This window comes from Mesorhizobium sp. M8A.F.Ca.ET.207.01.1.1 (assembly GCF_004794715.1).
Lineage (GTDB): Bacteria > Pseudomonadota > Alphaproteobacteria > Rhizobiales > Rhizobiaceae > Mesorhizobium.
On record NZ_SRUS01000001.1, the window covers coordinates 281,716 to 338,145 of the forward strand.

Here is a 56,430-nt window from a genome sequence, read left to right on the forward strand (position 1 = left end):
GCGGCAGTGATCGCTTTCGACAATCCCCGGCGTCCGGCCTTGCTGGGCATTGCCGCGGCCCTTGGCTTCGTCGGCGTCGCGCTGGTGATTTCGGGAGGGCGTGACCGCACCTGGTTCCAGGGTGATCTCGCCGGCTATTCGGCCGCATTCGGGTCCGCGCTGTGCATGGCTTTCTATTCGGTGATGGTGGGGCGGCTCGCCACGTCGCCGGACCGCCTGTTGCTGCCCTCGTCGCTGGTCGGCGTCGCCTTGACGCTTATATGGTCCGCTCGCGAAGGCGTCGCCTGGCCCACCGGAGTGGATCTGGTCCTCGGGCTTTATCTCGGCGCTGGCCCGATGGGGCTGGGTTATTACTTCTGGTCACGCGCCTTGAAGCTCGGAGGCAGCGGCAAGGTGGCTGTCGTCGCCTATCTCACGCCGATTGCTTCGACGCTGCTGTTGACGTTGTCCGGCGAACGGCTGACGACCACCGCCATTGCCGGAGCCATTCTCGTGATCGGCAGTTGTGTCGCGGTCGGTCTGGAGCGTTCGGAGGCGCAAGACTATGTTTGATGACATTGAACGTCTCGCCAGGCAGGAAGCGCATTGGCTGATCAAGGAATTTGGCGCCGAGGCACCGCTTTACGCCGCAATGAAGGCCGAAAAGGCGATTGAACAGAAGGATTTCGGGCGTTGTGCCCGCTGGAAGCGTATTCTTGAGATATTGGCCGACAGCCGCCCAACCAAGTCTGCCACCTCCAAGTATTAGATTTTCTAATTTGCACGACGTCGATTTCTCATAAAAGTAGTTGATGCCAAGTCTTGATTCGTTTTGGGATTTGGCGGCCCGTTGGGGGGCGCGGTTAAAGAGATACATCGACAAAAGTCTTTACTGGGGTAGATGACTTTGTCGCAGATAGGGTGAAAGAATTGTCAAATATCGAGGATAAGACCGTTATCGAGCTGACCGCCGATATTGTCTCCGCCTATGTAGGCAACAACCCGCTTCCGGCTTCCGGCCTGCCTGACCTGATTGCCAGCGTCAGCGCCTCGGTCCGAAAGCTGGCTGGTGCGGCCGTCGTGGAAAGCCCGAGCCTTGTTCCGGCCGTAAATCCGAAAAAGTCGGTGTTTCCCGACTACATCATCTGCCTGGAGGACGGAAAGAAGTTCAAGTCGCTCAAGCGACACCTCAGGACGGACTACGGTTTGAGCCCGGATGACTATCGGGCCAAATGGGGCTTGCCGCCGGACTATCCGATGGTCGCGCCGAACTACTCGGCGACCCGGTCGGCGCTGGCGAAATCGACGGGACTTGGCCGCAAGCCGGTCGCTGCGCCGGCGGTCGTGGCCAAGGCGACAAAGCGTGGCAAGGCCACTGCCTGAGGCCTTGCTGGCCGGTATTGCAGGTCACTGATCGGCTGCTCTGGCGGCGCATTGTGCGCGCCGTTTCCAGGCCTTGTGCGGCCAACTGGCCCGCAAGGTCTTGCGAAGCGTTGATGTCCAGTGCAAAAGCGCGGCCATGCTTATCATCAATGATCTTTCACTCCGCATGGCGGGGCGCTTGCTCCTCGACCACGCCTCGCTCACCTTGCCGGCCGGCACCAAGGCCGGTCTTGTCGGCCGCAACGGCACCGGCAAGACGACGCTGTTCAAGGCCATAACAGGCGATTTTCCCTCCGAGACAGGCTCGATCAGCCTGCCGAAGAATACGCGCATCGGCCAGGTGGCGCAGGAAGCGCCTGGAACCGAGGACCCGCTGATCGAGATCGTGCTCAAGGCCGATCTCGAGCGCACCGCGCTGCTCGAAGAAGAGAAGACGGCGACCGATCCGCACCGCATCGCAGACATCCACATGCGGCTGGCCGACATCGACGCTCATTCGGCCGAATCGCGCGCGGCCACCATTCTCGCCGGCCTCGGCTTCGACGACGCCGCGCAGCGGCGTCCGGCCTCGTCCTTCTCCGGCGGCTGGCGTATGCGCGTGGCGTTGGCCGCCGTACTGTTTTCCGAGCCGGATCTCCTGCTGCTCGACGAGCCGACCAATTATCTCGACCTCGAAGGCACGCTGTGGCTGGAAAACTACGTCTCAAAGTATCCGCACACCGTGCTCCTGATTTCGCACGATCGCGATCTGCTCAACCGCGCCGTCAACTCGATCGTTCATCTCGACCAGAAGAAGCTGACCTTCTGGCGCGGCGGTTACGACCAGTTCGAGCGCCAGTACACCGAGCAGAAGGAGTTGCAGGAAAAGGGCCGGGTCAAGCAGGAAGCCGCCCGCAAGCATATGGAATCCTTCGTCGAGCGGTTTCGCGCAAAGGCCTCCAAGGCAAGACAGGCGCAGTCGCGCATCAAGGCGTTGGAAAAGATGAAGCCGATCTCGGCCATCGTCAACGACACGGTGCGGCCGTTCTCTTTCCCCGAACCTGTGAAGACGGTGGCCTCGCCGATCGTTGCGCTGAACAACGTCAATGTCGGTTATACCGAGGGCCAGCCGATCCTGAAGAAGATGACGCTGCGCATCGACGCCGACGACCGCATCGCGCTGCTCGGCGCCAACGGCAACGGCAAGTCGACCTTCGCCAAATTGCTGTCGGGTCGCCTGAAGCAGGAAACCGGCACCATGACGGTGGCGCCCGGGCTGAAGGTGGCGATCTTCGCCCAGCACCAGCTCGACGATCTGCGCCCCGAGGAGAATGCCTATGAGCATGTCCGCCGGCTGATGCCGGAGGCGCCGGAATCCAAGGTGCGCGGCCGCGTCGCCCAGTTCGGTCTCACGACCGAGAAGATGAACACGCCCGCCAAGGATCTGTCCGGTGGCGAGAAGGCGCGCCTTCTGATGGGCCTGTCGGCCTTCGAGGGTCCGAACCTGTTCATCCTCGACGAGCCGACCAACCACCTCGACATCGACAGCCGCGAATCGCTGATCCATGCGCTGAATGAATTTCCCGGCGCCGTCATTCTGATCTCGCACGACCGCCATCTGCTGGAGGCGACGGCCGACCGGCTGTGGCTGGTCAAGGATGGTGCGGTCAATCCCTATGACGGCGACCTCGAGGACTACAAGACGCTGGTGACCGGCGTCTCCGGCGACCGCCGCGGCAAGCGCGAGGCCGACAAGGCGTCAAAAGCCGATCGCCGCCGCGACGCCGCAGCGCGCCGCGCCGCCTTCGAGCCGTTGGCCAAGGAAATCCGCGCCACCGAGGCGCTGATGGACCGTATCCGCAAGCGCATCGACGGCATCGAGGACGAACTGTCCAATCCGGCGGTCTACGAGAAGGATCCGTCGACTGCGACCAGGCTCGCCAAGGAACGCTCGCAGCTTGCCCAGACGCTTGCCGGCCATGAGGAAAAATGGCTGACCATGTCGGCGGAATATGAGGAAGGGACGGCGGAGTAGAGCTAATCTCCCCCCTCGTGGGGGAGATGCCCGGCAGGGCAGAGGGGGGCGCTGTCCCGCCAACCTGCCGGTCTCTTTGCAATCACCATCGCCAACTTCGGTGGCATATTGATGGGGCTCGATAGGCCGCGATCCTTCACGCCCCCCCTCTGTCCTGCCGGACATCTCCCCCACAAGGGGGGAGATTGGCTAATCATCTGGCCCTACACGCCACTGTCAAAAGCCGCTAGACAAATGGCATGAACCAGCACGCGAAGCTCCGCATTGGCCATTCGGCCTGTCCGCATGATTGCCCGTCGACCTGCGCGCTCGAGGTCGAACTGCTCGACGGCAATCGCATCGGCCGCGTCCATGGCGCCAAGTCCAATACCTATACGGCCGGTGTCGTCTGCGCCAAGGTCGCCCGCTATGCCGACCGCGTCCATCATCCCGACCGTTTGCTGAAGCCGCTGGTGCGCAAGGGCGCCAAGGGCGAGGGCGTCTGGCAGGAGGCAAGCTGGGAAGCCGCACTCGACCTCGTTGCCGAGAATTTCATCGCGGCCGAGGAGAAGTACGGATCGGAGACGGTCTGGCCTTACTATTACGCCGGCACGATGGGGCTGGTGCAGCGCGACGGCATCGACCGGCTGCGGCATGCGAAGAAGTACTCGGGCTTCTTCGGCTCGATCTGCACCAATCTCGCCTGGACCGGCTGGATGATGGGGGCGGGCGCCTTGCGCGGTCCCGATCCGCGAGAAATGGCCAAATCCGATTGCGTCGTGATCTGGGGCACCAATGCGGTGGTCACGCAGGTCAATGTCATGACCCACGCCATCAAGGCGCGCAAGGAACGCGGCGCGAAAATCATCGTCATCGACGTCTATGAAAACGCCACGATGAAACAGGCCGATATGGGCCTGGTGCTGAAGCCCGGCACCGACGGCGCGCTGGCTTGTGCTGTCATGCATGTCCTGTTCAGGGAAAGCCTGGCCGACCGCGCCTATCTCGAAAGATACACCGACGACCCTCTGGGCCTTGAAGCGCATCTGCGCACCCGCACGCCGGAGTGGGCGGCTGATATCACCGGTTTGACGGTCGCCGAGATCGAGGCCTTCGCCCGGCTCGTCGGCACGACGAAAAAGACTTATTTCCGGCTCGGCTACGGCTTTGCGCGCCAGCGCAACGGCGCCGTCAACATGCATGCGGCGTCATGCATCGCCGCGGTCACCGGCGCCTGGCAGTATGAGGGCGGCGGCGCCTTCCATTCCAATTCCGGCATCTTCAAGCTCAATCAGGATGTGCTGGAAGGCTCAAGAATGCGCGATCCCTCGATCCGCTATCTCGATCACTCGCGCATCGGCCCGGTGCTGACCGGCGCCAGCGACGCGCTCTACGGCGGACCGCCGGTGACGGCCATGCTCATCCAGAACACCAATCCGGTGAATGTCGCGCCCGAGCAGCGGCTGGTGAAGCAGGGATTTTTGCGCGACGATTTGTTCACCTGCGTGCACGAGCAGTTCATGACCGACACGGCCAAGCTGGCCGATGTCGTGCTGCCGGCGACGATGTTCGTCGAGCATGACGACATCTACAAGGGCGGCGGCAACCAGCATATCACGCTCGGCCCCAAGCTGATCGAGCCGCCGGAAGGGCCGCGCACCAACCATTTCGTCATCGAGCAGCTGGCCCAGCGCCTCGGCGTCGCCGATCGGCCGGGCTTTGGCCTCACCGAGCAGCAGCATATCGACATCATCCTCGGCAAGCGCGGGCTGGGCAGCTTCGATTCCTTGAAGGAAGAGAAGTGGGTCGACCTGCAGCCGGATTTCGAAACCGCGCATTTCATCCGGGGCTTCGGCCATGCGGACGGCAAATTCCGCTTCCGCGCCGACTGGACCGGGCAGGCGGCTCCCAACCGGCCGCCGAAGAGCATGGGCCTGTTCGGCCCGGTGGCGCGATTGCCGGAATTTCCCGATCATGTCGACCTGATCGAAGTGGCCGACGAAGCGCATCCGTTCCGCCTGACGACCTCGCCGGCGCGCAACTTCCTCAACTCGACCTTTTCCGAGACACCGGTTTCAAGGGCGAAGGAAGGCCGCCCCGAACTCCTGCTGCATCCCGACGATGCGGCGGCTCTCGAACTTGCCGACGGCGACCGGGTCGAGGTCGGCAACATGCGCGGCGAGGTGGTGCTACACGCCAGATTGTTCGACGGCATCAAGCGTGGCGTCGTGATCGCCGAGGGCATCTGGCCGAACAGCGCGCATGAGCGCGGCGAAGGCATCAACGTGCTGACCGGCGCCGATGCCCCCGCGCCCTATGGCGGCGCGGCCTTCCACGACAACAAGGTGTGGTTGCGCCGGGCGCAGGAGCTGAGCGCCTAGCCCCGCAGATTTTCCTGATCCGGATTCACCTCTGGCCCAAGCACCAGCGGTCGCGAATGCCAGCTCCCGTCTCTATAGAGGCATTCGTCCGTCGCAATGGGAGAGTGTCGATGGCAGGCGCGATTTCGCTTCTGGGAATACCGCATGACGGGAATTCATCCTACCTCCAGGGTGCGGCCAAGGCGCCACCGCTGATCAGGCGCGAACTCACCAGCGATGCTTACTCCTCATGGAGCGAGACCGGCTTCGACCTGAGCGACCGCTTCGTCGATCATGGCGATATCGACTTCACCCAACCGGGCGATCCCTGGCAGCGGATCGAAAGCGAAGTCGGCCGCGCACTGGACGCGGGCCATCCGCTGATCAGCCTGGGCGGCGATCACGCCATCTCCTGGCCGGTGCTGCGCGCTGTACGCCGTCGCCATCCAAGCCTGACGATCGTGCATATCGATGCCCACCCAGACATCTATCATGCCTACGATGACAATCCGCGTTCGCACACTTCGCCCTTCGCACGCATCATGGAGGAACGGCTTGCCGACCGGCTGATCCAGATCGGCCTGCGCACCGTGAACGGCCATCACCGCGATCAATTCAGGCGCTTTGGTGTCGAAGTGGTGGAGGCCGCGCGTTTCAGCGAGAGCCTGTCGCTCGATCTCAAGACGCCGGTCTATATCTCGATGGATCTCGACGGGCTCGATCCGGCCTTTGCGCCGGGCGTCTCCCACCGCGAGCCCGGCGGCCTGTCGACACGGCAGGTCATCAACCTGATTCAAGGCATCAACCAGCCGATCGTTGCCGCTGATATCGTTGAATACAATCCAAGCCAGGACCTCTCCAACGTGACGGCGCTTGTCGCCGCCAAACTGGCGAAGGAGATCGCCGGCATGATGCTCAGGACATCGCCTGCGGATTGAGAACGCGGCGCGGCTTCACACCGGCAGGGTCTCGGTCGCCTCTTTCCTGTTTTGCCGCTGGCGGATGTCGTCGGCGACCGCCTGGGCTTCGATGCCGATTTCGCGCAGCAGCCCGGTGACCGCATTGTGGAAGCCGACCAGATAGAGGCCGAGATCCGAAGCGCGCGCATTGACGCCGCTGGCACCTGGCTCGATGCCGGGTTCGAGCAACCTGGCATAGCCCGGCCGGTAGCCGGTGGCGAAGAGGATGGCGTCGAATTCGCCGTGGCCGCCATCGACAAAACGGGCACCGCGTTCCGAGATTTCGGCGATGTCGGGCGCCACCTTGATCGCGCCTTCGCGGATCTTGCCGATCGTGCCGACATCGATCACCGGAATGCGCGACGCAAGGGCGATCTGTTGCAGCAATCCCTGCTTCGGCCGTCTGAGCCCAAATTTCTCCAGCCTGCCCAGCACAAGGTCGAGAATGAGGGGGAACAGGGCGTCATTGATGCGCCGTGGCCCGAGCCGCGTCGCCATGCCGACCATTTGGATCGGCACGCCGAACAGTTCGCGCGGCACGATGTGAACGCCGTCGCGCACCGAGATCGTCGGCCGGGCACCGCCTTCCGCCAGATCGAGCGCAATCTCGGCACCGGTGTTGCCCATGCCGACGACCAGCACCGACTGGCCGGCAAAAGGCCTAGAGTTGCGGTAGTCGGCGCTGTGCAGCATCTTGCCCTTGAAGGCGTCGATGCCGGCAAATTTGGGCAGCAAGGGCTCGGCATTGTAGCCGGACGCGATCACCACGTGCCAGGCGCGTAAGGCGCCGGACGTCGATTCCACCCGCCAGCCGCGGCCCGCCCGGGTGATCGCTCGCACGGTTTCGCCGAAGCGGGGCTCGAGGTCGAAATGCTTCGCATAGGCGTCGAGATACGCGACCACGAGATGGCGCGGCACATAGCGCGGATAATCCTTGGGGAAGGGGACGAAGGGCAGCGAAGAGTAGCGTTTGGTCGTATGCAGATGCACGCGATCATAGTGACGCCGCCAGGCCGGCGCGGCCTGCTGCTCCTTTTCGAGCATGACAAAATCCACTCCGGCTTGCCGCAGGCACGCGGCAACCGCCAGGCCCGCTGGCCCGGCACCGATGATCGCGACCTTCGTGGTTTCGTCCATGCGCGCCTCCACCGCCAATTCGCGATCCTGAGAATGTCAGAAACGTGGCAGGGGTGCCACGTGCTCATCCAGGCAAGGGCACCGTCAACCCGACCTTGACGCGGTCCATGGCGACGAAGGTGCGGAACTTCCGCACATTGTTGCTGCCGAAGAACAGTTTTCGCGTCAGCGCCTCATAGGCGCCCATGTCGGCTACGGTGATGACGAGGATGAAGTCGGCCTCGCCGGTGACATAATAGCATTGCTGCACTTGCGGCTCTGCCGAGAATTGCCGCTTGGCCGCATCGATCAGTTCGGTGCGTTCGCTCTCCAACTCGACCTCGACGAAGATGGTGATGGGCCGGCCGACGGCCGCCGGCTCCACCACGGCGACGTTGCCGGCAATGACGCCGGTCTGTTCCATGCGCTTGATGCGGCGCTGCACGGCCGGCGCCGACAGGTTCACCGCCTCGCCGATCAGCCGTTGCGGCGTCGTATTGTCCCGCTGCAGGATGGCAAGGATGGCGAGATCGAAGCTGTCGAGGGAGACCGGCGACTGCGGCATTGGCGTATCCTGACGAAACAAACTTGCATTTTGAGAGCCGAATTACAGCGCCTTTTGCGCATGTCCTGCAATATCTTCTCTCGGACGACGCCGAGGAGACCGCCAATGTTCCTGCCCAACAGCAATGCCTTGCACCGCCGGCCCCTGGGCGCGGCCGATGCCGAAACCCTCGGCATCGCCGGGGCGGACACCGTCGAGCGTTTCCTTGCCCGCCGTGACAATCATCTGGCAACGCCGCTGCACGCGCTGCCGGCGCTGGCGGGCGAGCTCGGTCTCGCTGCCTTGCACGTCAAGGATGAGGGCTTTCGGCTCGGGCTCGGCAGCTTCAAGGCGCTGGGTGGCGCCTATGCGGTCTTCCGGCTGGTCCTGGAAGAAGCCAGCAAGCGTCTGGGCCGCTCCGTCGAAGTCGGCGATCTCGATCGCCCCGAAGTCCGGTCGGTCGCGGCGACCATGACGGTTGCTTGCGCCACCGACGGCAATCACGGCCGCTCCGTCGCGCAGGGCGCCGAACTCGTCGGTGCCAAGGCGGCGATCTTCGTCCATGCCGGCGTCAGCGACGAACGCGTCGCGGCCATCGCCCGCTACGGGGCCGAGATGATCCGCGTCGACGGCAATTATGACGATTCGGTCAGGCAGGCGGCGCGCATCGCCGCCGAGAAAGGCTGGACGGTGGTTTCCGATACCTCATGGCCGGGCTACGAACGCATTCCGGGGCTTGTCATGCAGGGCTACACGGCGATCGTGCGCGAAGCGCTGCGCCAGCTCTCCGACCCGCCGACGCATGTCTTCGTGCAGGCAGGCGTCGGCGGCATCGCGGCGGCGATCGCCGGCCATCTCGCCATCGTGCTCGGAGAAGCCAGGCCTGTTTTCACGGTGGTGGAACCTGCGCGCGCCGCCTGCGTCTTCGGCGCCGCCAAGGCCGGGCACCCGGTCAAGATCGCGCATGGCGAGGCGACGGTCATGGCGATGCTCGAATGCTACGAGGCCTCGCCTGTCGCCTGGCGCGTGCTGGCACGCGTCGCCGATGCCTTCATGACCGTCGACGAGGACGATGCCGTGGCCGTGATGCGGCGGCTGGCAAGGCCGTCCGGCAACGATCCGGCCATCGTTGCCGGTGAAAGCGGAGGGGTCGGTCTTGCCGGACTGATCCGGGCGATGGCCGGTCACAAGGCCGAGCTTGGCCTCGACGCCACTTCGCGCGTGCTGGTCATCAACACCGAAGCCGCGACCGACCCCCGCCGCTATGCCGAGCTCGTCGGCATGAACCCGGCGGATGTGCTTGCCGGCAAGATGCTTTCAGGAGCAACGCCATGATCTCGATCGACGGACAAAGACTGCTTGGCCGCATCCGCGAACTCGGCGGCATCGGCCGTGATGGCGAGGGCAGGCTGGTGCGGCTGGCCGCCTCCGATGCCGACCGGCTGGGTCGCGACCGCTTCGTCGGCTGGCTGCGCGAGGCCGGGCTCGAAATCGCCATCGATCGCATGGGCAACATCTTCGGCATCTGGCAGGTACCTGAGAACGCCGGGCAGGCGCCAATCCTCGTCGGCTCGCATATCGACACCGTCATCGATGCCGGCATTTATGACGGCTGCTACGGTGTACTGGCCGGCCTGGAGGTCATCGAGACGCTGAAGGGGTCAGGCTATGTCCCGTCGCGCCCGCTCGCGGTCGCCGCCTTCACCAATGAGGAAGGGGTTCGCTATTCCCCCGACATGATGGGTTCACTGGTCCATGCCGGCGGCGTCGGTATCGAAGAGGCGCTGGCCGCCGTCGGCACCGACGGCAGCGTGCTGGGAGAGGAGCTGGCCCGCATCGGCTATGCCGGCGACGAGGAGCCCGGCTTCCTCAAACCGCATGTCTATCTCGAACTGCATATAGAGCAAGGCCCGGTGCTGGAACGCGAAGGCGTGCCGATCGGCGCCGTGGAAAACCTGCAAGGCATCTCCTGGCAGCGCATCACCATAGACGGCATCGCCAACCATGCCGGCACCACGCCGATGTCGATGCGCAATGATGCCGGCCATGCGGCTGCGAGTGTCGTCACGTTCCTGCACGACCGCGCCAAAGCCTCGAACACGCCGACCGTTGCAACCGTCGGCACGATGCGTTTCGAGCCAAACGCCATCAATGTCATTCCCTCGCGCGCCGTCTTCACCGTCGACCTGCGCGACCCTTTCGAGCATCGCCTGCAGGCGGAGGAGGCGGCACTTGCCGCATTTCTCGAGGACCTCGCGGCCGCCGATGGCGTCACGGTCTCGGTCGAGCGGCTGGCCCGCTTCGAGCCGGTGATTTTCGACAGCCGCATCGTCGAACTGATCGAGGCTGCCGCCAGCAACCGCGGATTGGTCTCGAAGCGCATGACGTCAGGCGCCGGCCATGATGCGCAGATGATGGCGCGCCTTGCGCCCGCGGCGATGATTTTCGTGCCGAGCGCCGGCGGCATCAGCCACAATCCGCGCGAACATACGGACGATGCCGAGCTTGTCGCCGGCGCCAACATCCTGCTTGATGTCGTCGCCCGCCTTGCGGATCAGGAGATATCAGGCAATGGCTGAAATCGACCGTGACGCGCTGAAGCTGGAGATGACCGGGTGGCGGCGCGATCTGCACGCGCACCCCGAATTCGGCTTCGAGGAGAAGCGCACCGCGGCCTTCGTCGCGGCCAAGCTGCGCGAATTCGGCCTGGACGATGTCGCCGAGGGTGTCGGCGGCACAGGCGTCGTCGGCACGTTGCAGCGCGGCAACGGCAACCGTGCCATCGCGCTCAGGGCCGACATGGATGCGCTGCGCATATCAGAGCAATCGACCGCGCCACACCGCTCCGGCAATCCCGGTCTCATGCATGCCTGCGGCCATGACGGCCACACGGCGATGCTGCTTGGTGCGGCCAAGCTTCTGGCCGGGGAGGGCGGTTTCGACGGCACCGTGCGCTTCATCTTCCAGCCGGCGGAGGAATGGGGAAAAGGCGCGTTGGCGATGCTCGACGATGGCCTGATGCAGCGCTTTCCCTTCGACGAGGTCTTTGGCCTGCACAACATGCCTGGCCTGCCCGTCGGGCATTTCGAAACCCGCGCCGGTCCGGTCATGTCGGCCGAGGATATCTTCGAGATCGTGCTCAAGGGGTTGGGCGGCCACGCGGCCCGGCCGCATTCGGGTCAGGAAACGCTGGTCGCCGCCTGTGCGCTGGTCACCAGTCTTCAGACCATCGTCTCGCGCCGGCTGAGCCCGGCCGACATCGCCGTGGTTTCGGTGACCGAGCTGATCACCGACGGCACCCGCAACGCACTGCCGGGCTTTGCCCGCGTCCTTGGCGACGCGCGCAGCTTCCGCCCCGAGGTCAGCGCCGAGATCGAGCGCCAGATGCGCATCATCGCCGAAGGCATCGCTGCCGCGTACAATGTTGCCGCCGAGGTCAACTACACCAGGGAATTCGTGCCTTTGCGCAACGATGCCGAACTGGTCGATGCGGCCTTCGCCGCCGCCACGACGGTTTTCGAGCCTGGCAATATCGCGGTCGCCCGCGAACCGATGACGGCGTCGGAGGATTTCGCCCGCTTCCTCGACCACGTGCCGGGCTGCTTCGTCTTCCTCGGCAACGGCGAGGGTTCGGCGCCGCTTCACAATTCCAGCTACGACTTCAACGATGACGGGCTGTTGTTCGGCGTCGATTTCCATGTCGCCATCGCCAGACAGCGGCTTGGGACTTGAACCCACGGGGGGGCTTTTCGCGGCATTTTACCGGGGGAAAACGCCCGGAAAAGGCCGATATCCTTGATCTCGCATGACGCTGCGGCAAGACTCAGCTAGCGTGCTTCATGCGGCGGACCTGATATCCGCCTGGCCGGCGCTATCAGATTACCTCCCAAGCGGCGCCGGCCTTCTCCCCTGTGCGCTAAATTAGCTTTCGTTAAATTTAGAATGCTGGCGCTTGGCGGAAGTTAGCGTTTTGCTGCCAAGACTCCACGCTTTGGGTGCTGGGGGAGCCATGGATGCGCGGGCAGAGCTGGATAAAGGCGTTGCGTCAGGACGAAGCGCGGCGAGTGCGCGCGCGTATCGCTGAACTCGAACAAAACTTGACCGCTGCCTCGGCCCAGACACGACAATTGCGCCAGGACGCAGGCCACGAACTGCGCAATGCCAAGTTCCGCCTCGACCGCCTCGAGGAATGGATCGCGGCGATGCGTTGATGACGACCCCGCAATTGTCGGGTGCGGGCCACCATTCACTGCCTGGCAATGCCATTGTTCGCGGCAGGAATTGCGAGACCTTGGTCCCCTCCAGTCGCCTTTGTCGGCGGCAGTTTGTTGTCACAGGCCGTGAGCGCCAAGGCGACGAGCGCGAGGATCAGTCCTAGCTTTTTCATCGCTACCTCCTCCAAGTCAGAACGAGGCGGCGCCGGTTTGGTTGCGGCGATTGCGCCGAGGGAACAAAAGGCCCGGCCTCCAGTTGATCCAGAGAAGGAGGACCGCCCACATGATCCGTTTGCTTCTGGTCGGCACGCTGGCCTTTGTCACTTACCGTCTCGCCCGCAAGATGATCGACGAGGTCCCCGACACTGTCGATCCGCTCTTGCTGCCGGCGCCTGCAAACGACCGCGAAGCGCTGCGCCGGCAATCGGCGGCGATGGGCGTTGACCCGAAACGCTGATCGTATTGCTCGCCGAATTGGCGGAGCCGCTTCTCTGTTGCGAACAAAGCGGAAACGATGCTTGATGGGCGATGAACCTCGCCGCCCATGATTCGACCTTTTTGGACTCGACCGTCCAGCCGGCCTATCTCGCCCGGCTGAATGATGCCCAGCGCCAGGCCGTCGAACATGGCGACGGCAAGATTGCAGGCCCGCTGCTGGTCATTGCCGGGGCTGGCTCCGGCAAGACCAATACGCTGGCGCACCGCGTCGCTCATCTGATCGTCAAGGGAGCCGACCCGCGCCGCATCCTGCTGATGACGTTTTCGCGGCGCGCGGCATCCGAGATGGCCAGACGCGTCGAGCGCATCGCCGGCGAAGTGCTCGGTCGCGACGCCGCGGTGATCACGGATGCGCTCACCTGGGCCGGCACTTTTCATGGCATCGGTGCGCGGCTGTTGCGCGATTATGCATTGGAGATCGGCCTCGATCCGGCCTTCACCATCCATGATCGCGAGGATTCCGCCGATCTGATGAATCTCGTGCGCCACGAACTCGGTTTCTCCAGGACGGAAGCGCGCTTTCCGACCAAAGGCACCTGCCTTGCCATCTATTCGCGCGCCGTCAACGCGCAGGCCCCGCTCGGTGAGGTGCTGGGGTCTGCCTTCCCCTGGTGCGCCGGCTGGGCAGAGCAGCTCAAGCAGCTGTTTGCCAGTTACGTCGAGGCCAAGCAGGCGCAGAACGTGCTCGATTACGACGATCTGCTGCTCTACTGGGCGCAGATGACGGCCGAGCCTGAGATCGCCACGCATCTGGGCGGGCGTTTCGATCATGTGCTGGTCGACGAATACCAGGACACCAATCGGCTGCAGGCGTCGATCCTGCTTGCGCTGAAACCCGACGGCGCCGGGCTGACGGTCGTTGGCGACGACGCGCAGTCGATCTATTCGTTCCGCGCCGCCGAGGTGCGCAACATCCTCGACTTTCCCCGGCAGTTCGCGCAGACCGCCGACGTGGTGATGCTGGAGCGCAATTACCGCTCGACCGAGACCATTCTGGCCGCCGCCAATGCGGTCATCGGCGAAGCTTCCGAGCGCTTCACCAAGAACCTGTGGTCGGAACGCAAATCCACCGACAAGCCAAGACTTGTGACCGTGCGCGACGAGGTCGAGCAGGCGAACTTCGTCTGCGACACCATCCTGGCGGAGCGTGAGGCCGGCACCGCGCTGAAGTCACAGGCGGTGCTGTTTCGCGCCTCGCACCACAGCGGACCGCTGGAGATCGAACTGACGCGGCGCAACATTCCTTTCGTCAAGTTCGGTGGCCTGAAATTCCTCGATGCCGCCCACGTCAAGGACGTGCTGGCGGTGCTGCGCTTTGCCGAAAACCCACGCGACCGTGTCGCCGGCTTTCGCGTGCTGCAGCTCTTGCCAGGCATCGGTCCTTCCGCCGCCGCGCAGATCGTCGAGGCCATGACGTCGGCGCTGGACGAGGCGATGGGCCTGGCCGGCTGGCGTCCACCGCAGCGCGCCGCCGACGACTGGCCGGGATTCGTCTCGCTCTATTCCGGCTTGCGTGCCGGCGCCAAATGGCCAGCCGATCTCGAACAGATCAGGCTTTGGTACGAACCGCATCTGGAGCGCATCCACGAGGATGCGACCACGCGCCGGGCGGATCTGCTGCAACTGGAGCAAATCGGGTCGGGCTATGCTTCGCGCGAACGCTTCCTGACCGAGCTGACCCTCGATCCGCCGGACGCGACCAGCGACCAGGCCGGGCCACCGCATCGCGACGAGGACTATCTGATCCTGTCCACCATCCACTCGGCCAAGGGCCAGGAGTGGAAGAACGTCTTCGTGCTGAACACGGTCGATGGCTGCATTCCGGCCGATCTCGCCGTCGGCACCAAGGAGGACATCGAGGAAGAGCGCCGGCTGCTCTACGTGGCGATGACACGAGCCAAGGACAGCCTCAACCTGATCATGCCGCAGCGCTTCTTTCCGCACGGCCAGGCGGCGCGTGGCGACCGTCATCTCTATGCCTCGCGCACCCGTTTCATCCCGGCCTCCATCCTTGCCGCGTTCCAGCAGCTTTCGTGGCCGGCCGCGCAAGCGGCGCAGGGCAGGGCACCCCGGCCGGAGGTGCGCGTCGACATCGGCGCGCGCATGCGCGGCATGTGGAAATAGCAGGAGCCGATGGCGCAACCGCCGATCAGGATTGCCATCGCTGGCGCGCTCGGCCGCATGGGGCGCCAGATGGCGGATGCGGTGCGGGCCGATGCGCGTCTGGCGCTTGCCGCCCGCTTTCACCGCCCAGGCAGTGTCGGTGACGGGCTGGTGAGCCGCGAGGAAGCGCTTGCCGCGGCCGATGTGGTCATGGACTTCACCACTGCGGCAGCCTCCGCCGGCCTGGCGAGAGTCTGTGCGGATCGGGGCGGGCCAGCCTTGGTGATTGGCTCGACCGGTTTCGATACGGCCGAAGCGGCCATTATTGCCGATGCCGCCAAAAACATCGCGATAGTCCGCTCCGGCAGCTTTTCGCTCGGCCTGAACATGCTGGTCGGATTGGTCGAGCAGGCGGCGGGGGCACTCGCTCCGCAAGACTGGGATGCCGAGATTTTCGAGGCGCATCATCGCCACAAGGTCGATGCGCCGTCGGGCACGGCGCTGATGCTGGGGTACGCCGTTGCAGTCGGGCGCGGCGTCGAACTGGACATGGTGGCAAGGCGCGTCCGCGATGGCGCCACCGGCGCGCGGCCGGTGGGCGAGATCGGCTTCGCGGTGGCGCGCGGCGGCAGCATCGTCGGCGAGCACAGTGTCTCCTTCTGCGCCGAGGGCGAGACCGTCACCGTGTCGCATGTGGCCGGCGACCGCGTCATGTTCGCGCGTGGCGCCATCGCCGCCGCTCTCTGGGTGGCGGGCCGCACTCCCGGCGAATACGACATGCGCGACGTCCTGGGGCAGAGCGCTCGGGCGTGACGCTGCGAACGATTTTTTTGCCTCGCGGCTGAAAGCCAGCTGAAAGCTTGGGCATGTCATGACGGTTTTGCGGTGTCACCGCATGTCCGGCCCGCGACGGTCGGCGAGGGAGGAATGCGGCGCGGCTTCACAGCACGTCGCCCAAATGGAGGAAGTTTTGTGACCGGTTTCATCTCGAAGTGTGCGTTGCGCACCGTTGCCTTGACGCTAGCCATCACCGCCACGGGCGCCACGGCGGCATCGGCGGCCGACGAAAAGATTTCCATCATGGTGGGTGGCTACGAAAAGCAGATCTATCTGCCCGCCAAGCTCACCGAAGCCCTGGGCTACTTCAAGGACGAGGGTCTCGACGTCGAGTTGCTGAACGAACCGGCCGGCGTCGATGCCGAAAACGAGATGCTGGCCGGCGCCGTGCAAGGCGTTGTCGGCTTCTACGACCATTGCATCGACCTCCAGGCCAAAGGCAAATTCGTCGAGTCCATTGTCCAGTTCAGCCAGGCGCCCGGCGAGGTCGAACTGGTTTCGACGAAGCATCCCGAAATCAAGTCGCCGGCCGATTTCAAGGGCATGAGCCTTGGTGTCACCGGCCTCGGCTCCTCGACAAACTTCCTGACGGAATACCTTGCCGTGAAGAACGGCTTGAAGCTGGGTGAATTCACCTCAATCCCGGTCGGCGCCGGCGATACATTCATCGCCGCCATGCAACAGGACAAGATCCAGGCGGGTATGACGACCGAGCCGACCATCACCCGGCTACTCAAGACGGGTGAGGCCAAAGTCCTTATCGACATGCGTACGATGGAAGGCACAAAAGCCGCGCTCGGCGGCACATACCCGGCCGCGTCACTCTACATGCAGACAGACTGGGTCGAGGCCCACAAGGATGTGGTGCAGAAGCTGGCCAATGCTTTCGTCAAGACGCAGAAATTCATCAATACCCATAGCGGCGCCGAAATCGCCGACAAGATGCCGAAGGACTACTATGTCGGCGACAAGGAGGGCTATGTGAAGGCCCTCGATGCCGGCAAGGCGATGTTCACCGCCGACGGCGTAATGCCCGAGGGCGGCCCCGAGACGGTGCTGACTGTGCTGTCGGCCTTCAAGAAGGACCTGCAAGGCAAGCAGATCGACCTGTCGAAGACCTACACGACGGAATTCGTCAAGAACGCGAAGTAAACCCGTCTGCCGGCGCGATGCACCGCCTCGTGCCGGCAATCGTCTGGTTTTCACGTCCGGAGGCCCTGGCCGACGGCGGTTCTTCGTTCGAGGAGTTAGCCCAGCATGGCACAAGAGAAAAGCGCACCGGCAATTGAGCTGATCAATGTCAGCCGCCGCTTCCTGTCACCCACCGGCAAGTCGCTGACCGCGATCCGTGATTTCACCATGACCGTCGAGCGGGGTGAATTCGTCGCCGTCGTCGGCCCGACCGGCTGCGGGAAGTCCACCACCCTCAACCTCGTCACCGGATTGGCGAGCCCAAGCGCGGGCGAGGTCCGGGTCATGGGTGCACCCGTCAAGGGCATCGATTCCCGCATCGGCTTCGTCTTTCAAAGTGACGCGCTGTTTCCATGGCGCACGGTGATCGAGAACGTCATGGCCGGGCCGCTCTTCCGTGGCAGGGCCAAGGCAGAAGCGACGGCCGCGGCGCGCGACTGGCTGGCGCGCGTCGGCTTGGCGCGCTTCGAGCATCACTATCCGCACCAGCTCTCCGGCGGCATGCGCAAGCGCGTCGCGTTGGCGCAGACCTTCATCAATGGCCCCGAGATTCTGCTGATGGACGAGCCGTTCTCCGCGCTCGACGTGCAGACACGTGTTCTCATGCACGAGGAACTGCTGCGTCTGTGGTCCGAAGCCAGGGCTTCGGTCGTTTTCGTCACCCACGACCTGGAGGAAGCAATAGCGCTGGCCGACAAAGTCTATGTGCTGACCGCCGGGCCGGCGACGGTGAAGTCGGTCTACACCATCGACCTGCCGCGCCCTCGCGTCGTCGCCGACATCCGTTACGAGCAAAGCTTCATCGACTATTCGCGCACCATCTGGGCCGATCTCAAGGAAGAGGTCGAGACCAGCTATGCCCGCGCTGCCGCGTGAGGGAGGACACAATGACCGATGCCACCATCGACATCAGGGCAGGAAGTTTCAGGCCGGGAACTTCGGACGCCGAAATAGAGGCCGCCGCCGCCAAGGCCGCGCAGCATCGTCGCCGCACGGTGATCTTCTGGCGGTATGCCATCCTCATCGTCTTCCTCGCCGCCTGGGAAGTCGCCGGGCGCAAGGCCTGGATCGATCCGTTCTTCTACGCCACGCCAAGCGCGATCGCGCAGAGGCTCTATGAGTGGACGACGGAAGGCACGTCCGAAGGGCCGCTCTGGTACCATCTCTACGTCACGATGGAGGAATCCGTCCTCGGCTTCGTCACAGGCTCGGTTGCCGGCATCATCATCGGCGTCGCGCTTGGCCGCAACCGCATGGCCGCCGACATCTTTTCCATCTACATCAAGGTCATCAACTCCATTCCTCGCGTGGTGCTGGCGCCGATCTTCATCATGATCCTCGGCCTTGGCCTTGCTTCGAAAGTGGCGCTGGCCTTCATCATGGTGTTCTTCGTCGTCTTCCATAACGCCTTCCAGGGCGTGCGCGAGGCCGACCGGGCGATGATCGCCAATGCCCGTATCCTCGGCGCCTCCGACTGGCAGCTGACCCGCTCGGTGATCGTGCCGTCGGCGATGAGCTGGATCTTCGCCAGCCTGCACGTCAGCTTCGGCTTCGCCATCATCGGCGCCATCGTCGGCGAGTTCGTCGGCTCACGCTATGGTATCGGGCTCTTGATCAACATCGCCAAGGGCTCCTTCGACGCCGCCGGCATGTATGCCGCGATCGTCATCATCATGGTCGTGGCGCTGGGTGCGGAATATCTGATGACGATGGTCGAGAACCGGCTGGCGAAATGGCGTCCGCAGCCGCTGCACGAGACGCAGTAAGCAGATCGGAGCGGGGCAAGGACCCCTAGCCGCCGGCCAACGGCAGGCGCACCTCGACGACCAGGCCGCCGGTCGCGCCATCCGCAAGGGTGATGCGACCGCTGGCATTTTCGACCACCTCGCGCACGATGGCGAGCCCGAGGCCGCTGCCTTCGTCGGTCGCGCCGGTGAGCCGATAGAAGCGCTCGAAGACATGGTCGCGCTCGTCGGCGGGTATGCCTGGCCCGTCGTCGGTAACCGTCAGCACGGCCTCGCCACCGGCGGCGGCGAGCTTGACGGTGACGGTGCCGCCTGCCGGTGTGTAGCGCAGGGCGTTGTCGACGAGATTGACGATCATCTCCCGCAGCATCGTGCCGTCCCCGATGACCGGTACGGCGCCAGTCTCATCGAGGCCAAGATCGACGTTGCGATCAATGGCCCTCGGCGCGTGCGTTTCCAGCACTTGGCGCGCGGCTTGCGTCAGGTCGATGCGATCGGCACGCGGTCGCCGGCTGCCCGGTTCCGCGCGCGACAAGGTCAAGAGCTGTTCGGCCAGCCTCGCCAGCCGGGCGGAGCTTGCCTGCAGGGCGACAAGCGCTTCCTTGCGCGCATCCACAGCGTTTTCGCGCAGCGCGTAGCTCGCTTGCGTCGACAACAGCGCCAGCGGCGTGCGCAACTGATGCGCGGCATTGGCGATGAAACGGCGCTGCGCCGCCATCTGCGCCCGCACCCGTTCCATATAGGCATTGAGCGCATCGACCAGCGGCCGGATTTCGCTCTGCGCACCGGCGACTTCGATGGGGTCGAGTTCGCTGCGTTTCGGTGAGCGCACTGCGTCGCGCAGCCGGATGAGCGGCGTCAATCCTCGCCGCAGGCCGAGCAGCACGAAGACGCCGGCAATCGCCACCAGCGCCAGTTGCTGGGTGAAGGCGCTGAACCAGAGATGCCGCACCATCGCGTCGTGGCCGAAAAGCGTGACGCCGACGGTGACCGATATCGGCGAGTCGCCGCCGGCGCCGACCACCGCGTGCGTAAATGTCAGCAGCCGCAGCGTCTGGTCGCGATAGGTCGCTTCGATGCTGGGGCGTCCAGGCGTCTTGGGTAGCCCGGGATAGCCTGTCAACAGCCGCCCTCCGGCGGCTTCGACACCGTAGTAGACCCTGTCGCGGTCGCCGGTGTCGAACATCTCGAGCGCTGCCGGCGGCACCGTGGCGTTGATCACTCCGTCGGTCATTGCGACCTGCTCGGCAATCATCCGTGCCGAACCGACCAACATGCGATCAGTGATCAGATCGGCGGTCGCCAGGGCATTGCCATGGCTGGTCCACAGATTGACGGTGGCGAGCCCGGCGAGCGGCAACACCACCCAGGCCAGAAGTTGCAGCCGAAGACTGTTAATTCTCATGGCACCAGATCATCGTGCCGCAAGAGATAGCCGAGGCCACGCAAAGTGGCGATCTGGACGCGCGACCCTTCAAGCTTCTTGCGCACACGGTGCACATAGATCTCGATGGCGCTGGGATCGGCGTCGGTCTCGAAATCATAGATCGCCGCGGACAGTGCGGCCTTGCTTACGGTGCGTCCTGCCTTGATCATCAATTGCTCGAGCACGGCATGTTCGCGCGGCGTCAGCGCCAGCGCCTCCCCGCCGAGCGAGAACAGCCTGGTGTTGGTGTCGAAGACGAGGTCGCCGCAGGCAACGACCGGTGCCGTCCGGTCATTGACGCGGCGCAGTTGCACGCGGATGCGTGCTTCAAGCTCCTCGATCTGGAAGGGCTTCGCCAGGTAATCGTCGGCGCCTTCGTTGAGGCCTTTGACCCGGCCATCGAGGCTGGCGTTGGCGGTCAGTACGATCACCGGCACCCGGTTGCCGCGGGCTCGCAGCATGCGCAGCACTTCCAGTCCGCCCATGCGAGGCAGCGCAAGATCGAGAATGACAAGCGCGTGGTCGCCCGCGGCAAGCGCGTGCTCGACATCCTCGCCGTCATGGACGATGTCGACGACATAGTTCGCCTGGCGCAAGGTCTTGCCCAGCCAGTCCGCCAGTTCGCGATTGTCCTCCACAAGCAGCAATCGCATGTCTATTGCCGTTCCAGCATCCGCCCGCTTTCGGTCTCAACGGGCCGCCTCGGGCTCGATCGTCGATCCCATTCGCCAATCGGACCCGAAATGATCGATAGTATCGATCGCAACGCAAGGCAAATGCGGCTTGGGCCGTGGCCGGCGAAACCTCCAAACTGTCCGAGCGACGATTCCAATCAGCCGGACCCAGGCCAGAGCAATTGGGGCAACTGATCCACGCAGGGCCTCGACGACCTCGACGACAAAGAGCGGTGGGCTTGGCCCGCCGCTCTTGTTTTTGGATGAGCCCAGGGCATTGGCGTCATCGCCCGATCTTCGCAGTCGGCAAAAAACATTTCACGTTCAGGAATAAAACCAGGCTGCTTCTGGTCTTCTCCTCAGCGGAACCATCCGCCCAAGACGCCGCCCAACGGATGAACCAGGAGATTGAAATGAACAGGCTTGCTCTCGCTACCGCCGCTATCCTTATCGCATCCGGAAGTGCGTTCGCCGGCAGCGACCACTATGGCTCCGACAATGCCAACCAGCCGGTTGCCCCGGTCGCTGGCGTGGATCACGCAGTCACCGGCGCCGTCGACAACAAGACGAATATGACCAGCCACAAGGCTGCCGACACCAAGATGAAGCCCGCCATCGACTGGCCGGAGCCCGGCCAGGGCATCTGGGGCAACTGATGTCTCGGGCGCGGCGGACTGTCCGCCGCATCCGCCTGGCATGGGTTCTAGCTTAAATCCTTCGGGCGCAGGCAATGCGTCAGCCGCGCGGAGAACAGGGCGGACCACTCGCCCTCGAAGACGAGGCGCGCAAGGGCTGCTGTCGGCAACTTTTCCTCAAGCCTCTTGCGCGCCTTCGCCTCCGATCGCGGTCCGGCAAGCTGTTCTGCCAGGTCCTCAAGCCCCGGATTATGGCCAACCACCACAAGGCAAAGGCTCGACGGGTCGGCCTTATGGATTTGGTCCAGAATGTCCGCAGCCGAAGCTTCGTAGAGTGGCTGAGCAAACGCGACTCGTGGATGCACCGGCAACTCCGCGGCCACCAATCGCCAGGTGTCGCGGGTGCGTAGCGCCGACGACACCAGCGCCTGATCCGGCAGCCAGTCACGCGCGGCAAGCTCGCGGCCGATCAATCGGGCTGCCTTCAATCCACGTTCCGCGAGCGGCCGGTCGAAATCATCGAGATCAGGATCATCCCAGCTCGATTTGGCATGGCGAAGCAGGAGAAGCTGTTTCATGGCCGCGTTCTCGGCTTAAGGCGTGATCCGCGCCAGATGCTCCAGGTCGGCTTCCTCACGCAGCGGGTCGGGCGCCATCACCACCGAGGTGCCGTTCTCGGCATCCTCGGCAAAGTGGGCAAGCACGGCGCGGCCCGCCTCCATGCGCGCCTTGCCTTCGGCCACCAGTCCCAGCGCCAGCGGATAGAGCCGATGCTCGGCCTTCAGCACCCGGGCAGCCAGCGTATCGGCATTGTCGCCGACCATCACCGGCACCGCCGCCTGGGCGATGATCGGGCCGTCATCCATCTCGGGCGTCACGAAATGCACCGTGCAACCATGGATGCGGATGCCGGCGGCTAGCGCGCGGGCATGGGTATCGAGCCCCTTGAACGCCGGCAGCAGGGCAGGGTGGATGTTGATCATGCGGCCCTGCCATTTCTGGACGAAGCCGGGTGTGAGGATGCGCATATAGCCGGCCAGCGCCACGATCTCGGCATGGAAGGCCGCGAGTGCCGCGTCGATCGCCGCGTCATGTGCCTGCTTGCCGCCGTGGTCGGCGCGGGAAATGACCTGTGTGGCGATGCCGCGTGCCTTGGCGACGCCGAGGCCGGCGGCGTCCGCCTTGTCGGAGATGACGCCGACGATCTCGGCCGGGAAGGCCGGGTCGCTGGCCGCCGCGATAAGCGCGGTCATGTTGGAGCCGCGCCCCGATATCAGGACGACGGTGCGCTTTCTTTGCGTGCTCATAGGCCGATCGAGCCCCGATAGATGACGCCGGCGTCCCGGCGCGGCACGATGCGGCCGATCGGCGTCACCGTCTCGCCGGCTTCCTGAAGCACGGCAGCGACCTGCGCCGCCTGACCCGAGGCGACAGCCAAAATCATGCCGATGCCGCAGTTGAAGGTGCGCATCATCTCTTCCGGCGCCACGCCGCCGGTCTTGGCCAGCCACGAGAACACCGGCGGCACGTCGATCGCCTCGAGATCAAGCTCGGCCGAGAAATCCTTGGGCAGCACGCGCGGAATGTTTTCCGGGAAGCCGCCGCCGGTGATGTGGGCGAGCGCCTTGATGCCATGCGTGTTGCGAATCGCCTTCAGGATCGATTTCACATAGATGCGGGTCGGCTCGAGCAGCGCCTCGGCGAGGCTCGCCTCATCGTTGAACGGTGCCGGATCGCTCCAGGCAAGGCCGCTCGCGGCAACGATGCGGCGCACCAGCGAGAAACCGTTGGAGTGGAGGCCGGAAGAGGCAAGGCCGAGCAGCACGTCGCCTTCGACGATGTCGTCAGTGGGCAAAAGTTGCCCGCGTTCAGCGGCCCCAACGGCAAAGCCGGCGAGATCATAGTCCTTGCCGTGATACATGCCGGGCATTTCGGCGGTCTCGCCGCCGATCAGCGCGCAGCCGGCTTGGCGGCAGCCCTGCGCGATGCCGCCGACGATCGCGGCACCCTGGTCGGGATCGAGTTTGCCGGTGGCGAAATAGTCGAGGAAGAACAGCGGCTCCGCGCCCTGCACGACGATGTCGTTGACGCACATGGCGACGAGGTCGATGCCGATCGTGTCGTGCTTGCCGGCATCGATGGCGATCTTGAGCTTGGTGCCGACGCCGTCATTGGCGGCGACCAGCACCGGATCGGTGAAACCGGCCGCCTTGAGATCGAACAGACCGCCGAAGCCGCCGATCTCGCCATCCGCGCCTGGCCGGCGGGTCGCGCGCACCAGCGGCTTGATCTTCTCCACCATGAGATTGCCGGCATCGATGTCGACGCCGGCCTCGGCATAGGTGAGCCCGTTTCTGCGCTTGGCCGTTTTGTTCTGGCCCGTTTTATGCTGGCCGGTTTCGCGCTTGCTCATCGCAATTTTCCTGCTCGTTTGCGGGCTCTTCGCATGAACGGTTTCGGTCCGCAAGGATAACGGCCGAACCGGGCACCGTTTGGCCCGACAAAAGCGTGGATAGCCGGGCATCGCACACAGCGTTTGCTCCGGCCCAGCCTGCTCCCTTGCCTCGGCCCTTCATCTTCCTCATCTATCTCCAGGCATAATACGGCGGGACAATGCGTTGACCATCCCCAACCTGATCACCATCCTGCGCCTTGTCCTGGTGCCTGCCGTGGTGCTGGCCATGCTGCAGGCGCGCTGGGACTGGGCTTTTGCCGGCTTCGTTATTGCAGGCGTTTCCGACGGCATCGACGGCCTCATCGCCCGCCGCTTCGACCAGCAGTCGACGCTCGGCGCCTATCTCGATCCGATGGCCGACAAGCTGCTTTTGGTTTCGGTGTTCGTCGTCATGGGCTTCATCGGGCAATTGCCGCTCTGGCTGGTCGTCACCATGGTGTCACGCGACGCGCTGATCGTCTGCGCGGTTCTGTTGTCCACGGTGATGGCCCATCCGGTCGAGATAAAACCGTTTCTTGTGTCGAAGGCCAATACCGCCATACAGATCGTGCTGGCGGCGGTCGTGCTGGGTGAACTCGCCTTTGCCGTGCACCTCGACCCTCTGCGGCCCGCCCTCATATTGCTGTCCGGGGTCTTGACCGTGGCTTCGGCCGCGGCCTATCTCGTGGCTTGGCTGAGGCATATGAACGGCTATGGCGAAGGCGGTAAATCGGGCTGACAAGCCCATCGACGGCAAGGCTGCCCGCAAGCCGGCTGCCCGCAAAGCGGTGACGCGGGGCAAGACCGTCGACGACCAGATGGTCGTCGACGTTCCGGCCGGCGAGACGGCGGCGGAGGCAGAGGCGGCGTCGACCTTCTACCGCCAGATCTTCTTCTGGCTGGCGGGTGCCGCGATCCTGGCGCTTTTCCTTTATGTCTTCAGCGGCGTCCTGCTGCCCTTCGTCGCCGGCATGGTGCTTGCCTATTTCCTCGATCCGGTCGCCGACCGGCTGCAGCGGCTCGGCCTCAGCCGTTTCATGGCGACGGTGGTCATCCTCATTACCTTCCTGATCGTGCTGGTGCTGGCCTTCGTCATCCTCATTCCGGTGCTGGCGACGCAGATGACCGATTTCGCCGGCAAGCTGCCGGAGTACCTGACCCGGTTGCAGAGCCTGATCACGTCGTTCGACCCGAAATGGCTGGAACAGAGATTCGGCGTCAACGCCAATGGCTTGCGCGACGGATTGAATTCGCTGCTGACTTCCGGCTTTGGCCTGATCACCACCGTATTTACCTCGCTGTGGAGTTCGGGCATGGCGCTGGTCTCGGTGGTCAGCCTGTTCGTGGTGACGCCGGTCGTGGCCTTCTACATGCTGCTCGACTGGGACCGCATGGTGGCGGTCATCGACAGCTGGGTGCCGCGCGACAACGTCGCGACGGTGCGCGCCATCGCGCGCGACATCAACACCGCCACTGCCGGCTTCGTGCGCGGGCAGGGCACGCTTTGCCTGGTGCTGGGCGCCATGTACGCCACCGGCTTGACGCTGACGGGGCTGAACTTCGCCATCCTCATCGGCCTGTTCGCCGGGCTGATCTCCTTCATCCCCTATGTCGGCTCATTGACCGGGCTGGTGCTGGCCGTCGGCGTTGCCTTCGTCCAGTTCTGGCCGGACTGGACGATGATCGTCGCCGTTGCCGTGGTCTTCTTCATCGGCCAGTTCATCGAAGGCAACATCCTGCAGCCCAGGCTGGTCGGCAAAAGCGTCGGCCTGCACCCGGTGTGGCTGATGTTCGCGCTGTTCGCCTTCGGCGCGCTGTTCGGGTTTGTCGGGCTTTTGATTGCCGTTCCAGCATCCGCGGCGGTGGCCGTTCTGGTGCGCTTCGCCATCGCCCGCTACCTGGAATCGCCGCTCTACAAGGGCCGTGCGACAGAGCTCGCGCCGCCGTTGCCGGCCGATCGCGGCGGCGGCCACCGCACGCAACCGCGTCGCTGAAGTGACTGCCCAGCGAACCGACCCGCCGCGCCAGCTGCCGCTCGATCTCGGCCACGGCACCGGTTATTCGCGCGACGAGCTGGTCGTCTCCGGCACCAACAACCAGGCGGCCGCGCTGGTCGACCGCTGGCCGGATTGGCCAGCACCGGTGGTGGTGCTGGCAGGCCCCGCTGGTTCGGGCAAAACGCACCTGGCCTCGATCTGGCGTGCCCGCGCCAACGCGCTTGCCGTCGACGCCAGGCGCATGGGCGACAGCATCGCCAATCTCGGTGCGCGGCCGGCGCTGATCGACGATGTCGATATCGGCGCGGTCGATGAGGAGGGCCTGTTCCATTTGATTAATACCGTGCGCGGTGCCGGCTCGACGCTGCTCTTGACGGCGCGACGCTTTCCGTCGGCCTGGGGCGTCAAGCTGCCCGATCTTGCCTCGCGTTTGAAGGCGGCGGCGACCGTCGAGATCCACGAGCCCGACGATCTCCTGCTCGCCGGCGTCATCACCAAGCTGTTCGCCGACCGGCAGGTCGAGGTCGAACCGCATGTCGTGCAGTATCTGGTGCGGCGCATCGAGCGTTCGCTGGCCACCGCGATGCGCGTGGTGGAGCGTCTGGATCGCACCGCGCTGGAGCGCAAGATGGCGATCACAAGGGCATTGGCGGCCGAAACCGTCAACGCCATGGACGAGGGGCAGGGCGAATTCGAGATTTAGAGTGCCTCGATGTTACAATCGCTCCGCAACCGCCGTCCCATTTCGGGAAATAACAGCTGGCACCCATCTTGCAGTGTGAGCTTGCCGGCTGACCCCGGTCCTGATTGCGTTCCAAATCAGGTTGTAGGCTCGCCGGGAATGAGGTGCTTGGGGTTCTCGCCCGGCGAGCTTGCCTTTCACTTGCGGCCAATCACAGCCAAAGTCTGACGAAATGCCGGACCGACGGCTGAATGCGCGGCAATATAGCAGGCCGCGACCAGCACAAAAATCCCGGTGCTGGCTGCCCACGAACGGGAGGCAACGATGCCTGGTGCCAGCCTAGCGTGCCCGCGGCTCTCGCGATTGTTCCACATCGCCAAGGCTGCACAGGCGATCGCCCACGTCACCATGAAGGGAACCGTCACGCCCGCATAGGCAAAATAGGCCGGCCCGAACAGCGACACCCAAGCATCGATCCCAAGCACCGCAAATCCCCCATTTTGCCGGAGTTTAAGCCGGCAATAGCGAGGGAAGCGAGCCTGAAATGATGAAGCCCGGATATTGGCCAAAAGCCCTTGATGCTCGCTCAATCCAGACGCGATTGCACGAAGTCGATGAAGGCGCGCACCTTGGCCGGCGCGAAACGAAGACGATCAAGGGCAAGACAAGTACGGCGGCCTTGATTGCGGCTCTCGTCGCCGGCGAGGGCGCCTAGATCGCATGGGATAAGAAGGGATGGTCGGAGTGGAGAGATTCGAACTCCCGACCCTCTGGTCCCAAACCAGATGCGCTACCAGCCTGCGCTACACTCCGAACGGTCTGTTGCCTATTCATTTCGGTGTTACATGGCAAGTGCAAAAACCTTGCCGCCGCTGCCAATGCGCAGTAATGACGGCCCTAGGGCGGCGATGCCGCCTTGCACAACAATGAGGTGGCCATGTCCGCGCGCATTTTCAGCCCAGCCAAAACCGCGATGCAGTCCGGCAAGGCCAAGACCGGCCACTGGGTGTTGGAATTCGATCCCGAGATGCGCAAGAAGATCGACCCCCTGATGGGCTACACCACGTCGGGAGACATGAGAAGCCAGATCAGGCTCACCTTCGGCACCAAGGAAGAGGCCGTCGCCTACGCCGAAAAGGAAGGGCTTGCCTTCCGCGTCGAAGAGCCGAAAGAGCCCAAGCGCCGCCAGATTTCCTATGCGGAGAATTTCCGCTATGACCGCAGGACGCCCTGGACGCATTGACCGGCTAGCCCAGCGCGAACATCTACCGGCCCCGAGCCGGCCAGCGGTCCCGTAGCTCAGCTGGATAGAGCACCGGCCTTCTAAGCCGATGGTCACAGGTTCGAATCCTGTCGGGATCGCCATAATTTCAAAGGCTTACGCCGCATGGCCTGACGAGGTCAACCAATCCTCACCCTTGCCTGCCAGTGCCGCGACGCCGGTGCAATGGAGGCCTGGAACGGCAGTCTCGGGCCCACCGGCGCGGGGGTCCCTGGAATTATTTCGTGATCTGTCCGGTTGGAACCTCGGCCAAGCCCAGGCGTTCGGGGCCTTGTATTCGTGGAGCCTCATGAAAGGCAATGTGCGGTCCGGCGAATAGGGTGGGGCAGGCACAACGAGAATGGGTTGGGGGAGGAGAAGCCAGGCCATGTCGAAACGTGAGATTGGAACGTCCCCTGCCTTGGTGCGGCGCATCGCCGAACTCAGGGCCCGCATGCAGGATGCCGAAATTTCCGGCCATGAAATGAAAACCTTTCACAAGGTCGCCGCCATCATGGGGGCCGGCGACGGTTCCTTGTGGCTGGATGCCGACGACATGATCGCGGCATCCTTCGTCGTCGAGGCGGCTGGACAGGCGTCCAACCGCTGACTTCGGAATTCTCCCTGTCAGGAATCCGATGAGCCTTCAACACCGGGGCACGGCCGCCTGTTGGCGATCGTGCCCGCCCCCGGCCATCCGATCCCGTCTCCCTGCCATCCGATCTCGAATTGAAAGGAAAGTCTTATCATTTTGTTTGCGTTGGCACGTCATAGTAGGGACGGCTAACGGAGTGAAGGGGATGAAGCTGGACCTGTCGCCGACCAGCTGGGGCAGGGTGATCGCCGTCACCGCCGCCGGCACGGCATTCTTCATTGCCGTGGCGTTTTTCGTCGATTCGTTCAATTTCCCCTATCTTTCGCCCGAGTCTGTCTTGCGCGCAAAGCTGACCGACCTTCTGCTGCCCCTGGTGCTGGGTGGCTCGTTTCTGTTTTTCCTGATGTGGAAGATCCGCCAACTGGCGATAGCCCAGCGCGACCTCAGTGTCATCGCCGCGACGGACAGCCTGACGGCAGTGCTGAACCGCGGCGCCTTCTCTATGCTGGTCGAGGCCTATCTCGAGCAGACCCGCAAGCAGGAAGAGACCCGTTCCGGCGCGCTGCTGATCATCGATGCCGACCACTTCAAGTCGATCAACGACCGCCTCGGCCATGATTGCGGCGACCAGGCGCTCAAGCTGATCGCGCAGGCGATCAAGGGCCAGCTGCGCGGCGGCGATATCGTCGGACGCATCGGCGGCGAGGAGTTCGGCGTATTCCTTCCCGGTGTCGACCCCTCGCAATCCTGGCTGGTTGCCGAAAGCATCCGCCGACGGATACGCGAAATGGACTTTTCCCCGGGCGGCCGCTCCTGTCCGCTTTCCGTCAGCATAGGCGGTACCAGCTTCAGCGGGCCGACCACCTACGAGGCAATATTCTCGGCCGCCGACAGACGGCTTTATGCCGCGAAATCGAATGGACGCGATCAGGTCAGCTTCGATCCGGCGGAAGCCTCCCTGGCGTCTCCGGCCAGCGCCGCTACCCTGCACTGACGGCAGCCTCGTAGTAGGCTGACACCCACCGCTTGCTTGACGCTTGATTATCCGTGTGCTTCCTCCGGGCAGTAATGTACGGAGTATCGCCAGAAATAGTCCTGCTTCTTAGTCCCTTGATCGTGCCATTCGCGGGTACAGCACGGCCCTTGGGTGCAGGCAATTGAATGGCGAGACGCCCGGCTAGAGCCGAGTGAGCACCGCGACCATGATCCATCTATTCAACGGCTTTCAGAACCAGTTTGGCGGCAGTGAGCGCGAAACCCTGGAGTTGTACCGGCTCTTGGGCGCCGACTCACGGGTGTGCCTGTGGGCAACCTCGTCGCGCGTATCCGAAGGCCTGATGCAGGAATTTCCGATACGCCGCGTCTCGCCGGCAACACGCAATGTGCCGGATGGCGGCACCTATGTCTTTCTTGGCGCGCATTGGCGCAACAAAATGTGGCCCTACCTGATCCCGCGGCCGCGCCGGCTGATCTATGTCTTCAACACCTTTCATCCCAAGCTCATCGCCCTGACGACACGCAGGCCGCGCCTGCTGCGTTGGCCGGCTGCCGAACTGGTGCTGATCTCCGAATTTCAGAGGCGCGTGCTGCAGGTCGAAGGCGTCGTCCATGCCTCGCCGATCGATATCGGGCGCTTCTCGCCACGACGGGCAAGGCCAAACGGTCCGTTCACGGTGGGGCGGCTGAGCCGCGACACGGCGGACAAGCATCACCGCGACGATGTGGCGCTCTATGAGGCATTGCTTGGCGATGGCACCGCGGTCCGTATTCAGGGCGGCACGCCGCTCAAGGACAAGCTCGCGCCGCATCCGCAACTCGAACTCCTGCCGCAGGGTGAATTCGCCGCCGAACAGTTCCTGCCGACGCTCGACGTCTTCTACTATCGCACCGGTTCGCATGTGGAGACGTTCGGCCGGGTGGTGTTCGAGGCGATGGCCTGCGGCCTGCCCGTGGTCTGCCATTCGCATGGTGGCTACGTCGACCACATCAGACATGGCGAAAACGGCTTCCTGTTCGAAACGACACAACAGGCGGCGCGGATCCTGGCGGATCTCAAAGCCGACCCGGGCCTGCGGGCGACGGTCGGCCGCAAGGCGCGGCTGACCGTCGAGCAGATGTTTTCATCGCAGGCGTTGCAAGAACGGCTGGATTTCTATCGGCGTTAGCCGCACCGCGCCATCTGCCTTCAGATATTCTCCCCCAACAAGCCACCTAGCCGTTTGGCATCAATCCCGACATCGCGCTAAAGCTGGCATCACGTGAATCGCGGGCGGCCGGCATCGGCGCGCGGGCAGATCGAGCAGGGCTTCTACCGATGACATTGATGGGCGGCGCCGCACTGCTGATCCTGGTCCTTACCTATGCCGGCGTCGCCATCGGCCGCATCCCTGGCCTGCGGCTTGACCGCGCGGGCATTGCGCTGCTTGGCGGCGCAGCGATGATCGCCATCGGCGCGCTCAGCATGGAGGATGCCTATCGCGCCATCAATTTCGACACCATCACGCTTCTGCTCGGCATGATGATCGTGGTGGCGCATCTGAAAGTATCGGGTGCCTTTCGCGGTCTCGGCGCCATTGCCATCGAGCACGCGCATGCGCCTTTCATGCTCCTGGTGATGGTGACGCTCCTTACCGGCGTGCTGTCGGCCTTCCTGGTCAACGACGCCATCTGCCTGGTCATGGCGCCGATCGTCGTCCACGTCACCCGTGTCATCAACCGCAATCCGATCCCCTATCTGATCGCCACCGCCACCGCTTCGAACTGCGGCAGCGTCGCCACCATCACGGGCAACCCGCAGAACATGGTCATCGGCGCGCTGTCGGGGATTTCCTATCCGGCCTTTTCGGCGGCGCTCGCGCCGGTCGCCTTGTTCGGCCTTGTCGCGGTCATCGTCATTGTGCGGATCGTCTATCGCGCCGAATTCAGGCGCAACGGCGAACTGGCGCCACACGTCTCGCGCGGCCGCATGCATCGTGGCCAGGTGCTGAAGGCCGTGGTCGTCTGCATCGGGCTGGCGATCGCCTTCTTCGCCGGTGTTCCCGTAGCCAAGGCGGCGCTCATCGGCGGCGCCATCCTGCTGCTCACGCGCGCCATCAAGCCATCGCGCATCTACCATGAGATCGACGGACCGCTGCTGTTCATGTTCGCGGGTCTGTTCGTGGTAGTTGCCGGCGCGGAAAAGACGCTGCTGACGCCTGACATGATCGCCTCCGCCAAGAACATCGGGCTCGACGACGTCTGGAGGCTGTCGGGGTTCACCGCCGTGTTGTCCAACATCATGAGCAATGTTCCTGCCGTGCTGGCGCTCAGGCCATTCATACCCGGCCTGGAAAACCCCGAGCGCGCCTGGCTGGTGGTGGCCATGAGTTCGACGCTGGCCGGCAACTTCACCTTGCTCGGCTCGGTCGCCAACCTGATCGTCGCCGAACAATCCAAGGCCGCTGGTACACCGTTGTCTTTCGGTGCCTTCTTCAAGGTCGGCCTGCCGCTGACACTGATCACGCTCGCCGCCGGTACGGCGTGGCTGGCGTTCGGGGCCTAGCCCTGCATCTGACTGACCGACATCCGCGCCCTGACCAGCGTCGCCGCGGCTCGTCCGGCGGCTTCGACGTAGTCGGGATTGCGATGGATCAGCATGATCGAAAAGCAGCCGTCTATCAGCAGCACGATCTCGCGGGCCAGTGCCTGCGGCCCCTCGATATCGTGCCCGGACAATTCCGTGGCCAGCCATGTCTCGAAGTTGGATTTGTGCCGCGCCCCGACCTTGACCGCCGGGTGTCCAGGCATCGAGGCAAGCTCGGCAGCTGTGCGCAGGAAGCCGCATCCCTTCCATTTTGGATGGCGCGTGGCCCGGGCCAGATTGGTGAAGATGGCTTCGACCTTGCTGTCCACGCCCCCTTGCTCGGCTTCGAACCAGCCGGCCATCCGTTTCAGATTGGGCTGATCGCGGCCGTCGAGATAGGCTGCGATGAGGTCGTCCTTGCTCTTGAAGTGGTAGTAGAGCGTCCGCTTGGTGAGGCCCGCTTCCTCGGCGACGGCGTCGACACTGACACGGCCGATTCCTTCCGCGTAGAACAATCTGGTTGCGGCATCGACTAGGCGCTTGCGGGTGGGGCTTTGTGCTTCGGCCATGGGTCTAAGTATACCGACTAGTGAATATACACAAGGTGCGAACGACGTAACCTTCCAACTCGTCAACAAGCTGGAAGGAAGCCAAATGACCGATCTTGTCCTGAGCGAGACCCGCGACGGGGTTACCGTCCTCACCCTCAATCGTCCCGAAAAGCTCAATGCACTGAATTATGCCCTGATCGATCGCCTGCTTGCGGTTCTCAACGACATTGAAGTCGATGACGGCGTCCGGGTTGTCATCCTCACCGGAGCAGGGGAGCGGGCGTTTTCGGCGGGTGGCGACATCCATGAATTCTCGGCCAGCGTGGCGCTTGGCGCCGATATCGCAATGCGAGACTTCGTCATGCGCGGGCAGCGGCTGACGGCACGGCTGGAAGCGTTCCGCAAACCGGTCATCGCTGCCGTCAACGGCATTGCCTTTGGCGGTGGCTGCGAAATCACCGAGGCCGTTCCGCTCGCCATCGCCAGTGACCGTGCGCTGTTCGCCAAGCCCGAAATCAACCTTGCAATGCCGCCGACTTTTGGTGGAACCCAACGCCTGCCGAGGCTGGCCGGGCGCAAGCGGGCGCTCGAACTGCTGTTGACGGGCGACTGGTTTCCGCCGCCGCGGGCGCTTGAGCTGGGTCTCGTCAACGAGGTTGTTCCGCATGCCGAACTGATGCCGGCGGCATTTGATCTGGCCAAGCGTATCCTGCGGCATTCCGGACCGGCCGTCACCGGCATTCTCACGGCGGTGGCGAGGGGCCTCAACCAGGGTATTGCCGAGGGGCTGCTGATTGAGGCGGAGCAATTCGCCCGCATGGCTCCGACCGCCGACCTGCGTGAAGGGCTGAATGCGTGGATCGAGCGGCGCAAGCCGAGCTACGACGGTTCGTGGACCCATATCACACGGCCCGATGAGGCGCGGCGAGCCTCGTTGGCGATCGACCGGCGCGGGACGCGGACCAGGACGCCTTCGCCGCCACACGGCCCTTGACGTCTAGCGGGAGCAACACAAGTCACCGAACCTTCAAAGAGAGCCGTGGCCGATAGACCTGGAGCAATCCCGGACGGAAAACCGCCACGCACTTTTCCTGGATTTGCTCTAATATTCCGATCGACGGCGAAGTGGTCTTTTCGCCATCGATCTCTCAGTCTCACGGCGCCACCACCAAGCGGCCTTTCATGTTGGGGTGGAAGCGGCAGAAGTAGTCGATGGTTCCCGCCGCCTTCAAATTCAGGCTTGCCGACTTCTTCGGCGGGATCATCACCTCCCAGCCACCCTTCACCGTAGCCGTATGGGCGATCACGTCCTTGTTCACCCACTCGATCGTGTCGCCGACCTTCGCATCGACGCTGGCCGGCGAGTAGACGAGCCTATCGATCGTCACCTGGATGGTTGCGGCCGCCGCCGGCGCCGCCTTAAGGGTCAGCGCCAGCATTGCCAGCCACGTCAGACGTTTCAAGGCGCCTGCTTTCATTTCAGCATGCCGGCAACGTGTTCGGCATGCTGCTCATGGCCCTGGAAGATCCTGAGGCCGGTCTCAAGCAGGCTCTTCAGTTCGGCATTGCTGGCCGAGGGAATGAGCAGCGTTTCGAGCGCGCCGTTGACCTGCTTGTGATAGGCGACCTCGTTTTCGATATAGGCCTTGTCGAAAGCCGCACCTTTCAGCTTGGCGAGCTTGGCGCGTTCCTCAGTCGCGGCCTTGGTCAGCGCCTGGCTGGTGGCGTTGTCCTCGGGCTTCACCTTCAGCTTCTTGACGAGATCGAGCGCCTGCTTGTTCACCGCTTCGTGGTCGCGCTCCATGTCCTTGGCGAAATCGATCACCTCCTTGCTCTTTGATTTCTTGATCGCCTGCTTGGCCGCCTCGATGTCGATGATGCCGGCCGTATAGGCGATATGGGCGATCTGCGGGTCCGTCGGCTTGTCGGCGGCTTGCGAGACCGGGGCAGCGCCGACGAGAAGCAGGGCGGCAAGGGCAACGGTATATCGGGTGAACATGGCATCCTCCTTGGCCCGACCGCGCGGAGGCGCGGGGCTCAAATTTCAGTTGACGCTCATTGGATGCGCGACGGGAGGAAACGTTCCCGGAAAATCAGGACGGCATCATTCGAAACCCAGCCGTCCCATCACCGCCTGGGTCAGTCGCTCGCAGCGCCGTCCGGCGAACGGGAAGGCATCGAGCAGCACCGGACCGATTTCATTGTCCAGCGCCTTGCGCAGCAGGACACGGGCCCGGTGCAGCCTCGTCTTGATGGTCTCCGGCCGCACACCAAGCAAATCGGCGGTTTCCTCCATGCTCAGGCCCTCGATGACGCGGGCGACGAAGACCATGCGGTAGATGTCGGGCAGACTGTCGGTCGCCCGTTCGACAAGTGCGAGAATCTGCCGCTGCGCCATCGCCCGCTCCGGATCGTCGTTGGAATTGAGGGGAAACCGGATGATTTGCGGTTCCGGGTTGTCAGGCATCTCCACTGTGCGACGCTTCTTGCGCAGGCGGCCGAGAGCTTCGTTGATGACGATGCGCGACAGCCATGTGGCAAGCGTGGATTCGCCGCGAAACGCCGCAAGGCTGGCGAAGGCGCTGACATAGGCCTCCTGGACGACATCCTCGGCTTCGGCATCGTTGCGCAGAATGCCGCGCGCGATGCGGTAGAGCCGCTGGTTGTGTATCTTCATGATGGCGCGAAAGGCATCCGGTTCGCGCGCCAGCGCCCGGTGGACGAGCAGCATGTCGCCGGAAAGGCTTTCGGCAATCATAGGCACCGTGGCGGGCGTTGCGAGCTTGCTCATCGCGACCGGATCTCCCTGAACAGACGCCTCTTCGAACAGGCGCCTCTTCGAACAGGCGCTTGACTGCACGTTGGATGCGCCTGCCGGCAAAAGGTTCCCAGATCGGTGGGATCCACGTCCGCTATTCTAGGCCGCTGCCAGACCCTTGTCTGCCGTCTGCACGCGGGCGGCCGCCGCCAGCAGGTCGGTCTGCGTGATCAGGCCGAGAATGCGCCGCTCGCCGTCGACGATGACCACGGCATGGCTGCGGCCGTCGGTCAGCACGGGAAGCAGGCTCATCGCCGGCGTCTCGGGCGAGGCGGTGCCGGCCTTTGCCATCACGTCCTTCACCGTTTCTACGGCTTTCGTCAGCTCGCGCAGGCCGACGGCGCCAACCAGCCGGGCATCCGCATCGACCACCGGCAACGTACGGATATTATGATCGAGCAGTTGCTGGCGTGCTTCGTCGGTGGTGGCTTGTTCGGGCACCGAAATCACGTCGCGCGACATGATGTCCTCGCACAGCAGCGTCCGGTGCGACCGCACCATGGCCTGCAATTCGACCTGTCGCAGCAGTCGTTCGAGGTCGTCGCGGTCGATATCGAAGGTCTCGTCGAGCGCCGTCAGCGCCGCGTCGATGTCCTCGGGCTGGAAACCGGCGCGCTGCTGAGCCGGCGGATCGGCGGTACCGTGGCTGTTTGCGGGCGGTGCGGCGACATGCGGGTAGTTGCGCCGCGCCAGCTTGTGGAAAAGGAAGCCCAGCGCCACCAGGATGGTCGAATTCAAGGCCACCGGCACGAACGGGAACAGGAAGCCCGCGCTGATGACGGCCGGCCCGCCGAGCACCGCCGTCAGCGCGGCGGCACCACCTGGCGGATGCAGGCAGCGCGTGAACGACATCGCGGCGATCGCCAAGGCCACCGCGAGACCCGAGGCCATCACCGGATCATGGATGAAATGCGCCACGGTCACGCCGACCAGCGCCGATATGGAATTGCCGCCGATGATCGACCAGGGCTGCGCCAGCGGGCTCGCCGGCACGGCGAACAGAAGCACGGCGGAGGCGCCCATCGGCGCCACCAGCAGGGCCACATGCGGGCCGCCGCCCATCGCCAGCCCGCTGATCACGCCGGTCAGGGCAATGCCGATCGTGGCGCCGATACACGCCAGGACGCGTTCACGCAGCGTCGCGCCGGCGAGGATGGGAACAAAAAGACGAAAGGCCATGGCAAGCTTTATGACGAAATGGATTTGGCGCGGACGCCCTGTCCAACGCAATGGAGCCGAACTCGCGGATTTGAAAGTCAAACAAATCCGCAAAGTCGCGGCGTGGGAGAATAATATTGCGCGAGACCGCTCGCCGGGATGCTGCGAGCGGCTCGCGCTTTGCCATCAGCGTCAGTGTGTTGTGGCCGTCTGCCAACTCTTCCGGGCGGCCAGACAGATCAGGCGGCGGCCGCTGCAAGCCCGCGCATGATGTCGGCTTTCAGGTCGTCGACATCCTCGAGGCCGATCTGCAAGCGGATCAACGGACCTTCATAAGGGCCTTTCGCAACGACGCGGTCGACAAGCCAGACCGGCACCGCCAGGCTCTCATAGCCGCCCCAGGAATAGCCGAGGCCGAAGATGCGCAATGCGTCGAGGAAAGCGTGCTGCTCCCGCTGGCCACCGCCGGCCAGCACGATCGAAAAGATGCCGCTCGAACCGCAAAAGTCCCGCTTCCACAGATCATGGTCCGGATGGCTGGGAAGGGCAGGGTGGAGCACCCGCGCCACGCCCGGCTGGCTTTCGAGCCATGAGGCGATGGCAAGCGCGCTGCGCTGATGATGGTCGAGCCGCACGCCCATCGTGCGCAGGCCGCGCAGCACCTGATAGACATCGTCGGGTCCCGAACAGCAGCCAAGCGTGCAAAAACTCTCGTAGAGCTGCTTCCAGCAGGCCTCATTGGCCGAGACCGTGCCGAGGAGCACGTCCGAATGGCCGGCCGGATATTTCGTCGCCGCGTGGATCGAGATGTCGACGCCGTGGTCGAGCGGCCGGAAATAGAGTGGTGTCGCCCAGGTGTTGTCCATCATCACGATGGCGCCGGCCGCATGCGCCGCCTTGGCGATCGCCGGGATATCCTGCACCTCGAATGTGTTGGAGGCCGGCGATTCGGTGAACACCACTTTGGTGTTCGGCTTGATCAAGGCCGCGATGCCGGCGCCGATACGGGGCGCATAATACTCGACCTCGACGCCCAATCGCTTCAGCATCGTATCGGCGAAGTTTCTCGTGGGGTGATAAACGGAATCGACGATCAGCAGATGGTCGCCCGCCGATACGAAGGCGAGCAGCGGAATGGTCACCGCCGCCAGGCCCGATGGCACCACGATCGTGCCGGCGGACCCCTCCAGCGCATCGATCGCCTGTGCGAGGGCATCGGTCGTCGGTGTTCCGCGCGTGCCGTAGGTGTATTTCTGGTTGCGTGCGGCCATCGCGGCGGCATTGGGGAACAGCACGGTCGAGGCGTGCACCACGGGCGGATTGACGAAGCCGAAATAGTCGTGCGGGTTGTTGCCTGAATGGGCAAGCCGGGTGTTGATGCCCACCTTGCCGGAACCCTGCTCGCTGCCGTCTTTCGCCATTCTTGGTCGCCCTGTCTGATAAGGCGCTAGCCATAGTGCGGCGTCGTGGACCGTGCAACAGCCGACTGTCCGCCAGGAATGGACTTCGAATATGCCAATTCCCGGGTCCGGAAAACAGCTGGGGGTTGATCTGAATCGGACCGACCAGGTGCGGCCGTGCCTTGCCGGACGCCCAGTCGCCGGCCGGTCGGCCTATTGTAGCCGGCTGTGAAAGATATATAATCAATTTCTAATATTAATCGCCGGATTGCTTCGATCAGATGCTGCCGGATGGTTTTTGCCGGCTACCTCTCCTGGTCCCCAATCCGGGTATCGCGCCCACCGCGCGGCAAAGGGAGGAAGAACATGCCTGACGTCAAATGGACGATGAAGGCGCGCGAATTCATCAACTGCAATTGCGCCTATGGCTGCCCGTGCCAGTTCAACGCCATGCCAACATACGGATTCTGCCAGGCGGTCGCCGGCATGGAGATCGAGACCGGCCATCACGGCGACACCAAGCTGGACGGGTTGCGGTTCGTCGGCATTTTCAGTTGGCCCGGCGCGATCCACCAGGGCAGGGGCGAGGCCGCGGTGGTTATCGACGAGAGGGCCAGCGAAGCCCAGCGTGAAGCTCTGCTTCGCATATTGGGCGGCCAGGACACCGAGCCGGGCGCAACGATATTCCAGGTCTTTTCGACCACGCTGGAGAAATTCCACGATCCGATCTTCGCCGCGATCGATTTCAAGGTCGACGTCGACGCGCGAACCGGCCGGCTGCACGTCAAGGGCGTCACCGACGGCCATGGCGAGCCGATCAAGAACCCGGTCACCGGTGCCGAGCACAGGGCGCGCATCGACCTGCCGCGCGGCTTCGAATACGCGATCGCCGAGATCGGTCGTGGCTGGACCAAGGCGACCGGCCCGATCAAGTTCGAGGTGGCCGACACGCACAGCCATTTCGCCAATCTGCATCTCACGCAGAGCGGCGTCGTGCATTGACCTGATCCAATGGGCGACACGGCTCTCGAGGCTGTGCTGCGGCGCGACCGCGCGGTCGTGATGACGGCGCTCGTCGTGATTGCCTTGCTCGCCTGGACCTATGTTCTTTGGCTCGCCGTCGACATGGCCATGCCTGGTGTCCCCGTCGCGGACGGCGCGGCAGGCGGCATGGCCGGGATGGACATGTCGAACACGGATATTGGCGGCATGGATATGGGCGCCGCCGTGGCGCCGGGTTTCAGGACCTGGGCATCGGCCGATTTCGTCTTCATCTTCACCATGTGGGCCGTGATGATGGTCGGCATGATGACGCCTTCGGTCGCGCCGATGTTGCTGCTCTATGCAGGCGTCGGCCGCAAGGCACGGGTCGATGGCCAGCCTATCGCGTCGACGGCATGGTTTTTTGCCGGCTATCTCATCGTCTGGATCGTCTTCAGCATCGCGGCCACCGGCGCGCAATGGCTGCTCGCCCGTTTCGCCTTGCTTGATCCGGCAATGGCTACCAACAGTGCGACCCTCGGTGGCCTCGTCCTGATCGCCGCCGGCCTCTATCAATGGACGCCGGTCAAGGGCGTCTGCCTGCGCCAATGCCAGGCGCCGATCGCATTCCTGGCCAGCCATGGCGGCTTCCGCACCACCCCGCCCGGCGCGCTTCGGCTCGGCATCGGCCACGGCGCCTATTGTCTCGGCTGCTGCTGGGCGCTGATGGCCCTGCTGTTTGTCGGCGGTGTCATGAACGTCCTGTGGATCGCCGGCATCGCCATCCTTGTTCTCCTGGAGAAGATGGTCCCGGCCGGGCAATTGATCCCGCGCATCTCCGGCGCATTGATGGTTGCGATCGGCGTCTGGCTCGTCTTTCCCGCGCTTTGACCTGCGTACCGGCTTTGTTCACGAGCAATATTGACCGGCAATCGCCGGCCGGGGGTATTCCGCGACGTCAATGCATTTCGTGCTGGAGGCAGTAACACTCAGGTATTGTCCGCAATGGATTTCACGGAGCCGGCTCACATCCGCGTCAAATGAGCTTTGCCGATTCAATTCGCGCTTGTGACTAAATCGCGGGCGCGTTTGTCTGCAATTCAGGCATTTCGGGCAATCGATTTTCAAACCCGTTGCAATTCGGTCATTTTCCTTGACCTCACAAGAATTATCGCCTTCGATGCTGTTCGTGAATGGGAGGCGGCGCGCCGATTTGCGACGCGGGGTTCCGGGAATGGGCCGGGATGGGAGCTTCGTTCACACGGGAGAAAAGATCAGGGTCTGCCTGAAAAAACAGAAAAGGGTCTGTGGGTTATGAAACACATTGCTATCGGCATTCTCGGCGTCGCCACGCTCGGACTGATGGCGTCGGCCGCGTCGGCCGGCACGCTCGATACAGTCAAGGCGAAGGGCTTCATCCAGTGCGGCGTCTCGACCGGTCTGGCCGGCTTCTCGGCGCCGGACGACAAGGGCGACTGGCAAGGCATCGACGCCGATTTCTGCCGCGCGGTTGCCGCCGCCGTCTTCGGTGATGGCACCAAGGTCAAGTTCACGCCGCTCAGCGCCAAGGAGCGCTTCACCGCACTGCAGTCCGGCGAAGTCGACATCCTGTCGCGCAACACCACCTGGACGATCAACCGCGATACCGCGCTTGGCCTGAATTTCATCGGCACGACCTACTATGACGGCCAAGGTTTCATGATCAACGCCAAGAAGCTGCCGGGCGTCAATTCGGCGCTGCAGCTTTCGGGCGCCGCCGTCTGCGTGCAGAGCGGCACGACCACCGAGCTCAACCTCGCCGACTACTTCAAGGCGAACAAGATGGAGTACAATCCGGTCGTCTTCGAAAAGCTGGAAGAGGTCAACGCCGCCTATGATGCCGGCCGCTGCGACGTCTACACCACCGACCAGTCGGGCCTTTACGGCATTCGCCTGACGCTCGGCTCGCCGGCCGATCACGTCGTGCTGCCCGAGATCATCTCGAAGGAGCCGCTCGGACCTGCCGTTCGCCAGGGTGACGACCAGTGGTACCACATCGTCAAGTGGACCTATTTCGCTCTGCTCGACGCCGAGGAGCTCGGCATCACCAAGGCCAATGTCGACGAGATGAAGAACTCCGCCAGCCCAGAGATCAAGCGCGTGCTCGGCCAGGAGGCCGACACCAAGATCGGCACCGATCTCGGCGTCTCCAACGACTGGGTCGTCAACATCGTCAAGGCCACCGGCAATTACGGCGAAATGTTCGACCGCAATGTCGGTTCGGGCAGCCCGCTGAAGATCGCCCGTGGCATCAATGCGCTGTGGACCAAGGGCGGCCTGCAATACGCTCCGCCGATCCGCTGATCGAAATGTGATCCGGAAGGCAGGCACCTGCCTTCCGGTTTCTCTTTCACAGGGGACGTGACATGGCATCGCAGGAAATCCTACGCGAGGAGCCGAGCCGCGGCTCCTTCGTCAATGATCCGAGAATACGCAGTCTCTTCTTCCAGACGCTGGTCGTCGTCTTGTTGTTCGGCTCCATCTGGTGGATCGTGCAGAACGTCATCGACAATCTGCATCGCCTGCACATCGCCTCGGGCTTCGGCTTCCTCAAGGGGCGCGCCGGCTTCGACATATCGGACACGCCGATCGCCTATACGTCGGACTCGACCTATGGCCGCGCCATCATCGTCGGCCTGATCAACACCATTATCGTTGCCGCCGCCGGCATCATCACCGCCACCATTATCGGCTTCATCATCGGCATCGGTCGCCTGTCGCAGAACTGGCTGATCCAGAAGATCTGCACGGTCTATGTCGAGATTTTCCGCAACATCCCGCCGCTGCTGGTCATCTTCTTCTGGTATTCCGGCGTGCTCGCCGTGCTGCCGGCGCCGCGCGACTCCTATCATCTGCCCTTCGGCTCCTTCCTCAACCAGCGCGGCTTCTATTTTCCGCGCCCGGTCTGGGGCGACGGCTCCTGGCTGATCCTGGTCGCCCTTGTCGTGGGCATCGCAATGTCGTGGTTCGTCGCTCGCAGGGCGCGTCAGCGGCAGATGGCGACAGGCCAGCAATTTCCCGTGTTCTGGACTTCCGCCGCGCTGATCGTCGGCTTGCCGCTGCTCGCTTACGTGCTGAGCGGCTTTCCGCTGAGCTTCGATCTTCCAAAACAGTCGACGTTCAACCTGACCGGCGGCTTCCAGGTCAAGCCGGAATTCCTGTCGCTCTACCTAGCGCTATCCTGCTACACGGCGGCCTTCATCGCCGAAATCGTGCGCGCCGGCATCAGGGGCGTCAGCAAGGGCCAGACCGAGGCGGCGGCAGCGCTTGGTCTGCGATCCGGGTCGATCCTGCGGCTGGTCGTGGTGCCGCAGGCCATGCGCATCGTCATTCCGCCGCTGACCAGCCAGTATCTCAACCTGACCAAGAACTCCTCGCTGGCGATCGCCATCGGTTATCCCGACCTGACGGCGACAGCCGGCACGGTTCTGAACCAGACCGGACAAGCGGTCGAAGGCGTGCTGATCATGATGATCGCCTATCTCATACTCAGCCTGGTGACCTCGGCCGTGATGAACGTGGTCAACGCCAGAATGGCGCTGGTGGAGAGGTAGAGCCATGCAGGAACATGACATGTCCTGGGTGCGTACCGAAATGGCGCTGGCGCAGCCCGCGCCAGCGAGCGTCAGCGGTCCCGTCGCCTGGGTGCGCAGGAACCTGATCGGTTCGGTCGGCGACACCATCCTCACCATCCTCGGCATCGTCATCGTCGCCTGGGTACTGCCGCAGGTCATCAACTGGGCGTTCATCAATGCACAGTGGACCGGGCCGGACCGCACGGTCTGCGCGACCGTTGCGCAAGGCGGCATTCAGCCCGACGGCTGGAGCGGCGCCTGCTGGGCTTTCGTCAACGCCAAGTTCGGCCAGTTCATGTTCGGCACCTATCCGGTCGAGGAGCGCTGGCGGCCTATCCTGGTCGCCATCCTGTTCGTGGCACTGCTGGTGCCGATGCTGATGCCACGTGTGCCGCGCAAGGGATTGAACGCGATCCTGCTGTTCCTGGTGCTGCCGATCGTTTCCTTCTTCCTTCTGGTCGGCGGCATATTCGGCCTGCCGCATGTCGAAACCTCGCGCTGGGGCGGGCTGCTGATCACGCTGAGCCTGTCCTTCGTCGGCATCGCCGTGTCGCTGCCGCTGGGCACCGTGCTGGCGCTCGGCCGGCGCTCGAAGATGCCGATCGTCAAGATGCTGTGCGTCATCTTCATCGAAGCCGTGCGCGGCATACCGCTGATCACGGTGCTGTTCTTCGTCAGCGTCATGCTGCCGCTGTTCCTGCCGGCCGGCGTCACCTTCGACAAATATCTGAGGGCGCTGATCGGCGTGTCGCTGTTTGCCGCCGCCTACATGGCCGAAGTCGTGCGCGGCGGCCTGCAGGCGATCCCGAAGGGACAGTATGAAGGCGCCGATTCGCTCGGCCTCGGCTACTGGCAGAAGATGGGCCTGATAGTGCTGCCGCAGGCGCTGAAGCTGGTCATTCCCGGCATCGTCAACACCTTCATCGGCATGTTCAAGGACACCAGCCTGGTCCTCATCATCTCGATGTTCGACCTGCTCGGCATCGTCAAGCAGAACTTCTCCGATGCCAACTGGGCAACGGCGCAGACCGCGAAATCCGGTCTTGTGTTCGCGGCCTTCGTCTTCTGGCTGTTCTGCTTCGGCATGTCGCGCTATTCGATGTATACGGAACGCCGGCTCGACACCGGCTACAAACGCTAAACAAAAGAACAAGGGGACCCAGCCATGGCCACCGAAAACGCCGTCAGCGCGGAAGAGATCAAGGTCAACGCCGCCAAGATGCAGATTTCCACCACCGATGTCGCCATCGACATCGTCGCCATGCACAAATGGTACGGCGAGTTCCATGTGCTGAAGGACATCAACCTGAAAGTGATGCGCGGCGAGCGCATCGTCATTTGCGGCCCGTCCGGCTCCGGCAAATCGACCATGATCCGCTGCATCAACCGGCTGGAGGAGCACCAGAAGGGCAAGATCATCGTCGACGGCAAAGAACTCACCAACGATCTCAAGAAGATCGACGAGGTGCGCCGCGAGGTCGGCATGGTGTTCCAGCACTTCAACCTGTTCCCGCATCTGACCATCCTGGAGAACTGCACGCTGGCGCCGATCTGGGTGCGCAAGACGCCGAAGAAGCAGGCCGAGGAGATCGCCATGCATTTCCTCAAGCGTGTCAAGATTCCCGAGCAGGCCAACAAATATCCGGGCCAGCTTTCCGGCGGCCAGCAGCAGCGCGTGGCGATCGCACGCTCGCTGTGCATGAACCCGCGCATCATGCTGTTCGACGAGCCGACTTCGGCGCTCGACCCTGAAATGATCAAGGAAGTGCTGGAGACCATGGTGGGGCTGGCCGAAGAGGGCATGACCATGCTGTGCGTCACTCACGAGATGGGTTTTGCGCGGAAAGTCGCCAACCGGGTGATCTTCATGGACCAGGGCCAGATCGTCGAGCAGAACACGCCGGCCGAGTTCTTCGACCATCCGCGCCACGAACGCACGAAACTGTTCCTGTCGCAGATTCTGCACTGAGCGCTTTACGCCGACTCGAGAAAGCCCGGCCACGCCACGGCCGGGCTTTTTAGCGTCTGGCCAATCGGATAGTGATCGCCTCCATTGAGCCGCGAACGGAATCGCGAAGCCGCACCGATGAAAAAACTCCTGCGTTTCCTGGTCATGCTGGTTGCCGCGGTGGTGCTCGCTTTGTCGCTCGGCACGCTGGTCCCGCGGCCGCTCTGGCCCACGGTCGCCGCGGGCGAGGGCACGCGGCGCATACTGGTGCTGAAGAACCCGATCCACACCGACATCGCCATTCCGGTGGATGACGGGGTGCGCCGGCGCTTCCGTTTTCTTGCCGATGCCGGCCTGCCTTCGGACGCCCCCGAAGTGCGCTACCTCGTCTTCGGCTGGGGCGGGCGCGCCTTCTACCTGGAAACGCCGACATGGTCGCAAGTGAAGGCGCTGCCGGTATTCAAGGCGCTGACACTCGATGCTTCGGTGATGCATGTCGACGTCGCCGGCGATATCTCCGAGCCGCGCCCCGATGTCGCCGGCTTCGACGTGGACGAGGACCGTTTTGCCGCGTTGCTCGACTTTGTCGAAGCGAGTTTTCAGCAGGGACCGAGCGGCCCGATCGTCATCGACAATGCCGCCTATTCCAATTTCGACCGTTTTTATGAGGCCAATGGCCGTTTCAACGCGCTGATCGGCTGCAACACCTGGGCTGCGGCCGCACTGCGCACTGCCGGCCTGCGCACCGGCTGGTGGAACCCGCTGCCGGCATCGCTTGGGTTGTCGATGCGGCTGTATGATTAGCTTTGCCGCAGCTCCTTTCAGCGACGGATGACCTGCTGCTGTTCCCAGCCGTAAAGCCAATCCAAATCCGCCGCGAGCTTCTCTCCTGGCCGAGTCGCCAGGACCAGATTGCGCGCCAATGCCACCGGTCCCTGGGCGTGCCAGGCGAGGCGGTTGAGCGCGCCGCGTTTCAGTACCTTTTCGATGCGCGGTCGTCTCAGCTTCTCCCAGATGGTGAGGCTTTGCGTCAGGTCGCCGGGGAAGTCGGCGACCAGGCTGGCGAGCATCGCGGCGTCCTCGATCGCCATCGCGGCACCTTGTGCCGCGAACGGCGTCATTGCGTGCGCGGCGTCGCCGATCAGCGCGATGCCGGCTGGCATTGTCCAAGGCTGTCTCTGTTCGACGGTATGCAGCGGCCAGGTCAGCCACGGGCCGGCTATTTCCACCAGCTTCACGAGTCCTGGCGCGGTGCCGCGCATGGCGGCGGCGAGTATGCCGGGATCGGCATGGCCGGACCAGCCCTCGGTAATGCGCTCGCCTTTGGTGAAGGCGACGAGGTTGAATGCGTCGCCCTTACTGACGGGATAGACGACCATGTGGAAACCCGTATGCAGGAAAGTCGTGACGCAATCGGCTGCACCGATCGCGGCGAAGGCCCGCCCGGCGCTGCTGTCTGCCGCGACGGTGGTACGCCAGGCCAACTCTCCCGAAAAACGGCTTCTTGGCGATGCCATCCTTTGTGCATCGACAAGCTCGCGCACCGACGACCAGACGCCATCGGCGCCGACCAGCAAGGAGCCTTGTTCCTCCGCCGTATTGCCACCGATCTCGACGGTCGCCGTGACACCATGGCTGCCAGTCGCAATTCTTTGGACGCGCGCCCCGACGGTGAGATGGATATCAGGTATCTCGGCAACCCGTGCCATCAACGCGCTCTGCACATCGGCCCGGTGGGCGACGAGATAGGGCGCGCCCCAGCGGCTCTCGCCGGCTTCCCCTAGCGGCACGCGCGCCAGTTGGCGCAACGTCCTTGCGTCCTTCAATACCACGGCCTCCGGCCTTACCACCGCCGACAGCAGTCGGTCGAGCACGCCGAGTTGACGAAGGATGCGTGTCGCATTGGGAGAGAGCTGGATGCCCGCGCCGACCGCTTCAAGGCGCTGCGCCTGCTCGAACACCTGCACGGGATAACCGCGTTCGGCGAAGGCAACCGCCGCGGTCAGTCCGGCAATGCCAGCTCCGGCGATGACGACTTGCCGGGAGCGCGTGTCGTCCATCCGGTTTGCCGCGAAAGGCTTCAGGCAGCCTGGTCGATGTAGAGGCAGCCCGTGGGCAGGGTTTCCGTCGCCTTCAGCTTCGGCGAATAGCGGTAGAGGGTCGAGCAGTAGGGGCAGACTTTCTCATTGTCGTCGCCCATGTCGAGAAACACATGCGGATGATCGAAAGGCGGGTTGGCGCCCGTGCACATGAATTCCTTGACCCCGATGTCGATTGCCGGATGGCCCGCATCGTTCTGGAAATGGGGAATGGAACCGCCTGCCATCGTCGTCTCCTTAACGCAGTCTCTCTGCATCTGGATCATATCAAGCCTCTTTGCAAGTTCGATGAAATCAAACTGTCGCAAAAGCCTGTCAGAGAACTGTCGCAAAAGCCTGCCACAGGATAAGTTAAGCCGGTTGACCGGCCAGGGCGGGCGAAAGAGCGGGAATCATGAACGAATTGAAGCCGGTACAGAGCGAATTCAACAACGTCACGGCAGCGAGCCCGGAAGGCAATCCGGACCGTTTCGTCAACCGCGAGTTCTCCTGGCTGCAGTTCAATCGCCGCGTTCTCGAAGAATCGCTGAACACCCATCACCCGCTGCTGGAGCGCGTCCGCTTCCTGTCGATCTCGGCCGCCAATCTCGACGAGTTCTTCATGGTGCGCGTCGCCGGCCTTGCCGGCCAGGTGCGCGAGGGCATCGTGCTGAAGAGCCCGGACGGACGCACCCCCGAACAGCAGCTCGAACAATTGCTGCGTGAAGTCGAGCGGCTGCAGGAAGACCAGCAGAAGAGCCTTTCGGCACTCACGGTTCTGCTCAACAAGGAAGGCATCGAGAGCATCACCCGCGATGCGCTGACCAAGGACGAAAAGGTCTGGCTGGAAGAGCATTTCCAGGACCAGGTGTTTCCGGTGCTCACCCCGCTGTCGATCGACCCGGCGCATCCGTTCCCGTTCATTCCCAATCTCGGCTTCTCCATGGCGCTGCAGCTTCGCCACCGCAAGAATGGCGAGGAGATGAGCGCATTGCTGCGCCTGCCGGTGGCGCTGAAGCGCTTTATCCGCCTTCCGGACCGCAAGAACCATGTCCGCTTCATTCCGCTGGAGGAGGCGGTCGGCCTTTACATCGGCAAGCTGTTCCCCGGCTACGAGGTCAAGGGCTCCGGCACGTTCCGCATCATCCGCGACAGCGATATCGAGGTCGAAGAGGAGTCGGAAGACCTTGTGCGGCTGTTCGAAACGGCGCTGAAGCGTCGCCGCCGCGGTTCGGTTATCCGCATCGAGTTCGACATGCTGATGCCGGGGGAATTGCGCGATTTCGTCGCCGGCGAGCTTGGTGTCTCGTCGAGCCGCATCAGCGTGCTCACCGGGCCGCTGGCGCTCAGCCAGATCTCCGAGATCGTCTCCGTTCCCCGCGACGACCTGAAGTTCACGCCCTACAACCCACGCTTTCCCGAACGCATCCGCGAGCATGGCGGCGACTGTTTTGCCGCCATCCGCGAGAAAGACATCGTCGTTCATCATCCCTACGAGTCGTTCGACGTGGTGGTGCAGTTCCTGCGCCAGGCAATGGCCGACCCCGAAGTGGTGGCGATCAAGCAGACGCTCTATCGCACCTCCAACGACAGCCCGATCGTGCGTGCGCTGGTCGACGCGGCCGAGGCTGGCAAGTCGGTGACGGCGCTGGTCGAGCTCAAGGCGCGTTTCGACGAGGAAGCCAACATCCGCTGGGCGCGCGATCTCGAACGCGCCGGCGTGCAGGTCGTGTTCGGTTTCCTCGAACTCAAGACACATGCCAAGATGTCGCTGGTGGTGCGGCGCGAGGACGGCAAGCTGCGCAACTACGTCCATCTCGGCACCGGCAACTACCATCCGGTGACGGCGCGCATCTACACCGACCTGTCCTTCTTCACCACCGATCCGACGATTGCCCGCGACGTCGCCCAGCTGTTCAATTTCATCACCGGCTATGCCGAGCCGACCGCCGAAATGCGGCTGGCGATCTCGCCCTTCACGCTGAGGAACCGCATCCTCCAGCACATTTCAGCCGAGATCACCCATGCGTTGGAGGGACGGCCGGCGCGCATCTGGATGAAGATGAACGCGCTCGTCGACCCTATCATCATCGATGCGCTCTACGATGCCAGCCGTGCCGGTGTGGAAATCGACCTCGTCGTGCGCGGCATATGCTGTCTGCGGCCGCAGGTGCCGGGTCTGTCGGAGAACATCAGGGTCAAGTCGATCGTCGGCCGGTTCCTCGAGCACAGCCGTATCTATTGCTTCGGCAACGGCCATGGCCTTCCCTCGGACGAGGCGATTGTCTACATCTCCTCGGCCGACCTGATGCCGCGCAATCTCGACCGCCGCGTCGAGACCATGGTGCCGATCACCAATCCAACTGTGCATGAACAGATTCTGGGCCAGATCATGCTGGGCAACATCATGGACAATCAGCAAAGTTTCGACGTATTGGCTGATGGAACCTCCCGGCGTGTCGTGCTGGAGGAGGGCGAGGAACCGTTCAACGCGCAGGAATATTTCATGACCAATCCGAGCCTGTCGGGACGGGGTGACGCGCTGAAATCGCATGCGCCCAAGCGAATCGCGCAGTTCAAGCGCCGCAAGAAGAACGCCACCACCTGATGCTGTTCAATTCCCAGGGCCGGCTGCAGGACCGCCGACCGCTGTCCATCATCGACATCGGATCCAATTCGATCCGTCTTGTCGTCTATGAGGGGCTGGCGCGTTCGCCGACCGTGCTGTTCAACGAAAAGATGCTGGCCGGCCTCGGCCGCGGCATCGTCTCGACAGGGAAGCTCGACCCCGAAGGGGTGGCGCGTTCGATGGAGGAGTTTCGCCGTTTCCGCGCGCTCTCCGACCAGGCCGGTGCCGAACACATGTACGTGCTGGCAACCGCCGCCGCCCGTGAGGCGATCAACGGTCCCGATTTCATCCATCGCGCCGAGGAGGTGCTCAAGACCGAGATCCGCGTGCTCTCCGGCCGCCAGGAAGCGCATTATTCCGCGCTCGGCGTCATCTCAGGTTTTCATCCGGCCAACGGTATTGCCGGCGACCTTGGCGGCGGCAGCCTGGAACTGATCGACATCGATGGCGAGGCGATCGGCGACGGCATCACGCTGCCGCTCGGCGGCCTGCGCCTGCAGGATATGGCGAAGAACTCGCTCGTCCAGGCGCAGAAGATCGCGCGCCAGGAATTGGCCCGGGCCAAGCTCTTGAAGGGCGCGCAGGGCAGGACTTTCTACGCCGTCGGCGGCACCTGGCGAAACCTCGCCAGGCTGCACATGGAGATGAACAACTACCCGCTCGGCGTCATGCACCACTACGAGATATCGGCCGACAGTGCCCAAACCTTCCTCAAGCAGGTGGCCAGGGGCGAGGTCGAAAAGGTGAGGGGTATCGAGGGCGTCTCCAAGAACCGCCGCTCGCTGCTGCCATACGGCGCGCTCGTGCTGCAGGAAATCATGACGGCGATGCAACCGTCCAGGATCGTCGTTTCGGCGCAAGGCGTGCGCGAAGGCTTTCTCTATTCACTGCTCGAGGCGGCCGAGCAGAAGGCCGATCCGCTGATCTCGGCCGCCGAGGAGCTTGCGCTTTTGCGCTCGCGTTCGGTCCACCACGCGCATGATCTGGTCGAATGGACCGGCAAGGCCTTCAAGGCTTTCGGCATCGACGAGACGGAAGACGAAGCGCGCTATCGCCATGCCGCCTGCCTGCTTGCCGATATCGGCTGGCGCGCTCATCCGGAATATCGCGGCAAGCAGTCGCTCAACATCATCGCGCATGCGTCCTTCATCGGCGTCGATCATCCCGGCCGCGCCTACCTGGCGCTTACCAACGCCTACCGTCATGACGGCGTCTTCAATGAATTGGTGGCGCCCGAAATCAAGGCGCTGGCGCCGCCGCGCCTGTTGGAGCGCGCGCGCGTGCTGGCGGCGATGATGCGCGTCGTCTACCTGCTGACGGCCGCGATGCCCGGCATCATGCCGAGGCTGAAATGGGAAAGCCGCGCCAACGGCGTGCTGGCGCTGGTGCTGCCGGCTTCGCTTTCCGATCTCTACGGCGAGCGGCCGGCCGGCCGGCTGGCGCAACTGGCGCGCGTCACCAATCGCCGTCTGGTGCTGGCGGTCGAGGGCGGCCAGAGCGTGTCGGTCAAATAGTCAAGTCGCGTCGGCGCCTATGCCGAAGCCTCGCCCGTCGGCCGACCATGCGCCGGCGCCAGCCATGGCAAGCGCCAGGAAACCGCCCGATATCGCGATATCCTTCATCAGCATCTGCTGGTGCAGGAAAGCGAGCGCCGCATCACCGGCGCCTTGGCCATAGTGGCCGATATAGCCGGCCGCAATGCAGAAGGCGGCCAGCAGCAGCGCGACGATCCGCGTCTGGAACCCAACGAGGATCAGCAGTCCCGCGATCAGCTCGAAAAGCCCGGTGCCCCAGGCGGCGAGCGCCGGCAGCGGCAGGCCAAGACCGGAGAAATAGCTGGTGGTCCCGGCAATATTGGCGAGCGCCTGGAAGCCGGACGGCACGAACAGCACGGCAAACAGCAGCCGCGAAACCATAAGCAATGCATTGCGACCCATGGCACCCTCCCTTGCCGGCACGGTCACCGGCGACCATTGCAGTCTACGCCTGTGATCACACAACGAAAAAGCGGCGCGGAAAATTCCGCGCCGCTTGTTTCGGGTCCTTGGGAGGGGAAGGCGTCAGCCGCGCTTGGCGTCGATCGAATAGGCGCCGGCGCCCGAGGAGGCGAGCAGGATGAAGCCGCCGGTGATGGCGAGGTTCTTGAGGAACTGGATCATCTGCATCTGGTCGGCCCAGCCGGTGTGGGCGACCAGCCCGGTTGCGATCGTGAAGATGGCGAGCACCCAGGCGGCGATCCTGGTCTGGAAACCGACGAGGACGGCAAGGCCGCCAAGCAGCTCGATCAGGCCGACGATGACGGCCGTCGCCGTCGGTGCCGGCAGGCCGAGGCCGCCGAAATAGGCGGCGGTGCCGGAAATGGCTGATAGTTTGCCGAATCCGGACAGCAGGAAAATGACTGCGAGCAGGATACGGCCGAGCAGGATGGTGACAGAACTGTTGGACGCGGTGCCGGCGCCGGCGGCGGAAGTGTTGATGGACATGGTGGCTCTCCGAATGGGTTGAATGACCACTCACATAGACGATGCCGACTGTTCACCAAAGTCGGCTATGCGGCGACACATTGTTCACAGGAAGGATGTTTTCGGGATTGGCGGCCGCGCGCGAAAATCGTGTCGCGGGATTGGGTTGGAGAAGTAAATTGTGCTGCCGCAAAACGGGATCCTCGGTTCCGAAGTTTGCGAGCACTTGCTTCGGAGATTAGCCGAGACGCTCGTGACGTCGTCATCCACGGGCGAAGCAAGGAGCGAAGCGACGCGCGCAGACCCGAGGATCCATGCCGCGACCTCAAAACAGTCGCAAGCGGTGGAGGATCTACACCGTTGTGCCCTTCGACTGAAGTAGCGGCATGGATTCCAGGGTCTTCGCGACGGGGCTTCGCTCCTGCATCGCCCTGGAATGACGACCTCTTGGGCCTGTCCGCAGGGACCTACCCCGGATGGGTCATGTCCTCCGGCCGCACCAGACGGTCATAGTCGGCCTCGCTGACCAGTCCGGTTGCCAGCGCTTCCTCGCGCAGCGTCGTGCCTTTCTTGTGCGCGGTCTTGGCGATCTTGGCCGCGTTGTCGTAGCCGATGGTGGGCGCAAGCGCAGTCACCAGCATCAGCGAACGGTCGAGGGCCGCCTTGATGTTGTCCTCTCGCGCCTCGATGCCGACGACGCAATTGTCGGTGAAGGAGACCGAAGCGTCGGCCAGCAGCTGCACCGACTGGAGGAAGTTGTAGGCCATCAGCGGATTGTAGACGTTGAGCTCGAAATGGCCCTGGCTGCCGGCGAATGTCAGCGCCGCATTGTTGCCGAACACCTGCACGCAGACCTGCGTCATCGCCTCGCACTGCGTCGGGTTGACCTTGCCCGGCATGATCGAGGAGCCGGGCTCGTTTTCCGGCAGCGACAATTCGCCGAGGCCCGAGCGCGGACCGGAGCCAAGGAAACGGATGTCGTTGGCGATCTTGAACAGTGCCGCGGCCGCCGCATTGATGGCGCCGTGCGAGAAAACCATGGAATCGTGGGCGGCGAGCGCTTCGAACTTGTTCGGCGCGGTGACGAAGGTGATTCCCGATATGGCGGCGATACGATCGGCCACCCGCTCGGCGAAACCGACCGGCGCGTTGAGGCCTGTACCCACGGCGGTGCCGCCTTGCGCCAGTTCCTGCAGGCCGGGCAGCGTCAATTCGATGCGTTTGATCGACGAGGCGACCTGCGCCGCGTAGCCGGAGAATTCCTGGCCGAGGGTAAGGGGGGTGGCATCCTGAGTGTGGGTGCGGCCGATCTTGATGATGTGATTGAAGTCCCGGCTCTTGGCGGCGAGCGCCTTGTGCAGGTGCTTCAGCGCCGGCAAGAGGTCGTGCACGATGCGCTCGGCGCAGGCAATGTGCATGGCCGTCGGGTAGGTGTCGTTCGACGACTGGCTCATATTGACGTGGTCGTTCGGGTGCACCGGCTTTTTCGAGCCCATGACGCCGCCCAGCATTTCGATCGCGCGGTTCGAGATCACCTCGTTGGCGTTCATGTTGGACTGCGTGCCCGAGCCGGTCTGCCAGACCACCAGCGGGAAATGATCGTTGAGCTTGCCGTCGATGACCTCTTGCGCGGCCTCGATGATCGCCTTGCCGATGGCCGGATCGAGCCGCTTGAGTTCCATATTGGCTTCCGCCGCCGCCCGCTTGACGATACCCAGCGCGCGCACGATCGAAGCCGGCTGCTTTTCCCAACCGATCTTGAAGTTTCCCAGGGAACGCTGCGCCTGCGCGCCCCAATACCGGTCGGCGGCAACCTCGATGGGGCCGAACGTATCGGTTTCAGTTCTGGTCTTTTCAGCGCTCACGGGAAATCTCCGGTCTGTCGATTTGCGCAAGGGCGTATCGCGTTGCACAAATGGCTTCAAGCGGAGAATGACGCGGGTGCGGATGCAAATCGGTTGAAGGAAAGGTCAATCTCCCCCCTCGTGGGGGAGATGCCCGGCAGGGCAGAGGGGGGCGCGAAGGATCGCGGCGTCTGGAAGATGAGATAACGGACACGGCGGCCCGGAATTGCGCATCGACAATCCTTTCCGCGACCTTCGAACAGGAGTGGAAGGCTGGCGGGACAGCGCCCCCCTCTGGCCTGCCGGCCATCTCCCCCACAAGGGAGATTAGCTGTCCTCACCCTGCCGTATAGCCGCCGTCGATGGCAAAGATCGCGCCGCTGGCCCAGGCGGCCTCGTCGCTGGCAAGATAGACCGCCATCCCGGCGAGGTCGTCAGGGCGGCCGATGCGGCCCAGCGGATAGCTGCGCTCGACATAGGCTTTCAGTTCCGCCTTTGCCTCGACCGGCAGGTTGTCGACGGTCTTGCGCCGCATGGCCGTGTCGACCGTGCCGGGCGCGATGGCGTTGACGCGGATGCCGCGCGGGCCAAGTTCGAAGGCGAGCGATTTGGTCAGCGAATTCAGCGCGCCCTTGGACAGGGAGTAGAGGCTGGACGGACGCTTCGGGATCATCTTGTCGGCGAAGTAGGACGAGATGTTGATGACGGATGCGCCGGTGCCGAAATGCTGCAGCAGCCCCTGTGTGAGGAAGAAGGCCGCCGACACATTGAGCGCGAAGGAGTGCTGGAACTGCGCCTCGCTGACGGTCTCGAATGGCACGAGATAGGCAACACCGGCATTGTTGACGAGAACGTCGAGCGGCCGGCCGGAAGCTTTCGCGTGCTCGACCGCCGCTGCTATGCCGGGGCTGGTGGCGAGATCGGCCGACAATGTCTCAACGGTGCCGACTGGGCCGGAAGCCGTCAGCTTCTGGCGAGCGGCTTCGAGCTTGCCCGCGTCGCGGCCGACGATCAGCACATCGGCGCCCTCGCGCAGGAATGCCTCGGCGATCGCCAGGCCGATGCCGTCCGATCCACCGGTGATCAACGCCCGCTTGCCGTGAAGCCTCATCGCTCACCTCACCATGTGTTTGGCATCAAACAGAGGGATCGCACCGCATGTGCGCGACGGGGTCAAGCCATCGGGCTATCCCAGGGTATGAACTTCGGCAGCCGACTGCTCACGCGCGGGCGGTCGAGCGATCCCGAGTGGCCAGCCGAGCGGCGACATAGGTCTTGACCTGCTGGATCGCCTGTTCGCGCGAGACGCTGCCTGGCTGCAGGCCGAGGCGAAGCCAAAGTCCGTCGATCAAGGCCGTGACGCCAAGCGCGATGTCGTCGGCCTCGCTGGGTGAGGCGAGGCCGCGCAGGCCGGACAACAGGTTCGAGCGCATGCGCCCGTGGATCACCTTCTGGATGCGCGCCAGCTTTTCATCGCGCGGCACCTCGGCGCAGAGCGAAAGCCAGGCATGGCAAAGAGGCGGCAGGAAGAGATGCTCCTCGAAATTGCCCTCGATCACCGCATCCAGGCGTTCCATCGACGTCCGTGCCTGGCGAAGCCTTGCGACCACCGCGTCGCCCAGGACCGCGTTGGCCTCGCGCATGGCGTGCTCGAACAGTTCCTGCTTGTTGCGGAAGTAGTGCAGCACGATGCCTTTGGAGGCACCGGCCTGGGCGGCGACCTTTTCCAGCGTGGCCCCAGCAATGCCTTCGCGCTCCAGAACCGCGAAGGCCGCCTGCCGCAATTCCTTGCGGCGTATGTCGCCGAGGCGCTTCAGTTTCACGGGATCGTTCCATGCATCACGAATCCACGTTGACATTTTCGTCCCGCGAGATCAATCATTGACCAGTGGGATAATAAAAAGACCGATTGGTCAATTTGAGCAATGAGGAGAACGGAATGTTGCGCATCCTTGCAAACGGAGCCTGGCTTGCCGCGCTGGCCCTGGCCTCGCAGGCGGCCCAGGCGGCGGACGCCGAGCAATGCCGCGTGGTCCGCATGGCCGAGCCCGGCTGGAACGATCTCGCTTTCACCACGGGTGTGGGCAATGTGCTTCTGCAAGCGCTGGGCTATCAGCCACAGAGCGAGGTGCTCGGCATCAACGTCATCTACGAAGGCATGAAGAACCGCGATCTCGACCTGTTCCTGGGTTACTGGGACCCGGCGATGGTCACTTATTACGAGCCCTACAAGAAGGACGGTTCGATCGAGAATGTGCGAGTCAATCTCGTCGGCGCCAAATACACGTTTGCCGTACCGACCTATGTCTGGGAGGCAGGGGTCAAGGACGTCTCCGACCTGCACAAGTTCGCCGACAAGTTCGGCAAGAAGATGTACGGCATCGAGCCCGGCTCCAACCAGCTGATGATGGATGCCATCGCCGATCCGGCTTTTGGCCTCGATGGCTGGCACGTGGTCGAGTCCAGCGAAGCCGGCATGCTGTCTGAGGTCGGCTACGAGATCAAGGAGAAGCAGTTCATCGTCTTCCAGGGCTGGGCGCCGCATCCCATGAACACCATGTACGACTTCAAGTACCTGACCGGCGGCGACAAATTCTTCGGCCCGAATTTCGGCGCCGCGACGGTGACGACGCAGGTCCGCAAGGGCTACCTGCAGGAATGTCCGAACGTCGCGCGGCTCCTCGGAAATCTCGTCTTCGACATCGACTTCGAGAATGTCGGCATGGGCTACCTCATCAATGACGGCATGAAGCCGGAGG

Annotated in this window: 57 protein-coding genes and 2 tRNA genes (2 of these 59 cut by a window edge); 37 read left to right on the forward strand and 22 right to left on the reverse strand. The window is 63.6% G+C overall.

The annotated features are described in order from the left end of the window. From EN850_RS01360 to speB, 6 genes are all read left to right on the forward strand, one after another. On the forward strand, positions 1–552 hold the 3' portion of the coding sequence (locus tag EN850_RS01360) for a DMT family transporter (RefSeq protein ID WP_135915352.1). Its footprint begins 375 nt before the window's first position; 552 of the gene's 927 nt are visible here — the last part of the coding sequence; its start codon lies off the left edge, out of view; it ends in the stop codon at positions 550–552. Then, positions 545–748, forward strand: a complete 204-nt coding sequence (locus EN850_RS01365; RefSeq protein ID WP_136090440.1) for a hypothetical protein — start codon at positions 545–547, stop codon at positions 746–748. Before EN850_RS01360 ends, EN850_RS01365 begins: the two co-directional genes overlap by 8 nt. Before the next feature lie 161 nt (positions 749–909). Beyond that, complete coding sequence (locus EN850_RS01370) at positions 910–1,362, forward strand: MucR family transcriptional regulator (RefSeq protein ID WP_127871458.1); 453 nt, start codon at positions 910–912, stop codon at positions 1,360–1,362. A gap of 136 nt (positions 1,363–1,498) precedes the next feature. Then, positions 1,499–3,376 (forward strand): ABC-F family ATP-binding cassette domain-containing protein, encoded by a 1,878-nt coding sequence (locus EN850_RS01375; RefSeq protein WP_136090441.1) that lies wholly within the window; start codon positions 1,499–1,501, stop codon positions 3,374–3,376. 239 nt (positions 3,377–3,615) lie between these two features. Continuing rightward, positions 3,616–5,736 (forward strand): molybdopterin oxidoreductase family protein, encoded by a 2,121-nt coding sequence (locus EN850_RS01380; RefSeq protein ID WP_136090442.1) that lies wholly within the window; start codon positions 3,616–3,618, stop codon positions 5,734–5,736. Between the two features lie 110 nt (positions 5,737–5,846). Continuing rightward, complete coding sequence (speB, locus tag EN850_RS01385) at positions 5,847–6,653, forward strand: agmatinase (protein WP_136090443.1); 807 nt, start codon at positions 5,847–5,849, stop codon at positions 6,651–6,653. A 15-nt stretch (positions 6,654–6,668) separates the two neighbouring features. Here speB and EN850_RS01390 read toward each other — a convergent pair whose 3' ends face one another. After that, a complete protein-coding gene (locus tag EN850_RS01390) occupies positions 6,669–7,811 on the reverse strand; it encodes an NAD(P)/FAD-dependent oxidoreductase (protein ID WP_136090444.1) in 1,143 nt (380 codons plus the stop codon). Positions 7,812–7,875: 64 nt separating this feature from the next. Beyond that, positions 7,876–8,355, reverse strand: coding sequence for an Lrp/AsnC family transcriptional regulator (locus EN850_RS01395; protein WP_135883552.1), 480 nt, complete (start codon positions 8,353–8,355; stop codon positions 7,876–7,878). 105 nt (positions 8,356–8,460) lie between these two features. Here EN850_RS01395 and EN850_RS01400 point away from each other — a divergent pair, with 105 nt between their 5' ends. The 10 genes from EN850_RS01400 to EN850_RS01440 all read left to right on the forward strand — a co-directional run bounded on the left by EN850_RS01400 (position 8,461) and on the right by EN850_RS01440 (position 18,943). Continuing rightward, positions 8,461–9,669 carry a diaminopropionate ammonia-lyase gene (locus tag EN850_RS01400; protein WP_136090445.1) on the forward strand — a complete coding sequence of 403 codons (1,209 nt, stop codon included), beginning with the start codon at positions 8,461–8,463 and terminating at the stop codon, positions 9,667–9,669. Beyond that, positions 9,666–10,913 carry a Zn-dependent hydrolase gene (locus EN850_RS01405; protein ID WP_136090446.1) on the forward strand — a complete coding sequence of 416 codons (1,248 nt, stop codon included), beginning with the start codon at positions 9,666–9,668 and terminating at the stop codon, positions 10,911–10,913. The genes EN850_RS01400 and EN850_RS01405 overlap by 4 nt, the downstream gene beginning before the upstream one ends. Beyond that, on the forward strand, positions 10,906–12,066 hold the full coding sequence (locus EN850_RS01410; protein ID WP_136090447.1) for a M20 aminoacylase family protein: 1,161 nt from the start codon (positions 10,906–10,908) through the stop codon (positions 12,064–12,066). The genes EN850_RS01405 and EN850_RS01410 overlap by 8 nt, the downstream gene beginning before the upstream one ends. 281 nt (positions 12,067–12,347) lie before the next feature. After that, entirely contained in the window at positions 12,348–12,545 is a 198-nt protein-coding gene (locus EN850_RS01415; RefSeq protein WP_135919695.1) for a hypothetical protein, read from the forward strand. Positions 12,546–12,831: 286 nt separating this feature from the next. Then, a complete protein-coding gene (locus EN850_RS36190) occupies positions 12,832–13,005 on the forward strand; it encodes a hypothetical protein (protein WP_167531203.1) in 174 nt (57 codons plus the stop codon). A gap of 71 nt (positions 13,006–13,076) precedes the next feature. After that, positions 13,077–15,170 (forward strand): ATP-dependent helicase, encoded by a 2,094-nt coding sequence (locus EN850_RS01420; RefSeq protein WP_136090448.1) that lies wholly within the window; start codon positions 13,077–13,079, stop codon positions 15,168–15,170. Between the two features lie 9 nt (positions 15,171–15,179). After that, positions 15,180–15,962, forward strand: coding sequence for a 4-hydroxy-tetrahydrodipicolinate reductase (dapB, locus tag EN850_RS01425; RefSeq protein ID WP_136090449.1), 783 nt, complete (start codon positions 15,180–15,182; stop codon positions 15,960–15,962). Between the two features lie 171 nt (positions 15,963–16,133). Continuing rightward, on the forward strand, positions 16,134–17,138 hold the full coding sequence (locus EN850_RS01430; protein ID WP_189590988.1) for an ABC transporter substrate-binding protein: 1,005 nt from the start codon (positions 16,134–16,136) through the stop codon (positions 17,136–17,138). A 105-nt stretch (positions 17,139–17,243) separates the two neighbouring features. After that, positions 17,244–18,053 carry an ABC transporter ATP-binding protein gene (locus tag EN850_RS01435; RefSeq protein WP_127871470.1) on the forward strand — a complete coding sequence of 270 codons (810 nt, stop codon included), beginning with the start codon at positions 17,244–17,246 and terminating at the stop codon, positions 18,051–18,053. A gap of 11 nt (positions 18,054–18,064) precedes the next feature. Continuing rightward, positions 18,065–18,943 carry an ABC transporter permease gene (locus tag EN850_RS01440; protein ID WP_127276617.1) on the forward strand — a complete coding sequence of 293 codons (879 nt, stop codon included), beginning with the start codon at positions 18,065–18,067 and terminating at the stop codon, positions 18,941–18,943. Positions 18,944–18,968: 25 nt separating this feature from the next. On the opposite strand, the gene EN850_RS01445 is transcribed toward EN850_RS01440, so the two are convergent. Next, the gene (locus EN850_RS01445) at positions 18,969–20,327 is read right to left on the reverse strand and encodes a sensor histidine kinase (RefSeq protein WP_135863818.1); all 1,359 of its coding nucleotides are present in this window, start codon (positions 20,325–20,327) and stop codon (positions 18,969–18,971) included. Next, positions 20,324–21,001: a response regulator gene (locus tag EN850_RS01450; protein ID WP_135863820.1), complete on the reverse strand. Its 678-nt coding sequence runs from the start codon at positions 20,999–21,001 to the stop codon at positions 20,324–20,326. Before EN850_RS01450 ends, EN850_RS01445 begins: the two co-directional genes overlap by 4 nt. A 434-nt stretch (positions 21,002–21,435) precedes the next feature. On the opposite strand from EN850_RS01450, the gene EN850_RS01455 reads away from it, so the two are divergent. Then, positions 21,436–21,678, forward strand: a complete 243-nt coding sequence (locus EN850_RS01455) for a DUF680 domain-containing protein (RefSeq protein WP_136090451.1) — start codon at positions 21,436–21,438, stop codon at positions 21,676–21,678. 47 nt (positions 21,679–21,725) lie between these two features. Here EN850_RS01455 and EN850_RS01460 read toward each other — a convergent pair whose 3' ends face one another. Genes EN850_RS01460 through purM form a run of 3 tightly spaced genes read right to left on the reverse strand, consistent with a single transcriptional unit; the run spans position 21,726 to position 24,070 of the window. Further along, a complete protein-coding gene (locus tag EN850_RS01460; RefSeq protein ID WP_127276627.1) occupies positions 21,726–22,235 on the reverse strand; it encodes a histidine phosphatase family protein in 510 nt (169 codons plus the stop codon). A 15-nt stretch (positions 22,236–22,250) separates the two neighbouring features. Continuing rightward, positions 22,251–22,964 carry a phosphoribosylglycinamide formyltransferase gene (gene purN, locus EN850_RS01465; RefSeq protein ID WP_136090452.1) on the reverse strand — a complete coding sequence of 238 codons (714 nt, stop codon included), beginning with the start codon at positions 22,962–22,964 and terminating at the stop codon, positions 22,251–22,253. Then, entirely contained in the window at positions 22,961–24,070 is a 1,110-nt protein-coding gene (gene purM, locus EN850_RS01470) for a phosphoribosylformylglycinamidine cyclo-ligase (RefSeq protein ID WP_136090453.1), read from the reverse strand. Before purM ends, purN begins: the two co-directional genes overlap by 4 nt. A gap of 205 nt (positions 24,071–24,275) precedes the next feature. Here purM and EN850_RS01475 point away from each other — a divergent pair, with 205 nt between their 5' ends. From EN850_RS01475 to hdaA, 3 genes are all read left to right on the forward strand, one after another. Next, a complete protein-coding gene (locus EN850_RS01475) occupies positions 24,276–24,830 on the forward strand; it encodes a CDP-alcohol phosphatidyltransferase family protein (RefSeq protein WP_136090454.1) in 555 nt (184 codons plus the stop codon). A gap of 79 nt (positions 24,831–24,909) precedes the next feature. Then, complete coding sequence (locus EN850_RS01480; RefSeq protein ID WP_135883649.1) at positions 24,910–26,085, forward strand: AI-2E family transporter; 1,176 nt, start codon at positions 24,910–24,912, stop codon at positions 26,083–26,085. Between the two features lies 1 nt (position 26,086). Then, positions 26,087–26,791: a DnaA regulatory inactivator HdaA gene (hdaA, locus tag EN850_RS01485; protein WP_135929010.1), complete on the forward strand. Its 705-nt coding sequence runs from the start codon at positions 26,087–26,089 to the stop codon at positions 26,789–26,791. Positions 26,792–26,967: 176 nt separating this feature from the next. On the opposite strand, the gene EN850_RS01490 is transcribed toward hdaA, so the two are convergent. Together EN850_RS01490 and EN850_RS01495 are read right to left on the reverse strand one after the other, a co-directional pair. Beyond that, positions 26,968–27,360, reverse strand: a complete 393-nt coding sequence (locus EN850_RS01490) for a hypothetical protein (protein WP_246689125.1) — start codon at positions 27,358–27,360, stop codon at positions 26,968–26,970. Between the two features lie 146 nt (positions 27,361–27,506). Next, positions 27,507–27,583: transfer RNA gene (locus EN850_RS01495), tRNA-Pro, on the reverse strand. 124 nt (positions 27,584–27,707) lie between these two features. Between EN850_RS01495 and EN850_RS01500 the strand changes: the two genes are divergently transcribed. From EN850_RS01500 to EN850_RS01525, 6 genes are all read left to right on the forward strand, one after another. After that, positions 27,708–28,013, forward strand: a complete 306-nt coding sequence (locus EN850_RS01500; protein WP_127276639.1) for an ETC complex I subunit — start codon at positions 27,708–27,710, stop codon at positions 28,011–28,013. A 45-nt stretch (positions 28,014–28,058) separates the two neighbouring features. Next, positions 28,059–28,135, forward strand: a tRNA-Arg gene (locus EN850_RS01505). Positions 28,136–28,419: 284 nt separating this feature from the next. After that, complete coding sequence (locus EN850_RS01510) at positions 28,420–28,641, forward strand: hypothetical protein (protein ID WP_127276641.1); 222 nt, start codon at positions 28,420–28,422, stop codon at positions 28,639–28,641. A 190-nt stretch (positions 28,642–28,831) separates the two neighbouring features. Next, entirely contained in the window at positions 28,832–29,620 is a 789-nt protein-coding gene (locus tag EN850_RS01515) for a GGDEF domain-containing protein (protein WP_135919710.1), read from the forward strand. A 193-nt stretch (positions 29,621–29,813) separates the two neighbouring features. After that, a complete protein-coding gene (locus tag EN850_RS01520) occupies positions 29,814–30,791 on the forward strand; it encodes a glycosyltransferase family 4 protein (protein WP_246689126.1) in 978 nt (325 codons plus the stop codon). 149 nt (positions 30,792–30,940) lie between these two features. After that, positions 30,941–32,167, forward strand: a complete 1,227-nt coding sequence (locus EN850_RS01525; RefSeq protein WP_136090455.1) for an anion transporter — start codon at positions 30,941–30,943, stop codon at positions 32,165–32,167. Here the strand turns inward: EN850_RS01525 and EN850_RS01530 are convergent. Then, positions 32,164–32,757, reverse strand: coding sequence for a TetR/AcrR family transcriptional regulator (locus EN850_RS01530; RefSeq protein ID WP_127871474.1), 594 nt, complete (start codon positions 32,755–32,757; stop codon positions 32,164–32,166). The two genes, EN850_RS01525 and EN850_RS01530, sit on opposite strands and share 4 nt — an antisense overlap. 85 nt (positions 32,758–32,842) lie before the next feature. Here EN850_RS01530 and EN850_RS01535 point away from each other — a divergent pair, with 85 nt between their 5' ends. Continuing rightward, on the forward strand, positions 32,843–33,733 hold the full coding sequence (locus EN850_RS01535; protein ID WP_135863832.1) for a crotonase/enoyl-CoA hydratase family protein: 891 nt from the start codon (positions 32,843–32,845) through the stop codon (positions 33,731–33,733). A gap of 160 nt (positions 33,734–33,893) precedes the next feature. Here the strand turns inward: EN850_RS01535 and EN850_RS01540 are convergent, their stop codons facing one another. From EN850_RS01540 to EN850_RS01560, 5 genes are all read right to left on the reverse strand, one after another. After that, positions 33,894–34,217 (reverse strand): cupredoxin family copper-binding protein, encoded by a 324-nt coding sequence (locus tag EN850_RS01540; protein ID WP_189590938.1) that lies wholly within the window; start codon positions 34,215–34,217, stop codon positions 33,894–33,896. After that, positions 34,214–34,738, reverse strand: coding sequence for a DUF4142 domain-containing protein (locus tag EN850_RS01545; protein ID WP_136090456.1), 525 nt, complete (start codon positions 34,736–34,738; stop codon positions 34,214–34,216). The genes EN850_RS01540 and EN850_RS01545 overlap by 4 nt, the downstream gene beginning before the upstream one ends. Positions 34,739–34,843: 105 nt before the next feature. Next, positions 34,844–35,530: an RNA polymerase sigma factor gene (locus tag EN850_RS01550; RefSeq protein WP_189590940.1), complete on the reverse strand. Its 687-nt coding sequence runs from the start codon at positions 35,528–35,530 to the stop codon at positions 34,844–34,846. A 126-nt stretch (positions 35,531–35,656) separates the two neighbouring features. Then, positions 35,657–36,736, reverse strand: coding sequence for an HPP family protein (locus EN850_RS01555; protein WP_135863836.1), 1,080 nt, complete (start codon positions 36,734–36,736; stop codon positions 35,657–35,659). A gap of 218 nt (positions 36,737–36,954) precedes the next feature. Next, positions 36,955–38,136: a cystathionine beta-lyase gene (locus EN850_RS01560; RefSeq protein ID WP_135883565.1), complete on the reverse strand. Its 1,182-nt coding sequence runs from the start codon at positions 38,134–38,136 to the stop codon at positions 36,955–36,957. A gap of 345 nt (positions 38,137–38,481) precedes the next feature. Here EN850_RS01560 and EN850_RS01565 point away from each other — a divergent pair, with 345 nt between their 5' ends. The 7 genes from EN850_RS01565 (at position 38,482) to EN850_RS01595 (ending at position 45,462) form a co-directional block, all read left to right on the forward strand. Continuing rightward, a complete protein-coding gene (locus EN850_RS01565; RefSeq protein WP_135929006.1) occupies positions 38,482–39,117 on the forward strand; it encodes a DUF1326 domain-containing protein in 636 nt (211 codons plus the stop codon). A gap of 9 nt (positions 39,118–39,126) precedes the next feature. Next, a complete protein-coding gene (locus EN850_RS01570) occupies positions 39,127–39,987 on the forward strand; it encodes a DUF2182 domain-containing protein (RefSeq protein ID WP_136090457.1) in 861 nt (286 codons plus the stop codon). A 423-nt stretch (positions 39,988–40,410) separates the two neighbouring features. Next, positions 40,411–41,439, forward strand: a complete 1,029-nt coding sequence (locus EN850_RS01575; RefSeq protein WP_127871480.1) for an amino acid ABC transporter substrate-binding protein — start codon at positions 40,411–40,413, stop codon at positions 41,437–41,439. A gap of 62 nt (positions 41,440–41,501) precedes the next feature. After that, a complete protein-coding gene (locus EN850_RS01580) occupies positions 41,502–42,689 on the forward strand; it encodes an amino acid ABC transporter permease (RefSeq protein WP_135883567.1) in 1,188 nt (395 codons plus the stop codon). Positions 42,690–42,693: 4 nt separating this feature from the next. Continuing rightward, complete coding sequence (locus tag EN850_RS01585; RefSeq protein WP_127277336.1) at positions 42,694–43,851, forward strand: amino acid ABC transporter permease; 1,158 nt, start codon at positions 42,694–42,696, stop codon at positions 43,849–43,851. 24 nt (positions 43,852–43,875) lie between these two features. Next, a complete protein-coding gene (locus EN850_RS01590; protein WP_127277334.1) occupies positions 43,876–44,679 on the forward strand; it encodes an amino acid ABC transporter ATP-binding protein in 804 nt (267 codons plus the stop codon). A 117-nt stretch (positions 44,680–44,796) separates the two neighbouring features. Continuing rightward, positions 44,797–45,462, forward strand: coding sequence for a TIGR02117 family protein (locus EN850_RS01595; RefSeq protein ID WP_136090458.1), 666 nt, complete (start codon positions 44,797–44,799; stop codon positions 45,460–45,462). A 17-nt stretch (positions 45,463–45,479) separates the two neighbouring features. Here the strand turns inward: EN850_RS01595 and EN850_RS01600 are convergent, their stop codons facing one another. Together EN850_RS01600 and EN850_RS01605 are read right to left on the reverse strand one after the other, a co-directional pair. Then, positions 45,480–46,718 (reverse strand): FAD-dependent monooxygenase, encoded by a 1,239-nt coding sequence (locus tag EN850_RS01600; RefSeq protein WP_135929002.1) that lies wholly within the window; start codon positions 46,716–46,718, stop codon positions 45,480–45,482. A gap of 20 nt (positions 46,719–46,738) precedes the next feature. Next, positions 46,739–46,984 carry a zinc-finger domain-containing protein gene (locus tag EN850_RS01605; RefSeq protein WP_127871484.1) on the reverse strand — a complete coding sequence of 82 codons (246 nt, stop codon included), beginning with the start codon at positions 46,982–46,984 and terminating at the stop codon, positions 46,739–46,741. Between the two features lie 167 nt (positions 46,985–47,151). Between EN850_RS01605 and EN850_RS01610 the strand changes: the two genes are divergently transcribed. Both EN850_RS01610 and ppx read left to right on the forward strand, forming a co-directional pair. After that, positions 47,152–49,344 carry an RNA degradosome polyphosphate kinase gene (locus EN850_RS01610; protein WP_127277326.1) on the forward strand — a complete coding sequence of 731 codons (2,193 nt, stop codon included), beginning with the start codon at positions 47,152–47,154 and terminating at the stop codon, positions 49,342–49,344. Beyond that, positions 49,344–50,879, forward strand: a complete 1,536-nt coding sequence (gene ppx / locus EN850_RS01615) for an exopolyphosphatase (protein WP_127871486.1) — start codon at positions 49,344–49,346, stop codon at positions 50,877–50,879. The genes EN850_RS01610 and ppx overlap by 1 nt, the downstream gene beginning before the upstream one ends. Here the strand turns inward: ppx and EN850_RS01620 are convergent, their stop codons facing one another. The 5 genes from EN850_RS01620 to betI form a co-directional block, all read right to left on the reverse strand. Further along, positions 50,880–51,302, reverse strand: a complete 423-nt coding sequence (locus tag EN850_RS01620) for a DoxX family protein (RefSeq protein ID WP_136090459.1) — start codon at positions 51,300–51,302, stop codon at positions 50,880–50,882. A gap of 123 nt (positions 51,303–51,425) precedes the next feature. Then, a complete protein-coding gene (locus EN850_RS01625) occupies positions 51,426–51,848 on the reverse strand; it encodes a DoxX family protein (protein WP_127871488.1) in 423 nt (140 codons plus the stop codon). Between the two features lie 446 nt (positions 51,849–52,294). After that, on the reverse strand, positions 52,295–53,692 hold the full coding sequence (fumC, locus tag EN850_RS01630) for a class II fumarate hydratase (protein WP_136090460.1): 1,398 nt from the start codon (positions 53,690–53,692) through the stop codon (positions 52,295–52,297). A gap of 316 nt (positions 53,693–54,008) precedes the next feature. Continuing rightward, the gene (locus tag EN850_RS01635; protein WP_135883573.1) at positions 54,009–54,782 is read right to left on the reverse strand and encodes an SDR family oxidoreductase; all 774 of its coding nucleotides are present in this window, start codon (positions 54,780–54,782) and stop codon (positions 54,009–54,011) included. Positions 54,783–54,891: 109 nt separating this feature from the next. Further along, positions 54,892–55,530: a transcriptional regulator BetI gene (betI, locus tag EN850_RS01640; protein ID WP_135915372.1), complete on the reverse strand. Its 639-nt coding sequence runs from the start codon at positions 55,528–55,530 to the stop codon at positions 54,892–54,894. An 80-nt stretch (positions 55,531–55,610) separates the two neighbouring features. Here betI and choX point away from each other — a divergent pair, with 80 nt between their 5' ends. After that, on the forward strand, positions 55,611–56,430 hold the 5' portion of the coding sequence (choX, locus tag EN850_RS01645) for a choline ABC transporter substrate-binding protein (RefSeq protein ID WP_135915373.1). 119 nt of this gene lie beyond the right edge of the window; only the first 820 of its 939 coding nucleotides appear in the window; it begins with the start codon at positions 55,611–55,613; its stop codon lies beyond the right edge, outside the window.

Coding starts and splice junctions, on each gene's coding strand:
- EN850_RS01510 (WP_127276641.1), top strand. CDS start 28,420: ATGTCGAAACGTGAGATTGGAACGTCCCCTGCCTTGGTGCGGCGCATC.
- EN850_RS01560 (WP_135883565.1), bottom strand. CDS start 38,136: ATGGCGAAAGACGGCAGCGAGCAGGGTTCCGGCAAGGTGGGCATCAAC.
- EN850_RS01595 (WP_136090458.1), top strand. CDS start 44,797: ATGAAAAAACTCCTGCGTTTCCTGGTCATGCTGGTTGCCGCGGTGGTG.
- EN850_RS01445 (WP_135863818.1), bottom strand. CDS start 20,327: ATGAGAATTAACAGTCTTCGGCTGCAACTTCTGGCCTGGGTGGTGTTG.
- dapB (WP_136090449.1), top strand. CDS start 15,180: ATGGCGCAACCGCCGATCAGGATTGCCATCGCTGGCGCGCTCGGCCGC.
- EN850_RS01435 (WP_127871470.1), top strand. CDS start 17,244: ATGGCACAAGAGAAAAGCGCACCGGCAATTGAGCTGATCAATGTCAGC.
- EN850_RS01580 (WP_135883567.1), top strand. CDS start 41,502: ATGGCATCGCAGGAAATCCTACGCGAGGAGCCGAGCCGCGGCTCCTTC.
- EN850_RS01570 (WP_136090457.1), top strand. CDS start 39,127: ATGGGCGACACGGCTCTCGAGGCTGTGCTGCGGCGCGACCGCGCGGTC.
- EN850_RS01455 (WP_136090451.1), top strand. CDS start 21,436: ATGAACAGGCTTGCTCTCGCTACCGCCGCTATCCTTATCGCATCCGGA.
- EN850_RS01625 (WP_127871488.1), bottom strand. CDS start 51,848: ATGTCCATCAACACTTCCGCCGCCGGCGCCGGCACCGCGTCCAACAGT.
- EN850_RS01635 (WP_135883573.1), bottom strand. CDS start 54,782: ATGAGGCTTCACGGCAAGCGGGCGTTGATCACCGGTGGATCGGACGGC.
- betI (WP_135915372.1), bottom strand. CDS start 55,530: ATGTCAACGTGGATTCGTGATGCATGGAACGATCCCGTGAAACTGAAG.
- EN850_RS01395 (WP_135883552.1), bottom strand. CDS start 8,355: ATGCCGCAGTCGCCGGTCTCCCTCGACAGCTTCGATCTCGCCATCCTT.
- EN850_RS01540 (WP_189590938.1), bottom strand. CDS start 34,217: ATGAAAGCAGGCGCCTTGAAACGTCTGACGTGGCTGGCAATGCTGGCG.
- EN850_RS01450 (WP_135863820.1), bottom strand. CDS start 21,001: ATGCGATTGCTGCTTGTGGAGGACAATCGCGAACTGGCGGACTGGCTG.
- speB (WP_136090443.1), top strand. CDS start 5,847: ATGGCAGGCGCGATTTCGCTTCTGGGAATACCGCATGACGGGAATTCA.
- EN850_RS01610 (WP_127277326.1), top strand. CDS start 47,152: ATGAACGAATTGAAGCCGGTACAGAGCGAATTCAACAACGTCACGGCA.
- EN850_RS01365 (WP_136090440.1), top strand. CDS start 545: ATGTTTGATGACATTGAACGTCTCGCCAGGCAGGAAGCGCATTGGCTG.
- EN850_RS01555 (WP_135863836.1), bottom strand. CDS start 36,736: ATGGCCTTTCGTCTTTTTGTTCCCATCCTCGCCGGCGCGACGCTGCGT.
- EN850_RS01480 (WP_135883649.1), top strand. CDS start 24,910: ATGGTCGTCGACGTTCCGGCCGGCGAGACGGCGGCGGAGGCAGAGGCG.
- EN850_RS01565 (WP_135929006.1), top strand. CDS start 38,482: ATGCCTGACGTCAAATGGACGATGAAGGCGCGCGAATTCATCAACTGC.
- EN850_RS01405 (WP_136090446.1), top strand. CDS start 9,666: ATGATCTCGATCGACGGACAAAGACTGCTTGGCCGCATCCGCGAACTC.
- EN850_RS01530 (WP_127871474.1), bottom strand. CDS start 32,757: ATGGCCGAAGCACAAAGCCCCACCCGCAAGCGCCTAGTCGATGCCGCA.
- EN850_RS01620 (WP_136090459.1), bottom strand. CDS start 51,302: ATGGGTCGCAATGCATTGCTTATGGTTTCGCGGCTGCTGTTTGCCGTG.
- EN850_RS01535 (WP_135863832.1), top strand. CDS start 32,843: ATGACCGATCTTGTCCTGAGCGAGACCCGCGACGGGGTTACCGTCCTC.
- EN850_RS01390 (WP_136090444.1), bottom strand. CDS start 7,811: ATGGACGAAACCACGAAGGTCGCGATCATCGGTGCCGGGCCAGCGGGC.
- EN850_RS01515 (WP_135919710.1), top strand. CDS start 28,832: ATGAAGCTGGACCTGTCGCCGACCAGCTGGGGCAGGGTGATCGCCGTC.
- EN850_RS01400 (WP_136090445.1), top strand. CDS start 8,461: ATGTTCCTGCCCAACAGCAATGCCTTGCACCGCCGGCCCCTGGGCGCG.
- EN850_RS01600 (WP_135929002.1), bottom strand. CDS start 46,718: ATGGACGACACGCGCTCCCGGCAAGTCGTCATCGCCGGAGCTGGCATT.
- EN850_RS01575 (WP_127871480.1), top strand. CDS start 40,411: ATGAAACACATTGCTATCGGCATTCTCGGCGTCGCCACGCTCGGACTG.
- EN850_RS01525 (WP_136090455.1), top strand. CDS start 30,941: ATGACATTGATGGGCGGCGCCGCACTGCTGATCCTGGTCCTTACCTAT.
- EN850_RS36190 (WP_167531203.1), top strand. CDS start 12,832: ATGATCCGTTTGCTTCTGGTCGGCACGCTGGCCTTTGTCACTTACCGT.
- ppx (WP_127871486.1), top strand. CDS start 49,344: ATGCTGTTCAATTCCCAGGGCCGGCTGCAGGACCGCCGACCGCTGTCC.
- EN850_RS01590 (WP_127277334.1), top strand. CDS start 43,876: ATGGCCACCGAAAACGCCGTCAGCGCGGAAGAGATCAAGGTCAACGCC.
- purM (WP_136090453.1), bottom strand. CDS start 24,070: ATGAGCAAGCGCGAAACCGGCCAGCATAAAACGGGCCAGAACAAAACG.
- EN850_RS01420 (WP_136090448.1), top strand. CDS start 13,077: ATGAACCTCGCCGCCCATGATTCGACCTTTTTGGACTCGACCGTCCAG.
- EN850_RS01605 (WP_127871484.1), bottom strand. CDS start 46,984: ATGGCAGGCGGTTCCATTCCCCATTTCCAGAACGATGCGGGCCATCCG.
- EN850_RS01415 (WP_135919695.1), top strand. CDS start 12,348: ATGCGCGGGCAGAGCTGGATAAAGGCGTTGCGTCAGGACGAAGCGCGG.
- EN850_RS01585 (WP_127277336.1), top strand. CDS start 42,694: ATGCAGGAACATGACATGTCCTGGGTGCGTACCGAAATGGCGCTGGCG.
- EN850_RS01410 (WP_136090447.1), top strand. CDS start 10,906: ATGGCTGAAATCGACCGTGACGCGCTGAAGCTGGAGATGACCGGGTGG.
- EN850_RS01460 (WP_127276627.1), bottom strand. CDS start 22,235: ATGAAACAGCTTCTCCTGCTTCGCCATGCCAAATCGAGCTGGGATGAT.
- EN850_RS01440 (WP_127276617.1), top strand. CDS start 18,065: ATGACCGATGCCACCATCGACATCAGGGCAGGAAGTTTCAGGCCGGGA.
- purN (WP_136090452.1), bottom strand. CDS start 22,964: ATGAGCACGCAAAGAAAGCGCACCGTCGTCCTGATATCGGGGCGCGGC.
- EN850_RS01550 (WP_189590940.1), bottom strand. CDS start 35,530: ATGAGCAAGCTCGCAACGCCCGCCACGGTGCCTATGATTGCCGAAAGC.
- EN850_RS01545 (WP_136090456.1), bottom strand. CDS start 34,738: ATGTTCACCCGATATACCGTTGCCCTTGCCGCCCTGCTTCTCGTCGGC.
- EN850_RS01375 (WP_136090441.1), top strand. CDS start 1,499: ATGCTTATCATCAATGATCTTTCACTCCGCATGGCGGGGCGCTTGCTC.
- EN850_RS01500 (WP_127276639.1), top strand. CDS start 27,708: ATGTCCGCGCGCATTTTCAGCCCAGCCAAAACCGCGATGCAGTCCGGC.
- EN850_RS01380 (WP_136090442.1), top strand. CDS start 3,616: ATGAACCAGCACGCGAAGCTCCGCATTGGCCATTCGGCCTGTCCGCAT.